Raw genomic sequence first — 45,847 nt, 5'->3', positions numbered from 1 at the left:
CGGGACGTCCAACAACGGCGCCTGCATGCCCGGCAGTTACCCGTGCCGGCAGATCACCGAACTACCGCAGCAGAGTCGATCTCCAACTGAAGGGCTAGTTGCCCCCATGAGCGGCGTAGGTGGCCCACAGGGTAGCGGGAGCTGTCCCATCGCATTCCAGTTGGCAGATTCGCAGTCCTTCGCGTTCACGGTGGCCGATTCGCATTGGATCTTGCTTCGATCGTGGGGTTTGAGTTCTGATCCACCTGGTTCGCTGCGCAGGGCCTGTCATGGTCGATTGCGGCAGGACCAGCAAGCCGGAGGTGGGGATGGATCTGGGGTTGGTCGACGTCGAGTGGATGGACGGCGACGGCGGGGGTCTGCGCCGGTCGTCGCTGAACGCGGTGCACCGGGTGGAGTTCGAGGCTGCGGCGCCTGTACGTCGGTTCGCTTCGTAGCGCGGACAGCGGCACTTCCCGGGCTGGTACTGGGCGGCGACGATGGGCTCGCTGGTGGGGTTCGAGTCGTGACTGGAGCGGGATCGGGCGATGCTGCTCGATCACGACCGCCGGGTGGTCGGGCTGTCGTCGCAGCCGTTCCGGGCGACGTGGCTGGGGGCAATGCGTCTCGTCTCACATACGCCGGACTATTTCGCCCGGCTGGAGGACGGCTCGGCTGTCGTGATCGACGTCAGGCCGAAGGACCGGGTGAGGCCGCAGGATACGGAGAAGTTCGCGGAGACCGAAGCGATGTGCCAGGCATTGGATGGCTGGTCGTACGTGCTGGTGCACGAGCCGGATCCCGTGGTGATGGCCAACGTCCGCTGACTGTCGGGCTATCACCATCCGCGCCACCGCATCCCCAGCCTGGCCGGGAGACTGCTGGACGCCTTCGACGAGCCGCGGCTTGTGTCCGACGGGTCCCTGGAGGCGGGCGACCCTCTGGAGATACTGCCTGCGCTGGTCCATCTGTTGTGGGCTGGTGAGTTGGAGGCGGATCTGACCGTCCCGCTGGGGGATGGTACGCAGGTTGTCCGCGTGGAGGGGATCGATGGGTGAGATCGCTCCTCGCGGGGTTCTGCGTGTCGGTGACCGGCTTCGCTTCGAGGGCCGAACAGTGCAGGTCGTCGGGCTGGAGGGGATGGTGCTGCGGCTGGTCGGTGAGGACACGGTGGAGATGCCGACGCTGTCGCAGCCTTTCACCCTGAAGTTCACGACCCGCTGGGGCACCGTGCGGCACACCCCGGACTTTCTGGTGCTGTTCCACGGCACCGCGCTGCTGATCGACGTCCGGCCAGCAGATCTGATCAGGCCGGCGCATCCCCCCGGCGTCGGCGGCAGTCCCGCACGTGCTGGGCATCGACGAGTTCGCCCTGCGCCGGGGCCACCGTTACGCCACGATCATCATCGACGCCGCCACGGGCGCGCGTGTCGACGTGCTCGCGGATCGAGTGAAGGAGCCGGTCGCCACCTGGCTGCGCACGCATGCGGGATTCGAGGTGGTGTGCCGGGACGGGGCCGCCAGCTTCGCCCAGGCCATCACGGACGCGGCACCCCACGTCGTGCAGGTCGCGGACCGCCGGCACCTGTGGCATCTGCTCGGCGCCGGGCCGGCTTCCCCCTCCTCCGCCAGCGCATCCTGCTCAGCTGATGCTCCGACAAACCCAACGATCACCGGCTACGAAAATCTTGGAAGACCCTGATTCATGACACTCCCACTTTGGCTGAGCCGATGCCGTCAGTAGCGCACCTCGTGGGCCTCGTATCCCCTGAGTCCCGCTGTGATGAGGGCGGGCACGAGTGTGTCCAGGTACCAGGCAAGGTCGGTGAGTTCCGGTGCCGAGGGAATGGGCCGACGGCCGATGCTGGGAATGAAAGATACATCCGTGCGACCGGCGTGGAACATGAGCATGCCGCCGGTCTTCGCCTCCGCGTGGTAGACGTTGAGGGCCACCGTGTACGGCAGGTTGGCCGTCGAGTCCAACACCGCCAGCGCCTCGTCGATGTGCTCGGGTGTGCTGTCGTACCACTCGTAAGAGTCGTCCTCGTCGTTGACCATGTATGCAACGTGGCCGACTGGTATCACGGCGGACCAACCCAACCTGGTCAGGGCGTCCAGGAGGGCGCGCGCGGTGGTCGGTCGCGTGAAGGTGAAATCGATGTCGGCGTCTCTGGATCCCACGGGGCCTCCATACGGCTTGAGCGATTGCGTTTCCCGCTGTAGGTCCCCGAGCCCACGTTCTGCGGCGAAGACGGCGACGCCACGCCGATGTCGACTGAGTCCTCGCGGTATCTGGCCGGACTGCGTGGCCTGGTCCGTACGTGCTTGTGCCGTCAGCGCCCTTGAAGTCCGTCCACAGCCCGTCGGTGCCCCGGACCAGGGGTGCCTTTCCTCGACATCAGTAGGGGCGCTGTCCTGACTATGTGTCCCAGAGGTGTTGGTGAGTGCGCCAGAGGCGTCTGAGGGTTTCGAGTTCGGTTCGGGGGAAGTGCTCACCCCACTTGCCCCGGTACCCGCTCTCGCCAAAGGTCTGGGCGACCTCGTCGAAGCAGCGGATCACCGCGCGGGAGAGCTGGTCGATGTCGAGCCAGCTTGACCAAATCTCCGTTCCCTTGTTGTCGTGATCGCTGCCATCGCGCAGTTCCAGCACGCGGCTCCAGACATCCTCGCCCTCGCGGTAGAAGATCCACCGGTAGGCCGTCGGCTCGGTCTCGAATTGGACACGGGTCTCCCTTTCGCCCGCGACGAGCCGGACCATCGCGGTCAAGAAATCCTCGGGCGCACTGGTGACGTAGGAGGCGGTGAGCTCGGCCTTTGTCTGATGATCCTCAAGGGTGATGTCGGCCCATCCGTGTGCCCCCAGAGTCCAGGTGATGCGGATGCCGGAGCCGGGTATCACTGCTGCTCTCCGGCGAGGAACTGCCGGATGTCGGAAGCCAGGGAAGCCATCTGCTCGCCGGCCTCCAGCCAGGTGATCACTGATGCGCCCCAGCCGCCCGCGGCCTTCGGCCATGGGTGCAAGGTCCAGGTCAGTCCGACGTACCCGCCGTAGCGGAAGACGGCCGACACCGCCAAGTCCCGGTCATTGGTCTGCCAGCTCCGTTCGCCGTCCCATCCTCGGTAGTCGGCGGCGAGCCCTTCCAGGAACGGGGCGAGATCCCTGTCCCAGATCCAGGCGACGACCTCGTTGACGCGAGCGGTCAGCCCCGGGGCCTTCAGCTCGACGGCATAGTGCACAGAGTCTGCGTCGAAGCTGAACCGGTCGCAGAACGTCACACCGATGGACGCGTTGTCCTGGCAGCGGATCGTCACACGAGGCCTGACGTCAGTGCTGTCGTCGAGAGAGTTCATGGGCGGAACGCTAGGTCAGGACCACGTGCGCCGTCATTCGGATTCATCGCCGTCGGGCGGCTGAACTTCAGATTTGGCCTGTCAGTGTGCGGTGGTCCCCAACAGCTTCCGCTGTCACTGGTTCCCCGTACCGTCTACGCATGGTTGATCAGCAGTGGACCGGTGTACGTCAGCGCGTGGCCGCGTTGGGTACCCAACCGACGAGTAGCAAGGTGTTCGGCTCGCTCGGGCACAGGTGGGCTCTGGAAGACCCGCTGGCCCATGACGGGCTTGCCGAACTCGAAGCGCAGATGGGTGTGCGGTTGCCGGATGACTACCGGAATTTCCTCACCTCCGTGGGCGCAGGCGGCGCGGGTCCCGCATACAGCCTCTTCCCCGTCCGCCGCGTACAAGGCCGCTGGCGCCGGGAAGGAGATGGCGCCGACCTCGCCGACCTGACCATGCTCGCCCGGCCGTTTCCTGACCACGGCCCGGATCCCGAAGACCTCGAAGCACTTCTCGCAGTGCGCCCGGAGGAAGAGGACTTCGAGGAGATCGAGGACTTCGACGACGCCATCGAGGCGTGGGACGAACGCTGGGAACCCCTGATGTTCGCCCCCGAGCGCACCGCCGGCGCCATCGTGATCTCTCACCTCGGCTGCGCCCAAAGGGAGTGGTTGATCATCAGCGGCACCCACCGCGGCACCATCTGGTCCGACTGCCGGGCAGATGACACCGACCTCGTCCCGCTCCTCGGCCAGGCCGGGAAGCCGGTCACCTTCGCCCGCTGGTACATCGACTGGCTGCAACAGGCGGAGCTCACTACACACCAGCCATCTACGAACGCCTGACACTGAGCACCCGGGACGCACGACTCTGCGCCGTCGTCACAATGAGTGTTGTAGTTGTCCACACGGGCCAACTGCAACACTCAGTCACAGCCGCGACCGTCCCCGCAGCCGCGAAAAGCCGAGCCCGCCGGACGCCGGGATCCGCGCAAGGCGGGCGCGAGCCCAAGGCGGGCGCGAGCCACGACAGACGGGCGGCGGCGGAAGACGGGCCCGGCGGCTTCACCGCGGCCGCGGCGCCGCCGTGCTGTCGCGCACCACGAGCCGCGTGGACACGAGTGTGGTCCCGTGCTCCGGCGCGTCCTGGCCCATCTGCCGCAGCACACCCTCGACGCAGCGCCGGCCCACCTCGGCGAAGTCCTGGTGGACCGTGGTCAGGGGTGGCAGGAAGGAGCCGGCCTCGGGGATGTCGTCGAAGCCTATGACGCTGACGTCGTCGGGCACGTGCCGGCCCCGCTCGTGCAGCGCCCGCAGCAGGCCGAGCGCCATCTGGTCGTTGGCCGCGAACACCGCGGTGCAGTCCCGCTGTCCGGCCAGTTCGAGACCGGCCCGGTAGCCGGACTCGGCCGACCAGTCGCCGCGTACCAGTGGGGGCGTCGAGCGCCCCGCCCCGGTGAGCTCGGCGCGCCAGGCGTCCGCCCGGCGCTGCGCCGAGAAGGACTCCTCGGGGCCCGCGAGGTGCCAGACCGTGTCGTGGCCGAGGCCGAGCAGGTACCGCACGGCGTCGCGGCTGCCGCCCGCCTGGTCGGCGTCGACCACGGTGTAGCGGTCACCGGCGTCCGAGTCGGCCACCACCACCTTGATGTGCGGCGGCAGCGAGAGGGTCACCGCGTCGAGCAGGTGCACCTCCAGGATGACGATGACGGCATCGACGGCCAGTTCCCCCAGCCGGGAGAACGCGCCACGCACCTCGTCCTGGGTGGGCACGGCGACGGGCAGCAGCGTCACCGCGTAGCCCTCGTGCGCCGCGGAGGTCGCGATCGCCTCCAGCGTGCGGACGTTGCCCGTGGTCGACAGCCCAAAGGTGATGACACCGATGGTGCGGAACTCGCCGCGCTTGAGCGCCCGGGCGGCGCTGTTGGGCCGGTAGCCCAGCTCGCGCATGGCGGCCAGCACCTGCTGCCGTGTCTCCTCGTTCACACCCGCGTAACCGTTGGAGACACGCGAGACCGTCTGCGAGGAGACACCGGCCAACTGGGCGACATCCGCCATGGACGCGCTCTGCGCCCGGCGGGACGCCCGTTTCCTGGTACGCGCCGCGGCCTGCGGTCTGCCCGGCGAGGCACTGTCCGCTGTGTCCACCCGTCTCCCTCGACGTTTCGAACCGTAGTTTCCTCAAATGACCCTTGACCACCGTCAACGGGGCAGTGTAGACATGCCGCCATCAGATGTTTACGTAAACATAACAGGCCAGGGAGTCTTCCAGTTCTTCGTGTTTACGCAAACATCATCGGCGCACGGCGCCGGGTTTCGCGAGAGGGACGAGCGAGGAACGACATGACGACGCTACAACCGCCGGCGGCTGCGAAAGCGCGCACGGCACGGCCCCCCGCGCAAGGGGACCGCCGCTCCTGGACCGGGTGGGGTTTCATCGGTCCCTTCGTGGCCGTGTTCGCCCTCGTCTTCCTGGCCCCGATCGCGTACTCGATCTATCTCAGCCTGTTCCGGGACCAGTTGATCGGCGGCACCCAGTTCGTCGGCCTGGACAACTACCAGCAGGCGCTGCAGGACGACCGGTTCTGGGACTCGCTCGCACGGGTCTCGCTCTTCCTCGCCGTCCAGGTGCCGATCATGCTCTTCGTCGGCCTGCTGATCGCCCTCGCGCTGGACAGCGGCCGCCTCTACGGCACGGACTTCTTCCGCATCACGATCTTCCTGCCGTACGCCGTGCCCGCCGTGGTCGCCACCCTGATGTGGGGCTTCATGTACGGCACCAAGTACGGACTGGTGGGTGACATCAACTCGGCCTTCGATGTCACCCTGCCCGACCCGCTCTCCAGCGACCTGGTGCTGGCGTCGATCGGCAACATCGTCACCTGGGAGTTCATCGGCTACAACATGCTGATCTTCTACTCCGCGCTGAAGGTCATCCCGAACTCGCTCTACGAGGCCGCGGAGATCGACGGCGCCGGACAGATCCGGGTCATCACCGCCATCAAGCTCCCCGCGATCCGCGGTGCCCTCGTCATCGCGACGATCTTCTCGATCATCGGCAGCTTCCAGCTCTTCAACGAGCCGAGCATCCTGCGGCCACTGGCTCGCAACGCCATCACGACCGACTTCACCCCGAACTTCTATACGTACTCGCTGTCCTTCAACGGCCAGCAGCACAACTACTCCGCGGCGGTCGCCATCATCATGGGCCTGATCACCATGGTCATCGCCTATGTCGTGCAGCTTCGCGGCATGCGCAAGGGAGCGTGACCCGCATGAGCAGCCCAGCCACCACCGTCTCCCCGTCCGCATCCGCCCCGGCCACCGGCTCGGCCAAGGGCGTGCCCCGGCTCCGCAAGCGCGGCGACCTCGCCGCCAAGCGCCCCAAGCGCAGCGTCCTGCTGACCGTGCTCACCGGCCTGGTCCTCGTCTACACCGTGGTGCCCCTGGTGTGGCTGGTCATCAGCGCCACCAAGACCCAGGAAGGGCTCGCCGACTCGTCCGGACTGTGGTTCGCCGACGACTTCGCCCTCTGGGACAACATCCGCGACACGTTCACGTACCACGACGGCATCTTCGTCCGCTGGCTGCTGAACACCCTGCTGTACGTCGGGCTCGGTGCCGGCGGTGCCACCTTCCTGGCGATCCTGGGCGGTTACGCGCTGGCCAAGTTCAACTTCCCCGGCAAGCGCGGTGTGTTCGCCGTGGTCATCGGTGCCGTCGCCGTACCGGGAACCGCCCTGGCGGTGCCGACCTTCCTGATGTTCAGCAAGATGGGGCTGACCGACACCCCGTGGGCGGTCATCATCCCCTCGCTGGTCTCGCCCTTCGGCCTGTATCTGATGTGGGTCTTCGCCACCGAGGCGATCCCCGTCGAACTGCTGGAGGCCGCGCGGATCGACGGGGCGGGCGAGGCACGCACCTTCTTCACGGTCGCCCTGCCGCTGCTCGCCCCGGGCATCGTGACCGTGCTGCTGTTCACCACGGTCGCGACCTGGAACAACTACTTCCTGCCGCTGATCATGCTCAAGGACCCGGACTGGTACCCGCTGACCCTGGGCCTGGACTCCTGGAACAACCAGGCCCAGACGATCGGCGGCGACGTGATCTTCAACCTGGTGATCACCGGTTCGCTGCTCACCATCGTGCCGCTGATCGCCGCGTTCCTGCTGCTGCAGAAGTACTGGCAGTCCGGCCTCGCCGCCGGAAGCGTCAAGGAATGACCCGCCTCCGGGCCACCTCCCCCCTCCGTCCCACCTCCTTCACCCTCACCCTGTCCCGCCCACGAAGAAGTGGAAGCACCTCCATGCGCAGAACGACCAGCCGCCTGATGCGCGGCCTCGCTGTCCTCTCCGTCCTCGCCCTGGGCACGACCGCCTGCGGTGGCTCCGACGACGACAGCTCCGGCTCGAAGCCGGTCTCCGCCGGAGACATCCAGGCAGCCCTGAAGAAGGGCGGCTCGATCAAGGTCTGGGCCTGGGAGCCCACGCTCAAGACGGTCGCCGCCGACTTCCAGAAGAAGTACCCCAAGGTCAAGATCAACCTCGTCGGCGAGCGGTCGGGCGACAAGCACTACACCGCCCTGTCGAACGCCATCTCGGCCGAGAAGGGCGTCCCCGACATCGCGCAGGTCGAGTACTTCGCGATGAGCCAGTACTCCCTCACCAAGGGCCTGAGCGACCTGGCCCCCTTCGGCGCCGACAAGCTCAAGGCCAAGTACACCCCCGGCCCGTGGAACGCCGTGAGCGAGGGCGACAAGGTCTACGGCCTGCCGATGGACTCCGGCCCCATGGCGCTGTACTACAACAAGAAGATCTTCGACAAGTACAAGGTCGCGGTCCCGACCACCTGGGACGAGTACGTCGACGCGGCTCGCAAGCTGCACAAGGCCGACCCCAAGGTCTTCATCGCCGCCGACGCCGGCGACGCGGGTCTCACCACCAGCCTGCTGTGGCAGGCCGGTTCGCGTCCCTACAAGGTCGACGGCACGAAGGTGAAGATCGACTTCAACGACGCGGGCGCCAAGAAGTACACCGCCACCTGGCAGAAGCTCATCGACGAGAAGCTCGTCGCGCCCATCAACGGCTGGACCGACGACTGGTACAAGGGCCTGGGCGACGGCACTCTCGCCACGCTGCCCAGCGGCGCCTGGATGCCGGCCAACTTCGAGACCGGTGTGAAGAACGCCTCCGGCGACTGGCGAGCGGCCCCGATGCCGGCCTGGACCAAGGGCGACAAGGCGAGCACGGAGAACGGCGGCAGCGCGCTGACCGTGCCCGCGCTGGGCAAGAACAAGGAACTCGCCTACGCCTTCGTCGAGTACGCGAACTCCGGTGCCGGCGTACAGAGCCGTATCAAGGAGGGTGCCTTCCCGGCGACCACCGCGGAGCTCAAGGACGACGCCTTCCTGAACAAGGAGTTCGCGTACTTCGGCGGCCAGAAGGCCAACGAGATCTTCGCCGAGTCCGCGGCCAACGTCGCCTCCGACTGGTCGTACCTGCCCTTCCAGCAGTACGCCAACTCGATCTTCAACGACACCGTCGGCAAGGCCTACGTCGGCAACACCAAGCTCTCCGACGGCCTGAAGTCCTGGCAGGACGCCTCCGTCAAGTACGGCGAGGAGCAGGGCTTCACCGTCGAGTAGCCGACGCGAAGCCCTCCACACCGCCCCCCTGTGCCACCCCGGAAGGACCACGATGATCTCCACCCTCCTGTCCCAGCTGAACGGGCCGGACGGTGACCGCACCCCACGCCTCGCGTACGGCGCCGACTACAACCCCGAGCAGTGGCCGCGCGAGGTGTGGGAGGAGGACGTACGGCTGATGCGGGAGGCCGGCGTCAACCTGGTCTCCGTGGGGATCTTCTCCTGGGCCCGCATCCAGCCGGACCGGGACCAGTGGGACTTCGCGTGGCTCGACGAGGTCATGGACCTGCTGCACGCGGGCGGCATCGGGGTCGATCTGGCCACCGCCACCGCGTCCCCGCCGCCCTGGCTCACCACGGCGCACCCGGAGATCCTTCCGGTGACCGCCTCCGGTGAAACGGTGTGGCCGGGGGCGCGGCAGCACTGGCGGCCCACCTCGCCCGTCTTCCGCGACCACGCCCTGCGCCTGGTACGGAAGATGGCCGAGCGGTACGCGGGACATCCCGCGCTGGTGGCCTGGCACATCTCCAACGAGCTGGGCTGCCACAACATCCACGACTACTCGGACGACGCGGCCCGTTCCTTCCGCGACTGGCTGCGCGCCCGCTACACCACTCTCGACGCCCTCAACCACGCCTGGGGCACGGCCTTCTGGTCGCAGCGTTACAGCGACTGGGCCCAGATACTGCCGCCCCGGCTGGCGGGCTCCCACCCGAACCCCACACAGCAGCTGGACTTCAAGCGCTTCTCCTCCGACGCGCTGAAGGAGTACCTGGTCGCGGAACGGGACGTGCTGCGGGAGATCACGCCGGACGTGCCGGTCACCACCAACTTCATGGTGATGGGCGGCACCAGGGGCATGAACTACCCCGACTGGGCGGGCGAGATCGACTTCGTCTCCAACGACCACTACGTCCACCCGGGCCCGCAGGACCGGGACGAGCTGTCCTTCTCCGCCAACCTCACCAGCGGTATCGCGGGCGGCAGCCCGTGGTTCCTGATGGAGCACTCCACCAGCGCGGTCAACTGGCAGCCCGTCAACGTGGCCAAACTCCCCGGCGACCTGGCCCGCGACTCGCTGCTGCACGTGGCGCACGGCGCCGACGCCGTGTGCTTCTTCCAGTGGCGCCAGTCGGCCGCGGGCGCCGAGAAGTACCACTCGGCGATGGTGCCGCACGCCGGCGCCGACAGCGAGGTCTTCCGCGCGGTCGCCGAACTGGGACAGACGCTCAAGGCGCTGGCACCGGTCGCGGGCTCCGAGCGCGAACCGGCCCGGGTGGGGATCGTCTACGACTGGGAGTCGTGGTGGGCGAGCGAGCAGGACTCGCATCCCACGACCCTCCTCGACTACCGCCAGGAAGCCCTGGACTGGTACGCGGCGCTCCACGCCCTCGGTGTCCGGGCCGACGTCGTGACCACCACGGCCGATCTCGACCGGTACGACGTCCTGATCACACCGGTGCTGCACGTGATCCCGGCCCCGCTGGCCAAGGAGCTCACGCGGTACGTCGAGACCGGCGGCCACCTCGTCACCACGTACTTCTCCGGAGTCGTCGACGAGAACGACCACATCTGGCTCGGTGGCCACCCGGGCGCCCTGCGCGACCTGCTCGGTATCCGCATCGAGGAGTTCGGCCCGCTGCTCGAAGGTGACGCCGTCGAACTGGACGGCGCCGCCACGGGCACCCTGTGGACCGACCGGATCACCGTCACCGACCCCGCGGTGGACGTGCTGGCCCACTACCGCACCGGCGCGTACACGGGACGGCCCGCCGTCACCCGCCGTGCGGTGGGTCGGGGCTCGGCCGCGTACGTATCCACCCGGCTCGGTGCCGAGGGTCTTGCAGGACTGCTGCCGGCGCTGCTCGGCCCGGCCGGAGTGGAGAGTGAACTGCCCGCCGGCGCACGGGGATCGGTCGAGCAGACCGTACGCCGCGGGCCCGACGGCCGCTTCGTGTTCCTGGTCAACCGGACCGACGAGAGCGTGGCCCTGCCCGGTCTCGCCGGAGAGGTCCTGGTGGGCGACACCGACGCCGCAGGCGGTCTCGTCCTGGGATCCAGGGGCGTCGCCGTACTGCACCAGCCCGCCACCTGAGCACACAGTCCTCCCCGTCCTTCCCGTCCTCCCCGCACCACCGACTCCTCGAACAGCTCCGCACCCGTTCGAGGGCGACCCCTCCTGCCCGACGGGCGGGAGGTCCACCGCGCAGCGACCACACCGCAGTTGGGAGCACACGATGGCACGCCGTACCCGCAGCAGACGTCTCCTCGGAGCCGCCGGAGTCACCGCACTGGCCACCGGGGCCGCCCTGACCCTGGCCCCGTCCTCCACCGCCCAGGTATCGGCGGCGGACACCGCCTCGGTCACCGTCCGGCCCGACCCCTCCTACGAGCAGGAGAAGTTCGAGGGCTGGGGCACCAGCCTGGTCTGGTTCGCCAACGCGACCGGCGACTATCCCAAGGAGATACGCGAGAGGCTCGCCAAGCTGCTCTTCGGGGACGACGGGCTCGCGCTGAACATCGCCCGCTACAACATCGGCGGCGGCAACGCCCCCGACGTCAAGGACTATCTCCGCGCCGGCGGAGCGGTGGAGGGCTGGTGGAAGGCTCCAGCCGGCACCACCCGCGAGGACACCGACTGGTGGAGCGCCGACGACCCGGCCGACTGGAACAAGGACGCCGACGCCACACAGCGCTGGTGGGTCGACCGCATCAAGGACGACATCGACCACTGGGAGACCTTCAGCAACTCCCCGCCGTGGTTCATGACGAAGAGCGGCTATGTGTCCGGCGGGTTCAACGCCACCGACGACCAGCTCAAGACCGAGTCCGTCGACGACTTCGCCGCCTATCTGGCGGGCGCGACCAAGCGTCTTGAGAAGGCCGAGGGCATCAAGGTCGACACCGTCGACCCGTTCAACGAGCCCAACACCAACTACTGGAGCACCCGTCTGGGCGCCGACGGCGAGCCCGTCGGCGGCCGCCAGGAAGGCGCCCACATCGGCCCCGGGCTCCAGCAGAAGGTGATCGACGCCCTGGCTCCGGCGCTGCGGAAGGCGAAGGCCAGGGCGGACATCTCGGCGATGGACGAGACCAACCCGTCCATCTTCGCGCAGAACTGGAACACCTACCCGCAGGAAGTGCGGGACCTCGTCAGCCAGATGAACGTCCACACCTACGGCACCGGCCAGCGCACCACCGTACGCGACCTGGCCAAGGCGGCCGACAAGCCGCTGTGGATGAGCGAGGTCGAGGGCGACTGGGGCGACGGCCAGAGCTTCACGGACATGCGGCCGGGGCTCGGTCTCGCCCAGAGCATCGTCGACGACCTGCGTGAACTGGAGCCCAAGGCCTGGGTGTTCTGGCAGCCCGTCGAGGACTACGACAACATGAAGCCGGGCGGCGAGTCCGCCAAGGGCGGCAACTGGGGCAGCATCCAGCTCTCGTTCAGCTGCACGTCGAAGGACACACTCAAGTCCTGCCCGATCTACACGAACACGAAGTTCGACACGGCCCGCAACTTCACGCACTACATCAAGCCCGGTGACCGGCTGATCAAGACGGACGACACGTCCAGCGCGGCCGCCGTCGCCAAGAAGGGCGACAGGGCCACGGTCGTCCACGTCAACAGGACCACCGAGGCCCGCGCGGTCACCGTCGACCTGTCGAAGTTCGGCAAGGTCGGCCGCAACGCCACCGTCACCCCCGTCGTGACCAGCGCCGACGGCAAACTCGACCGTCACAGGGCCGTCAAGGTCAGTGACCGCAGGGCCACCTTCACGGTGCCCGCGCAGTCAGTGACCTCCTTCCTGGTCAAGGGCGTCTCAGGGGTCGCGAAGGACGCCGCCGAGCTGCGCAGGGGCCACACCTACGAGCTGACCGGCGTCCAGAGCGGCAAGGCACTCACGGTGGCCGACAACGGCACCGGCCTCGTCATCAGGAGCGCGACGGACGCGACGGAGGAAGCGGCCGGTCAGCAGTGGAAGCTGCGCCAGATCTCCGGCGACACCGGCAATCGGCAGCGGTACGTGTTCAGCAACCCGGTGGAGGGCAGGCGTCTGGCGGTCCGTGACGGCGCCCCGGTGCTGGAGGCCGACACCGGCCCGCGCGACAAGGCCACCCAGTGGATCATGTCGTCGACCGGCGACGGCACCTGGACCCTCGTCAACGCGGCCACCGGACGGCTTCTCGAAGTCGGCGGCCAGGCCACGCACGAGGGAGCGTCCGTGACGCTGTGGACGCCCAACTCCGGTGCCAACCAGCGCTGGAAGGTCGCGGAGGTGTCCGCCCAGGCGGACTAGGGACCGCGCTGAGATTCGCCCGGACCGCACAACGACAAGAAGTCGTTGTGCGGTCCGCTCTGCTGTGGCGTACGTGCCGGGGCGAGGTGCCGCACCTCACCGCCTGCGGCCTCTGCTCCCCCACCCGCCGCCCACGCCTGCGGTCTGCAGGGCCAGCACGGTCAGGCCGATGAGCATCACGTTCGTCGATGTGAACGTGTCGTTGGTCGCGATGTCCGCGGCGTTGATCAGGAACGCGATGAAGAACAGGACTGCAGCTGCGATGCCTAGCACGATTTCTCCCCTTCTTCGGTTGCGGGACGAGATCAGCTCTCTCCCCGGACCTCCTTGTGCCCCCGCCCGGCCGAAACAGACCCGGGTGACGGTCGGCGGTACGAGTCCGTAGGCCGCGGAACCCGCGTGCGGGCATCACTCACGAACGAGGACCCATGACTCGGTCCGATCGTGGTACTCGGCCACCACACAGGGATCATCAGAGACCGCCGCATTCCGGATTGCCTACCATCCCCACCGGACCCGGACGAGTAAGCCTCTCGCTGTCGGGAAGCAGGAGCGGTGGAAGCAGAGGATCAGTACAGTCCTGCGGGGAATGGGCTGGGGAAGGCGTAATGGCGACCGAGCCGCATTGGGACGACAAACTGCCTTCTGAAGAGAAGTACACCCGGACGACCACCTTCGCCGGCGAGCTGCCCAATGTGACGGGCGCACGACTCGCCACCGAGGAGTTCCTCCTAGCGCTCACGCGCGCTTCACCACCGGCTGCCCCCGAGCACTGGGACGACATTCTGTTGGTCGTCACAGAGCTGGCGGCCAATGCGGTGCAGTACGCGCCTGGCCCGTTCGAGCTACGTCTGCGACGCACGTTCGACGGCGTGCATGTGACGATGCGCGACACCAGCACCACACCGCCCGCACCTCGTCCGTTCCATCCCGGCCGGGGTGGCGGAGGTGTCGGGTGGCACCTGATTCACACGCTGTGTGACCAGGTGAGTGTGGTGGTGACCGACAAGGGCAAGGACATCCACGTCTTCCTGCCGTGGTGAGATCCACCCGCCGGGGGACCTCATCCGGCCCCTGGGGACGGCCTCGGACATCGGCCCTGTCGGCTTGCCCGGGGTGATCTCCGGGCGCGTACCGTCCATCAGACGAGCGGTACCAGCACGCTGACCGTCTTGCCGCCCTCCGGACGCCTCTCGATGGCGATCTCGCGCGCCAGCCTGATGATCACCGGCCAGCCGTAACCGTTGCCGTGGTGCTGCGACGGAAAGCCGCCCGCGCCGAAGGCGGCAGCGGGGACGACATCGCTGTTGTCGTGCACGGCCAGCCGTACTCCCTGACGCGTGGGCGTCACCTCGAAGCCGACCAGCCCGCCTCCGTGCCGAACGGCGTTCGCCGCCAGCTCCGAGACGACCAGCAGGAGATCGATCAGAGCCGCCTCCGTCGCCGTGCGGCCGACCCGGTTCCACTGCTCGAGCACCACGCTCCGCGTGTACACCCGGGCCATCGCCGCGGTCGTGATCGCAGCTGCCGCCGGCGACATCTCCCCGGGCGGGGCCGCGGCCGCGACGGCCGTCGTGTCGGTTCGGTCCATATGCGTCGTGTCCCCGCACTCTGCTTCTTCGATGCCGGGCGCCGGCCCGGGGCCGCCGAGCGGCTTCACGAGCAGGTCACCGTGTCCGGCATGGTCGTCGTTTCCTCTCCCCGCACCCCGTTGGAATTCGCCTTCCCGCTGAATCCGCATCCAGGCGGGCGAATCCCTCAGAGCCTGTGTCGCGCCGGACAAGCCGCACTGGATCAGGTCGTGGTCGTCTGCCGTGGCGGGAGACTCCGGTAGTAGTCGCCCACTCCGGCGAGATACTCCGGGTCCAGCGTCTCGCGGTCGGTCCGGAACCGGGGCGCACCCTTGATCTCCTCCTCGGTGCAAGCCACCTTGATCTCCTGGGCCTCCGCATCGATGGCGGTGACGACCCCCACGGGGATCAGCACACTTCTGCCGAACAGCCAGCCACCGGTGTCGACGATCAGATGCCGCATCCCGGATTCGTCCACCTGCCGGTCCACATGCCCGACCGTCCCGTCGGACGCAGCGACCGTGAATCCCTTGAGCAGCCGTCCCTCCGAGTACCCGCTGACCGATGCGTACGACCAGATCCTGTCGCTGTTCACGTCGCTCCTTCCTTCCCACGCCGTTCTCCTTGGGCAGCAAATACCCTGCCGCCGGATCGGCATTCGCAACCCGCGAGGCGTATCGCCGCTACAGCAGGCACCGGACGTGCCACGTTCGTCGTGCGGCCGAGCAGGACGGCGCCCGGTGGGAAGCGCGTGTGCTTCAGGTCCGGGCGAGGTAACTGCGGACCGTCGTGCCGTCGTCGGCCGTGTGCAGGCGCACCAGATCCGAGAGGTAGTGGACGAGCAGGAGGCCGCGGCCGCCGATCTGGTCGGGGCGTGCGGGACGACGGCCCACAAGGGGGTCGGACAGCCGGCCGAAGTCCTGGACCTGACAGACGATCTGCTCGTTCTCAGCCCACAGGCGCAGCGTTCCCCGCCCGCCCGCGTGCACCACGCTGTTCGTGGTCAGCTCGGCGACGACCAGGGCCAGATCCTGCAGACGGACCGCGTTCATCCCCCGCTCCCGTGCCTCGGCGAGCGCGAAGTCCCGGACGGCCGGCAGTGTTTTCGCGTCGTAGTGGAACGCCGTCGCGCCGGGCGGCGGGTGCAGCGGTTCGTTGCAGCGCGCGAGCACCTTCCAGGGGTCGTACGCGTCGCTGGCCCACTGACGCCCCGCGGTGATGACGGTCGGGTGGGTGGCGTGGGCGTCGGCGAGCACGTCTTCCGGCAGCGCACCGGCATCGTACGGGCACAGGATGGTCACGTCGCGGCCGCTGAACGCCTCGTTGATCAGGGCCTCGTGCTGGACGCAGGCCGGATACTCCGCGACGGTGCGGCCGGGCCAGATCGGTTCGCCGATGATACGGACGCGGACGTCTGTCCGGGCGTCCGCGAAAGCCCGCAGGACGGACGGGATGATGCGGCCGGGGTTCCGGCCGGCCAGAGTCATGTCGACGAGATGTACGGCTTCGGCCGCTCGACCCAGTTCCGCGGTGATCAGTTCGAGCCGCGCGGCGGGAGCGGCCACCGCGACGGGCTCCGACGCCGACAGCCCCTCCAGCACGAAGGGGAGCGTGCCCGCCAGGTACTCGGGGTCGTCACGGTAGAAGAGCGCCGGGTGCATGAACGTGGCGCCGGTTCCCTGCGCGGTGGCTGTCGTCGTCATGCCGGCGCTCCCGTCGCAGACGGTACGGGCCGGATCTCACGACAGCTCCGCCGCCGGGTCCGGGCGGGGTGGGCGGTATGCACGGCGTCCGCTTCCGACCCGGTGGGCCGGGCCTGATCGCCGACGAGGTACAGCGCCATCACCGACGCGCTGTCCGTGCTGTACATCAGGTCCACCGATCTCACCCCACAGCCAGCTTACGCCGTCGCACTGGCGTTCCCTCATCGCCTCCGGGCGTTCACCGGGCATGGGCCGGGCCGGCCGCGCCGGTGCGCGGCCGGCCCGGAGGGTTCACTGCGCGACGGCCTCGCCCGGTCCGCGGGCCTCGGCGACGCCGGGTCCGGCGGCCCGCAGAGGCATCGGCGTCACAGGGCCCCGCGCCACGGCGAGCTGACGGCGTGCCCTCTCCAGGGCCTGCCTCACATCACGCGTGCCGGTCGACACGCAGAGGGTGTACGCGAGGTCCTGCGTCCGCTGATCCGGTTTCGCCGACCCGCTCGCGGCCTGGCGCGCGATGAGCATCTCGTACTCCTCCACAAGCTCGCGCAGGGTTGCGGGATGGGGCATCAGCATCTGGCCTGCTCCTTCATGAGGGGGTGAGGGATGAGGGGGTGATGAGACTGCGAGTCCACCGCGGGTTCGGAGAGTCCCGTCGGTGCACCGTGGACGGAGTCGGAACCGCAGGACCGCCTCACACGGCCTCCGTCCGGCCGCCGGAGTCACCGCGGCCGGAGCGGGGCCGGCCGCCCAGTGCCTCGTCCCTCACCCGTGCGCAGCTGCGGGTGATGAGTCGCGAAACGTGCATCTGGGAGATACCCAGCTGGTCGGCTATGCGGTTCTGCGTCATGTCCTCGAAGAAGCGCATGTACAGGATGTTCCGCTCGCGTTCCGGCAGCCGCCGGAGTCCTTCCTTCGCCGCTTCGCGGTCGACCACCACGTCGAACGAGGAGTCGGAGTCGCCCAGGGTGTCCGCGAGACTGTAGTTGTCGTCCGTGGAGGACAACTCGGCGTCCAGGGACAGCGTGCTGAAGCTCTCCATCGCCTCCATCCCCACGCTCACCTCGTCCTCCGTCAGCCCGGCGTGCGCCGCGATCTCGGCCGTCGTCGGCTCGGGGGCGCCGGGGTTCTGCGTGAGTTCCCTGCGGGCGATCCGCACCTTGTTGCGCAGCTCCTGCACCCGGCGGGGCACCCTCAGCGCCCACATGCGGTCACGGAAGTGCCGCTTCACCTCACCGGTGATGGTGGGCACGGCGTAACTCTCGAACGCCCCGCGGGAGGGATCGAACCGGTCTATCGCCTTCACCAGCCCCACAGCCGCGACCTGGCGCAGGTCCTCGATGTTCTCTCCCCGGTCGCGGAACCGGCCGGCGATACGGTGGGCCATGGGCAGCCACGCCGTCGCCAACTCGTCGCGGACGGCGTCCCGCTCGGGTCCGTCCTCCAGCGCGGCCAGCCGGGCGAAGTCGGTCGCCGAGTCAGGGGCGTCGTCGTGCGGATGCCTTGCCGCGGTGGACCGGACGGACGGGCCTGATCCGCCTGCCGACCCGGCAGGCGCGGGCTTCGCCTCGATAGGCGCGGACTCCTCTGGGCGGCTTGTCGACAAGTCGATACGCATAGGGATTCGCTCCTGAACAAGTGGCTTGCGGGGGTATGCCGCAGGAGGGTGGCTCCCGGGAACGCCGGAGGGCCACCGCAGTGGGCCGAGCCGCTCCTGCGGGCGTGCCTCCGGTCCGAAGCACGAAATTCCGCTTGCCCTGGCTTCCCGAGGAGAAACACCCCGTGTTGAACCGTCTTGAAATCGACTGCGCGGCGCGCCGACACTCCTGGGCTCGACCGGGCCACGCCCTTCCTGGAGCGTCGACATTCGGCCAGACCCGCTGTGGACCTGATCTCTTTCGGAACCGCGTGGCATGCGCCGGGTGAAACAGGGCAGACGGCGTGTGTCATCAACATCGACGATGAGTGGGGTGGACGGCATGGCAGCCGTGACGGCAGGCAGGGCGACGGCCACGGCGCAGGGGACCCGGACGACGGACGAGACGGAACTGCCTCTCATCGAGGACCCGTCGCGCATCAAGCCGAAGGACGCCCGGGAACTGTCCCGGCAGTTCTTCGACCGCTTGGCCGTACTGGAGGAGGGCACCCACGAATATCAGTACGCGCGCAACACGCTGATCGAGATGAACCTGTCCCTCGTCCGGTACGCGGCTTCCCGGTTCCGCAGCCGGGGGGACGCGATGGAGGACATCGTCCAGGTCGGCACCATCGGGCTCATCAAGGCCATCGACCGGTTCGAGCTGTCGCGCGAGGTGGAGTTCACCTCCTTCGCCGTTCCCTACATCGTCGGTGAGATCAAGCGTTTCTTCCGTGACACGAGCTGGGCCGTCCATGTGCCGCGCCGCCTCCAGGAGGCCCGGGTCGAGCTGGCGAAGGCCACGGAGGAGCTGCGGACCCGTCTGGGACGCACCCCCACGACGAAGGAGCTGTCGCAGCTCATGTCGCTGCCCGAGGCGGAGGTCATCGAGGCCCGCAAGGCGGCGAACTGCTACAACTCCTCCTCGCTCGACGCGGCCCTGGCGCCCGACAACGGCTCGCACGGCGAGTCCGTCCTGGCCGACTTCATCGGCGAGGACGACCGGTCGCTGGAGCTCGTGGAGGACCTCCACTCCCTGGCGCCCCTGGTCGCCGAGCTCGACGAGCGCGAGCGCCACATCATCCACCTGCGGTTCGTCGAGGAGCGCACCCAGGCCGAGATCGGTGAGGTCCTCGGCATCTCCCAGATGCATGTGTCGCGTCTGATCAGCCGCATCATCAAGCGGCTCCGCGTCGGTCTGCTCGACCCCTCGGTGGCCTGACGCCCCGCACCGGCCTCATCTGACCGGCGTCCCTCCACGCCGGTGACAGCCCGCCGTCGCGGCCCCCGGGCCTCTGCCCGCCGGACCGCGACGGCGGGCTAGGTGCTGCGCCCGGGCGGTCCGCCCCTCGTTCGGCCTGCCGCTGAATCACCCTCACCGCAGTCCGGCTCACACGGCCCAGGCACCCCACTCGTCCTCGGCTCACCCTCCGCTCGACCTCGCCTTATCCTCCAATCGGCCTCGCCCTGTCCTCGGCTTGGCGATTTTGGCACCACACTTTGTTCACAACCTCGCTTACGGGTTAGCCTGCGGCGTATTTCCCTCGCCGACGGACCCGCAACGGGACACTCGACGAGGGGTTTGGTCCGGCAGTGGGCCTGGAGTTCCGCGTCCCTTTTCCCAAGGGACCCATGAGGCATGGAACGAGGGTGCGCATGACCAGTCAGACGACCGACACCGTCGACCGCACGCCGGGCGACCAGGAGTTGCGGCAACTGCTGGCCGGCCTGACGGCGGTGCGGGACGGCGACTTCGGCACACGCCTGCCGGACGACGGGAACGGGCTCCTCGGCGACATCGCCACCGTCTTCAACGGCATGGTCGACCAGTTGTCCGTGTTCACCTCCGAAGTGACCCGCGTCGCGCGCGAGGTGGGCACCGAGGGCACCCTCGGCGGGCAGGCGGAGGTGCCGGGGGTCTCCGGCACCTGGGCCGATCTCACCGACTCGGTCAACGCCATGTCGGGCAACCTCACGACCCAGGTCCGCGACATCGCCCAGGTGGCGACGGCGGTGGCCAAGGGCGACCTGTCGCAGAAGATCGACGTTCCGGCGCGGGGCGAGATCCTCCAGCTCAAGGAGACCGTCAACACGATGGTCGACCAGCTGTCCGCCTTCGCCGACGAGGTCACCCGCGTCGCCCGCGAGGTCGGCAGCGAGGGACGGCTCGGCGGACAGGCGCAGGTGCCCGGCGTCGGCGGTGTCTGGCGCGATCTCACCGACTCGGTCAACCTGATGGCGGGCAACCTCACCGCACAGGTGCGCAACGTCGCCCAGGTGACGACGGCGGTGGCCAAGGGCGATCTCTCCCAGAAGATCACCGTGGACGCCCGGGGCGAGATCCTCGAACTCAAGAACACCATCAACATCATGGTCGACCAGCTCTCCGCCTTCGCCGACGAGGTCACCCGCGTCGCCCGCGAGGTCGGCACCGAGGGACGCCTCGGCGGACAGGCGGACGTCAAGGGCGTCAGGGGCACCTGGCGTGACCTGACCGACTCCGTGAACTTCATGGCCGGCAACCTCACCGCACAGGTGCGCAACGTGGCCCAGGTGGCGACCGCGGTGGCCAGGGGCGACCTGTCACAGAAGATCACCGTGGACGCCCGGGGCGAGATCCTCGCCCTGAAGGAGACCCTCAACACGATGGTGGACCAGCTGTCCGCCTTCGCCGACGAGGTCACCCGCGTCGCCCGCGAGGTCGGCACCGCGGGCAACCTGGGCGGACAGGCCACCGTCCGCGGTGTCTCGGGAACGTGGAAGGACCTCACCGACAACGTCAACGTGATGGCGTCGAACCTGACGGGCCAGGTCCGCTCGATCGCCCAGGTCGCCACGGCCGTCGCCCGCGGCGACCTCTCCCAGAAGATCACCGTCGAGGCCAAGGGCGAGGTCGCCGCCCTCGCGGACGTCATCAACACGATGGTCGACACACTGTCCGCCTTCGCCGACGAGGTCACCCGCGTCGCCCGCGAGGTCGGCACCGAAGGACGGCTCGGCGGACAGGCCCAGGTACCGAACGTGGCGGGCACCTGGAAGGACCTCACCGACAACGTCAACTCGATGGCCAACAACCTCACCGGTCAGGTGCGCAACATCGCGCTGGTGACGACAGCGGTGGCCAGGGGCGACCTGTCCAAGAAGATCGACGTGGACGCCCGCGGCGAGATCCTCGAACTCAAGACCACCATCAACACGATGGTCGACCAGCTCTCCGCCTTCGCCGCCGAGGTCACCCGCGTCGCCCGCGAGGTCGGCAGCGAGGGGCGGCTCGGCGGACAGGCCGAGGTGGAGGGCGTGTCCGGAACCTGGAAGCGCCTGACGGAGAACGTCAACGAGCTCGCGGGCAACCTGACGCGGCAGGTGCGCGCGATCGCCGAGGTCGCCAGCGCCGTCGCCGAGGGCGACCTGACCCGCTCGATCACCGTCGAGGCCTCGGGCGAGGTCGCCGAGCTCAAGGACAACATCAACTCCATGGTGGAGTCCCTGCGCGAGACCACGCGGGCCAACCAGGAGCAGGACTGGCTCAAGACCAACCTCGCGCGGGTCTCCGGCCTGATGCAGGGCCACCGGGACCTGTCCGTGGTGGCCGAACTCATCATGGACGAGCTGGCGCCCCTCGCCTCGGCCCAGTACGGGGCGTTCTACCTCGCGGAGGAGAGCACAGGGGGCAGCGGACTGCGGCTCGTCGGCTCCTACGCCTGGCCCGACGAGGAGGGCCGGCCCGAGCGCATCCCCTTCGGCCGCTCGCTGGTCGGTCAGGCCGCCCGCAGCCGCCGCGCCATCACCGTCGAGGAACTGCCGGCGGGATACGTGTCCATCTCCTCGGGGCTCGGCCGCACGGTGCCGAGCGCGCTGGTGGTGCTGCCCATCGTGGTGGAGGACCAGGTGCTCGGAGTCATCGAGCTGGCCTCGGTCACCCGCTTCACCCAGATCCATCTGGACTTCCTGGGACAGCTGATGGAGACCATCGGCGTCAACGTCAACACCATCGTGGCCAATGCCCGGACCGACGAACTGCTCGACGAGTCCCAGCGGCTGACCGCCGAACTTCAGGCCCGCTCGGAGGAACTGCAGGTCCAGCAGGACGAACTGCAGCGCTCCAACGAGGAGCTGGAGGACAAGGCCTCCCTGCTGGCCGCGCAGAACAGCGACATCGAGGCGAAGAACCTGCAGATCGAGCAGGCCCGCCAGGAGCTGGAGACCAGGGCCCAGCAGTTGTCGCTGGCCTCCAAGTACAAGTCGGAGTTCCTGGCGAACATGAGCCACGAGCTGCGCACGCCCCTGAACAGTCTGCTGATCCTCGCCCAGCTGCTGGCCCAGAACCCGTCACGCAACCTCACCCCGAAGCAGGTCGAGTACGCGGGCATCATCCACTCGGCGGGCTCCGACCTGCTGCAGTTGATCAATGACATCCTCGACCTGTCGAAGGTCGAGGCGGGGAAGATGGACGTCAGCCCCGAGGTCGTCCCGCTCCGCCAGCTCCTGGAATACGTCGAGGCCACCTTCCGGCCGATGACGACACAGAAGAGCCTGGACTTCACCGTGCGTACGGCGCCCGGCGCGCCGGCCGACCTGCTCACCGACGACTCCCGGCTGCGTCAGGTCCTGCGCAACCTGCTGTCGAACGCGGTCAAGTTCACCGAGCACGGCGGCGTCGAGCTGCGCATCGAGCCGGCGGCCGACCACGAGGTGCCCGGGGGCGTGTTCCGCGGCGGCACCATCGTCGCCTTCCGTGTCCAGGACACCGGGATCGGAATCCCGGAGCAGCATCTGGAGACGATCTTCGGAGCCTTCCAGCAGGCGGACGGGACGACGAGCCGCAAGTACGGCGGCACCGGTCTCGGTCTGTCGATCACGCGGGAGATCGCGCACCTGCTCGGCGGTGCCGTCACCGTCGACAGCACCCCGGGACAGGGCAGTACGTTCACCCTGTTCCTGCCGGTGGCACGCCCGGACTACGAGAACCTGGTGACCGGCGGCCGTGCCCCGGAGCCGGCGCCCGGCACGGCCCCTTCCGAGGGATCGGCGGCGAACGCTCCGGGCCCGGCCGTGCCGGCCAAGCGCCAACGGCGTCGCCTGCTGGTCGTCGAGGAACGTCAGCGCGGACTGCTGACCCTCGTCGCGGAGAGCGCGGTGTCGGACGTCACCCGTGGCCAGGACGCCGGTGACCCGCGAGGAACGGTCGACGTCATCACCGCTTCCGGAGCGCACGAGGCGGCGAGCGCGCTGGCCGCGGGGCCCTGCCACTGCGTCGTACTCGAACTCGGCATGCCCGGCGGCGAGGCGCCCCGTTTCCTGGACGCGATGCAGGGCGACTCGGCGCTCGCGAACGTGCCGGTGCTCGTCCACAGCGGTCATCGCGCGGACCTGGCGCAGGAACAGGCGCTCCAGGACCGCTCCGGCACCCGCGCCCTGGAGTTCCTGTCCAGCCTGGACGAACTGCGTGAGCGCATCTCCCTGCATCTGTCCGCCGAGGAACTGGGAGACGTACCGTCCCTGGCCCGCGCGGAGGAGCCGCAGTCCGACACGCCGAGGGCCGTCGAGGACGCGTTCCTCGGCCGTACGGTTCTGGTGGTCGACGACGACGCGCGCAACCTCTTCGCGCTGAGCGGGATCCTGGAGCTCCAGGGATTCCACGTGCTGCACGCGGACAACGGCCGCAAGGGCATCGAGACGCTGGTGGACCACCCGAACGTCGCGCTCGTCCTGATGGACGTGATGATGCCGGAGATGGACGGCTACGCCGCCACGGCCGAGATCCGGAAGATGCCCCGGTACGCGCAGCTTCCCATCATCGCCGTCACGGCGAAGGCGATGCCCGGCGACCGGGAGAAGAGCCTCGCCTCCGGCGCCAGTGACTACGTCACCAAGCCGGTCGACACCGACGACCTCATCGCCTGCGTCCGCCGGTGGCTGCCTGCGTGAGTGACCGCGCCCGGCCGTGCGTGACCGCCGGCCGGGTGCTGTCCCCGCGCCCCGCCCCCATGGGCAGCCCAGCCGAGGAGCAATCGCACCGTGAGCCTTCCCGAACAGCGCCCCGATCCCGCCGACGACACGTCGTCCACGGGATCCCACACTCCCGCACCGCATCCGGCCGCACAGCCGAGCACACAGCCGCCGAGCAGCACACCGGTCGCGATGGACCACCCCGACGACCTCGTGGACGCCGACGAGGAACCGGCGGACGAAGCGCCGGCGGACGAGCGGACCACCCTGACCGCCCCTTATCCGGTGGGCAAGCTGGCCGCCACGGTGGAACGCCTGCGCCGCGAGGTACGCGCCGCGCAGGCCGAAGCCGACGGGCGTGCCCTGATCGAGCTGGCCAAGGGCATCCTGGTCGAGCGGCTGGGGTGCGGACCGGCCCAGGCCGCCCGTCAACTCGCCGAACTCGCCGGTCAGGCCAAGGTGACACCGCTCGAACTTGCCGTCGACGTCATCAACCAGTCCGCCCGCGACCGGCTGTCGGACGTGGCCGACGCCTTCGTGGCCGGCGCGCGGGACGACGAACCCGCGGCGACCGATCGCGAGGAGACGGAGCGTTCCGCCGCCGTGCGGCTGCGGGAGGCCGAGAGCGGTGCGCTGGCGGCCCCCGACACACAGGCCGTCGCCGACTCCCTGTTCCATCACGCGCTCACCCCGCTCGGCGCGGTGGCCGTGGCCATCTGGACCGCGCGGTCCGACGGTTCCCTCACGCTGGCCGGCAGCGCCGGTTTCTCACCGGCGGAGGCGGGGCGCTGGCACTACGTACCCCCCGGGGTGACGACGGTGGCCCGCACGAGTCTCACCGAGCGTGCGGGGCAATGGATCGGCTCACTCGCCGAGACCGGCATCCCCACCATCGGCCAGCACCAGTATCCCGAGGGGGGAAGAGCCGCCCTTCCCGCAGGCACCGGTGGGCGCGTCCACGGCGTCCTGGAGGTCGTCTGGGCCTCACCCCTCGCACCGCAGTCACCCCAGGTGGTCCGCCAGGTGGAGGCGCTGGCGGAACTGTGCGCCCACACCCTGGAGACGTACGCGTTCGCCCACGGCGGCGACACCGTCAGCGAGCCCCGTGTCCTCCCGGACGCCGTCGAACTGACGGATCTGGCCGACGGGCTGCACGACCCGGCGCTGGTCCTCGTCCCGTACGTGGACGGCGGGCAGCTCGTGGACTTCCACATCCACCATGTCAACAGCCACTTCCTCGACCCGGCCGGCCGGCCGCGCGGCCTCGTCAACGGCGCCCTGCTGCTCGAGGCCTACCCGATGGCCGCCGGGGAGAGCGAGCTCTTCCAGCGGGTCGAACGCGTCTACGCCACCGGGGAGCCGTTCCGCGCGCAGCGCATGAGCCTCACGGCTCTCGTCGACCAGGTGCCACTGGCGGCCGTGGCCGACATCAGCATCAGCCGCCACGGCAACAGCGTGCTGCTCATCTGGCGCATCGAGGACGAGACGGCACGGCTGGCGAGCCTGCTCCAGCACGCACAGCGGCTCGGCCGCATCGGCGGCTTCGAGGAGAATCTGCTCACGGGTGAGATCACCTGGAACGGCCAGCTCTTCAGCCTGTACGGGAGGCCGCCGTCGAGCGGGGCGGTGCCGCTGGAGGAACTGGCCCTGCACGCGCACCCGGACGACGCCGTCGCCATCGGCCGTTTCCTGCGCACGCTGCTCCACCACCGGCGGCCGGCGGCCGCGGCGTTCCGGCTCCAGCGCCCCGACGAGGTGACCCGCCACATCCGGGTGGTGGCGGAGCCGGTGCTCGACGCCGACGGCCGGCCGTTCGTCGTGCGCGGGGCCTACCAGGACATCTCGGCCCAGCACTGGACGGAGGTCGCACTGGCCGCCACGCGTGACCAACTCGCGCACTCCGAGCAGCAGGCGGCCGAACGCAACCGGCTGACGCTGCAGTTGCAGCACGCCATCATGCCTCCGACCCAGGCACCCCTGCGGGCTCCCCGGCTCGATGTGGCCGTCCGCTACCGGCCCGCCGAGACCGAACAGCTGGTGGGGGGCGACTGGTACGACGCGGTCGTCCTGCCGTCCGGTCTCGTGCTGCTGTGCGTGGGTGACGTGGCCGGTCACGGTATCGAGGCGGCGACGAGCATGGTCGTGCTCCGGAACGCCCTGCGGGGACTGGCCGTGACGGGCGCCGGCCCCGGCCAGCTGCTCTCCTGGCTCAACAGCGTGGCGCACCATCTGACCGGATCCATCACGGCCACGGCGGTCTGCGGCATCTACGACCCGGACAGCCGTACGTTGCGCTGGGCCAGAGCGGGTCATCTGCCCCCCGTGCTGGTGCGGGACGCGGAGGCGGTGTCGCTGCCCCTCCTCAAGGGCCTGTTGCTGGGCGCCGTGCCCGAGGTGACGTACAGCGAGGACGAGGTGCAACTGGCAGTCGGCGACACGCTGTTGATGTACACGGACGGTCTGATCGAGCGCCGGGACCGCACCATGCAGGAATCCATGACCCAGCTGCTCACCACGGTCCGGGCGGCACCGTGCACGCTCGACCAGCAGCTGGACCGGCTCCTCACCTACAGCAGGTCGGACACCGACGACGACACCTGCATCGTCGGCATCCGCGTGTCCTAGCCCTAGCCCCCGCGCCGGAGAACGCCGACGAGAGCTTGATCACGTCGCGCGGCCGGTGGCGACGGCATCCAACGCGCATACGGGGGTAGCTGGCTCTCATCATTGACGTTTTGTGGGAGGTACTTGTGTCCATGGCCCAGAACCCGTTGTCCGTCGAGGTCACCCTGCCTCGCGAGGACGTTGTCCTGCTCACGGTCGAGGGCCATCTGGACATCGACACCGCGACCGGGCTGCAGCATCATCTGGCGAACCAGTTCCAGCACGGCCGTCACCATTTCCTGCTGGACCTCTCGGCCGTGCCCTTCATGGACTCGTCCGGCATGAACATCATCGTCAGGGCGTACCAGCAGACGCGGGAACTCGAGGGAAGCGTGCACATCATCGCGCCGGCGCCGGCGGTGCGACGGATTCTCGACCTCACGGGTGTGAGCATCACCGTGCCGTTGTCGGACAGCGTCGAGGACGCGCTCGCCCTCGTGGACAAGCAGCAGGGCCATTCCACCTGAACGTCGCTCGACGCACTCCGCCACCCCCGGCGGACGGCGGAGCACACCCACGCACCACCGCAGCTCCGCAGCTCCGCCCGGCCGGTACGGGGCGACACCGCCGTCGCCGTACCGGCCCCTATTCCGTCGGGCTCCACACCATGACTCGTACCTGGCACATCACCACCGTCACCGACGCCGCACGGGCCCGTATCGACACGGCACGCCTGGCAGCCGCCTACGGGGTGCCCGGCATGGAGCGGACCTGTCTGACGGCCGCCCTCAGCGCGCACCTGCGCCAGTGCCTGACCAAGGGCGGCACATGGCGGCTGGACCTTGAAACGGCCACGGCTCCGCCCGAGGACGGTCTGCTGCGGGCGGTCGTGACCTCGGGCGACGACGCATGCGCCGAGCGGCAGCCGCCGTGGCACATGACGGTCGCCTGCGCCCAGGGCGCGGGCGCGACGGCCGTCGCGCCCGCGGCGGCCGATCCCGAGACACTGGCCGGAGAACTGCTGTGCGCCGACGAGGACACGGCGCTGGTGCTGGACACGCTGGAGGAGCAGGAGGACCTGGTCGCCTCCCACCGGGAGGAGCTCGACCAGACCAACCTGGGCGTGCTGGCCCTGCACGCCGAACTGGACGCGGCCAGCCGGGGCCAGCGCGATCTCTTCGCCGCCGAGCGCAAGGCGCGGACGGAAGCGGAGGCCGCCCGCCGCAGACTGACGTTCCTCGCCGACGCCAGCGCCGTGCTGACGGCCTCGCTCAATCACGACGAGATCGTCCACCGCTTCCAGAGCCTGCTGGTCCCGGAGTACGCCCGCGGTGTCGACGTGTGGCTCTTCGACGGCGGGGACGACGAGCATCCGAACGCCCCTCGTCCGGCCGCCGCCGTGGTCGCGGCCCGCACCGGGCGCCCGCAGTACGCGGCCGACCATTCGGGCGACCTGCCAGGCGTGGACGACCAGCCTCCCTCGGCGCTGCGTCCCGAGGTCCCCCTGCTGTGCGTTCCGCTGCCGACGCGGCGGACACCGCTGGGGGTCCTGATCCTCTCGCCGCCGGGTGCCCGGTGGGACGCCGACGACGCCGTCATGCTGATCGAGCTCACTCGCCGTGCCGGCATCGCGATGGACAACGCCCGCCGCTTCGAGCACAACCGCGACATCGCCGAGACCCTGCAGCGGGCCCTGCTGACGGACCTGCCCACCACTCCGGGGCTGCATCTGGCAGCCCGGTATCTGCCGGCCACCCACGGTCTGAACATCGGCGGCGACTGGTACGACGCCTTCCGCCAGCCCGACGGCAGCCTGATCACCGTCATCGGCGACGTGACCGGACACGGGCTGCACGCCGCCGTGATGATGAGCCAGCTGCGCACCGCGCTGCGCGCGTACGCCGTCGACGGAGGAACCCCGGGCCAGCTCCTCACCCGGCTGCACATCTTCCTGCACCATCTGCAGCCGGATCTGTACGCCACAGCCGTCATCGCGCGCTTCCACCCCGACGAGCCGACGCTCACCTGGGCCGCCGCGGGCCACCCGCCACCCGTGCTGCGCACCCCGGACGGTCAGGTGCACACGCTCGGCGCCAAGCCCGGCGCGATGCTCGGCATTCCGCTGGAGCAGCGGATCCCGGACCACACCGTGAACGTCACACCCGGTTCGACGCTGGCGCTCTACACGGACGGTCTGGTCGAACGGCGCGCCCAGGGCATAGACCCCGGCATCGAGCGTCTCGCCGCGGCACTGGGGACGTTCCGTTCCGCGGACCTCGACGCGGACCTGGACGGCTCGGCCGACCGTCTCCTGCATCCTCTGCTGCGCGACTCCGAGCGGGACGACGACGTGTGTCTGCTGCTGTGCCATCTGCACAGCCGGGCGGCGGAGATGGCACGGGCCCCCGTCAAGCTGTCCTCGTTCTGAGAGCTGTCGTCCATCCGGGCCGGGCCGGGCGCCGCGAACACGAGCGGCTTCAAGGTGACCGTCAACGGCAGTGCCGTGAGCGGGACTCCGGCCGCCGGAACGTACTTCGCCGTCTCGCGGACGCCGGGGTGATCACGGTCGCGCAAGGCATCGGCCCGGGCCCCCGCCGCTCCGGGCGCCCGTGCGGCCTCCGCAGATGTCGCTCGACGACGTCCGGCGCGAGACGGCCCGCCTTCTGCCCGGCGCCCATGTGCGCCAACTCCTCTTCTGGCGCTACCTGTTGACATGCCGGGCTCCGAGTAGCACCTGAGGTGGCCCGTGGTCGGCGTGGGATCATCGGCACCATGCTGTTGGAAACCCACAGGCTCGTCCTGCGCCGCTTCCGAGCCGAGGACGCGGCACCGCTGGCCGCGTACCGCTCCGACCCCTCGGTGGCCCGCTACCAGAGCTGGACGCCACCCGTGTCCCTCGACACGGCCGCCCGGATCGTGCGGGCACTCGCCGAAGGATCCCTGGAGGAGCCCGGGTGGTTCCAGTACGCGATCGAACTGAAGGCGGACCGTTGTCTGGTGGGAGACATCGGGGTCCGTCTGCACGAGAACCGGATGCAGGCCGAGATCGGGTTCACCCTGGCCGGCGACCGGCAGGGGCTCGGCTATGCGGCGGAGGCCGCGGGAGCGGTGCTCGACGACCTGTTCGAGCGCCGCGAACTGCACCGGGTCTCCGCCGAGTGCGACGCCCGCAACACCCGTTCGGCGCGTCTGCTGCGGCGGCTCGGATTCGTACAGGAGGGCCTTTTCCGGCAGGCCACCTGGATCAAGGGTGAGTGGACGGACGACCTGGTGTTCGGCCTGCTGTCCTCCGACCGGCAACCGTCCTGCGGGTAGGCGGGGCCGGGGAGACGCACGTCACATTCGCTGATGTCACACTCGGCGCGCGGTTTCCGTCCTGGATGTGTAACCCGCTACCACGGCAGAGGAACACATCATGGAAGCCCGCTTGAACCTCATGGCCAACCCGGCCACGGCCGCGTTCATCAAGCACCTCACCTCGGCAGGCAAGGTCGTCTCGGACTCGACGCTGCCGGCCGCGACACAGGAGCTGGTGAAGATCCGCGCGAGCCAGATCAACGGCTGCGGTTTCTGCACCGACATGCACACCAAGGAAGCCACCGCGGCCGGGGAGACCCAGACACGGCTCAACCTCGTCGCGGCCTGGCGGGAGGCCAAGGTCTTCACCGAGGCCGAGCGTGCCGCGCTGGAACTGGCGGAGCAGGGCACCCGTATCGCGGACGCGGCGGGCGGGGTGTCGGACGAGGCATGGGCGAACGCCGCCAAGCACTACGACGAGGACCAGCTGGCCGCCCTGGTGTTCCTCATCTCCCTCATCAACGCCTTCAACCGGGCGAACGTCATCGTCCAGCAGCCCGCCGGGGACTACCGCGTCGGCCAGTTCGGATAGCCGGACAGCCGGACAGCCGGAACGTACCTGCCTCCTTGCCCGTCGCCCCGCGGGTCGCGCGATGGTGGCCGCGTACGCACTGTCGTACTCCGGACAGAAGGGTCATGCTTGCCCCGGGCCGCCACGCACGATCGACGGAGCGCGCATGACGACGGACAGGGGCACACGGATCGAGGTCAGGCCGGCCGCAGGCCACATCGGCGCCGAGATCACGGGCGTCGACCTGGCCGGGGACCTGGACGAGGCGGTGGTCGCCGGGATCCGGGCGGCGGTGCTGCGCTGGAAGGTGGTGTTCTTCCGCGAGCAGCACCTGGACCACGCCTCGCACCTCGCGTTCGCCCGGCGGTTCGGCGCACCGGTCGTCCTGGGAAAACGCGGCAGCGCGTCACCTGCGGACGTCCCGGAGATCGAGACGACGGCCGACCGGCTGGAACTCGGCGGACGGTACGGCATGGAGCACGACGAGTGGCTGCGCAGGCGCCGCCACTCGCTGCTGCGCGGCTGGCACTGCGACCACGGCGCCCGCGTCGATCCGCCGGCCGCGACCGTTCTGCGCGCCGAGGCCGTGCCCCCGTACGGCGGCGACACCACCTGGTCGAACCTGGCCGCCGCCTATGCGGGCCTCTCGGCTCCGCTGCGGGACTTCGTCGACGGGCTGCGCGCGGAGCACCGCCTGGGGGTCGGATACCAGGCACGGGCCGGCGAGGACGCGTACGTACGCCATCTGCTGGACCGGCAGACGGCCACCGAGCATCCGCTGGTGCGGGTGCACCCCGAGACGCGTGAGCGCGTGCTGTTCGTCAACGGCTACTACGTCGAGCAGATCCTGGGCCTGACCCGCATGGAGAGCACGCCGCTGCTGGAGATGCTGCTGGACCAGGCGACCCGCCCCGAGTACACCGTGCGGTTCCGCTGGGAGCCCGGGAGCGTGGCCTTCTGGGACAACCGGGCCACCATCCACCTGGCTCCCGGCGACACGGCCCACCTCGACCATCCCCGGATCATGCACCGCGTGATGCTCACGGGCGACGTCCCGGTCGGCGTGGACGGCAGGCCCTCGACCTCGATCGTGGGAAGCGAACCGCAACGCTGGTGAGGAGGGGGCGGGCCGGGGGACCTCCCGAAGCCCGGTCCGCCTTGTGCCGGGGCGTAGCAGTGTCGCGGTCGCGAGATGCCCCGGCTGTGCCGCCTGTGCCATCCAGGCCGCCTGGCCCACCGGAACCGGGTCACGGTCCGGCGGACACGCGGGAGATGTCCGGTGCCACGGACCGCTCGTGCACCCAGCGGTACAGCACCACCGAGCACACCGCCGCGAACGCGCACCACGTCGAGACGAACTCCGCCTGCCACAGCGCCCAGCAGGCCACCGCGCCGACGGCCACCAGGATGCCCAGGACGCGCAGGATCCGGTCGCCGGAGAGCAGGAGCGAGCCGATCGTGGCCAGCAGATAGCCCGCCACGAGTACCTCGGCATGAGGGAGGGAGACGGCGTAACCGACGGTGTGGCCGCGGATCTCGGCCCTCACGGAATGCGTGGCGAGGCGGTAGGAGAGCACCGCCGCGGTGGCGAGCCCGGCGACGAGCGGGATCATCAGCCGCCGCCTGGCACTCGGCGGCGCCACGCACAGCACGCCTGCCGTCACCCACACGGCGAGCAGCGGCAAGGCCATCGCCGCCCAGACCACGGTGGCGGGACCCGTGCCACCGCCGGAGCGCCAGACCAGGGACTCCACGATCTGATGAGCGCCCAGGAGCAGGGGCAGCCCGGCCAGCGGCAGTTCGGCCGCCCTGCGGGTCCGCGCCACGCAGGCCACTCCCACGGCGGCGATACCGCAGCCCGCCACGAGATCGGCCGTCGCATTCCAGCACATCGCGTCACCAGGGGTTCGTGTCAGAGGACGTGTCGGAGGACGTATCCGAGGGTCGTGTCGGGGGTCGTAGCCGGGGTTCGCGTCGGGGGTCGTATCCGGGGTTCGTGTCACGGGATCTGTGCCTGCCGTGATCAAGCTACGACCCGGGCCCCCGGACACCACGGCCGATACGGCCGTTCGGACCCCTGTCTGCATCCGGGAGCATTGCCGCGGCAGTAAGCGCTCTCTATACTCCCGGGCGATGGATTCGGAAACCGCCCTCGATGATTCCTACTTCGACCACTGCCCCTGGGACTTCGACCGTCGCGCCTCCGCCGCGCAACGGAAAGCCCAGGCCGCGCACCAGAAGCGGCTGGCCGGCGGCGGGGCGGGGCTCGGCCCGCGCTGTTACGTCTCCCCCGCCGCCGGAGTCTTCACCGACGTGCTGCTTCTCGGCGAGAACTCGTACATCGCCGGGCACGCCTACGTCACCGGCGAGGTGACCACCGGCTCCGACTGCACCGTCAACCCGTACGCCACCGTGCGGGGACGGATCACGCTGGGGGACGGGGTGCGGATCGGTGCCCACAGCTCGCTGCTCGGCTTCAACCACGGGTTCGCGCCCGACCGCCCCGTGCACCGGCAGCCCCTCACCAGCAGGGGCATCACCGTCGGCGACGACGTGTGGATCGGCTCGAACGTCGTCGTCCTGGACGGGGTGGACATCGGCGACCACTGTGTGGTGGGCGCGGGTGCGGTCGTGACCAAGGATCTGCCGCCCTGGTCGGTCGCCGCCGGCAATCCGGCCCGTCGGCTGCGGGACCGGCGTGACCCCGGCCCCGCCCGGCGCGGGGCGGCGGACGGCGGGCCCGGGGGCGTCGGGGGCCTTGGGGACGCGGTCGCCCGGTTCGCCGACCGGGCCCGGGCACAGGCCGTGGACCTCCTCGCGCGTGCCTGGGACGCCAACGCGGGCCGGTACCGCGATCGGCCCGGCGCGTCGACGACCGTCCGCGCCCACTGTGACGCCGTGGAGATCGCCGACCTGCTCCTGGGCTCGCCTCCGCCGCAGCTGACCGCCACCGAGCACGCCGAGCGGCTGCGCTCCCTGCAGGAGCCCGTCGGCGGGCTGGTGCCCGAACTCGCCCCCGACGGCGGCCCGGGCACGCTGCCCGCTCCCGCGTCGGACGGCTGGATCGACGACGGCGCCGCCGAATACCACGTGCTGTCCGTGGGCTACGCGCTGGACCTGCTGGGCTCGCGCTTCGCCCACCCGGTCCACACCGTGGAGCACATGACGGCGGACCAGCTGGTCGCACGTCTGGAGTCGCTTCCGTGGCGGACCCGGGCCTGGTCGGCCGGCGCGTGGGTGGACTGCTGGGCGACCGGCGCGCACCTCAACCTCGGCCTGGGCGCCGCGGCAGGCGCCCCGGGCACTCTGGAGGCGCTGTTCGGCTGGCTCGGCACGCGGGTGGATCCCTGGACCGGCATGTGGGGGCAGGTTGCCTCGCCCACCGAAGGGCGACTGCAACTCGTCAACGGCTACTACCGGCTCACGCGCGGCTCGTTCGCCCAGTTCGGGCTGCGTCCTCCGTACGCGGAACGGGTGAGGGACACCGTGCTCGACCACGGACGTGATCCGCGCTGGTTCGCCGCGGGCCGCCAGAACGCGTGCAACGTGCTGGACGTGGCACACCCGCTGTGGCTCACCGGCCGGCAGACCGGCCACCGGGCCGCCGAGGCGGGGGCGTGGGCCGCGGAACAGCTGACACACGCGCTGGGCGAGTGGCGGGACGGAACCGGATTCGGCTTCGGCCCGCCGGGCGAGGGAGGTGCGGGCCCCGGCCGTGAACCGGGCCTCCAGGGCACCGAGATGTGGCTGGCCATCATCTGGCTGTTGGCCGATCTGGTGGGAGTGGCGGACCGCCTGGGGTACCGGCCGCGTGGCGTCCACCGCCCCGAGGCCGCTCGCTCACCCGCGCCGGGGCTGCCTCCTCACCCGGTTGCTTCTCGTCCGGCCCCTTCCTGTTCGGTCCCTTCTTCGGTCGCTTCTTCGGCCCCGTCTCGTTCGGCCCCTGTCGACAACTCGCTGTAGTAGAAGCTGTGGTCGGAGTGCACGGTCCGGCGCACACCGGTGCCGAGCCAGCGTCCGGAGCTCCGCGTGCCCCAGGCGAACAGATAGTCGATCTTGCGACCGTCGTCGTAGGTCGGCCGGGTGTACGGCGGTCCGGTCTCACGAGGGCCGTTCGCCTCGCTGCCGTTGCCGCCGTACAGGATGTCCAGCTCTCGCGCGTCGGGCGGCGCGTTCAGGTCGCCCGCCAGGACGACCGGGCCGTCGGCGCCGAGCTTGTGGGTGCCGTCCGGTTTCCAGTCGTCGTGGATGAACTCGGTCTGCGCCTGCCGTTCCCTGTCCTTCGCGCCGCCGACACTCAGATGCGTGCTGCACCCCGTGACGGGTGGGCCCGATCGGTCCGGATCTCCCGGAGCACGCACGACGGCACAGATGACGGCCCGCTCACCACCTCTGCCGTCCAGGTTGGGCAGCAGTGCCGGTGGCAGGATCTTCACAGCAGAGTGGAACAGGATGCTGTTCCCGTACGGCTGGCCGTCGGCACAGTTCGTACCCGTGTCGACGAAGGCGCTGCGCATGCCCAACTCCCGTGCGAACCGCTCCCCTTGGGTCTTGCAGACTTCCTGGAGCCCGATGAAGAGCCACCGGTCGGGGTCGCCGAGGGTGACGTCCTTGATGGCCTCGGCCTCGTCCCTGATCCAGTCGCCGGCGTCGCCCCGGTGGCCGATGTTTCCGTAGATGTTGAACGTGCCGACGTAATGGCCCGGGGAAGCGTTCGGTACAGCGGCCGGCTCGGGCGCGGCGGCACCGCTTCTCGCCGGGAGTGCCACCAGTAGGCACAGGAGGGCCGTCACGCTCGCCCTGGCCGCGCCGCGTCTCCTCGTACGACGACGCGTTGTCATGAATTCGACGATACCCATGCGGGCCCCGAACCAGTCGGGCCGAAGTGCCGAATGTGACGCACTCGTTCGTCCGTGGCAGCCGTGAACCGTTCTTCCGTCCGGCATCAGCACCGGCCTCAGCGGCGCCGGCAGACCGTGATCGAGTGGCCGACCTCGTCGATCGGTGTGCTGGTGGCGAGCAGTGCCGCCAGCCGTCCGTCGGCCTTCGCCGCCGAGGAGTCGGACACCACCAGCAGTCCGTGCACCTCGCCGAGGGGGGCCTTGAGCGGATCGGACGCGTCGATGCCGTAGTAGGCGGGCACGCCCGCGCCCTTGTAGACGAGCCAGACCCGCTCACCGGGGTGGTGGCGACGGAGGTGATCCGCGAGGCGGCCCAGGTCCTGGCCCCAGTCGACGTTCGAGTCATGCAGCCGCAGATGGGTCTTCGAGGGGCCGCCGAAGGCCTCGTTGGAGTACGGCAGGTAGTACGGGTACGTGCGCAGCGAGCTGACCGCCACGAAGCAGACCAGCGCCGCGGTCGCCCAGAGGGCCGGGCGGCGGCGGAAGAGTGTCACTCCCGCGGCGACCACGGCCAGGAACATCGGCATGAACACGGCGTACCGCACGCCGAGATCCCGGGCGCCGTTCATGGAGATGGCCAGCAGCACGGCCGGGGGGACGAGCACGTACGGAGCGGCGGGGCGCAGCCGACGTACGGTCAGGATCGCGACGGCACCCGCGATCCACAGCGCGAGCATGCCGAGCGGTGTCTTCACCAGGAGCGCGGCCGGCAGGTAGTACCAGAGCGAGCCCTCGTACAGCCGCCCGAAGAGGAAGCCCTGCCAGATGTCGTACTCGAAGCCGAACTGGATGCGCATGCCGTCCCGGTAGGCCTCGGGGAACGGCAGCCATGCCGCGACCCGGCCGCGCATGCCGCGGATGTCCGGCACGTTCTCGGGCACCGTCCAGCGCAGCCGGGGGTCGACGACGAGGTAGGTGGCCCACACGACGGCGACCGCGACCAGCGCCATACCGACGGCGGCTGCCGCTCCGTGGGCGAGGAGCCTCACGCGGGCGCGGACATCGGATCCCGGGGCCCGGCGTGCGTGCCAGAACGACAGGACGCCGAGCAGCATCAGCACCGGGATCACCGGCAGCACGCTCATCTTGGTGGCCGCGGCCGCGCCCAGGGCCACACCGGCGAGCGGGAGGCAGAGGTGCGGCCGCCGCCGCGCCCGCCACAGCAGCCATACGGAGGTGAGCAGGAACCCGGCCGCGGGCACGTCGAGCGTGGCCAGCGAGCCGTTCGCGATGACGTCCGGGGAGAACGCGTACAGGGCGAGTGCCGCGAGCCCGCCGACCGGGCCGGTGAGGTCGCGGGCGAACGCGAGGACGACCAGCCCGAACAGCAGCGTCAGGACGATCACCGGGAGCCGTGCGTACAGCATCAGGTGTCCGGGGTCGTTGCCCGACTCGTACAGCACATGCCGTCCGAGTGCCATCTGGCTGCCGGCGAAGGCGGAGTCGAGGCGCGCGTCGGTGAACACCAGACCGGACGCGATGATCAGCTTGCCCAGGGGCGGGTGTTCGGGGTTGTAACGGAGGCTTCGTTCCTTGAGGTACACCTCGGCCGTGGCCACGTACACGGGCTCGTCGATGGTGGGGGTCTGGCCGACGGCGGTGGTGACCATCGCGACCGCCATCTCGGCGAGGAGCGCGACGACGGCCAGCGCGTACAGCCATCGCCGGTGCCGCTCATACCGAACACCCCGAACTCCACGGAAACCACGGATGCCCCGGAACCCCCGGAAGCCCCGGAAGCCCCGGACATGCCACAGCAACCCGCCGGTCCGGCCCGGTCGTTCGGCCGCGTCCGTCGGTTCGGGCAGGCGGGGGGCGGTGTGCTCGTCACCCTCGGCCGGGGTGGCCCGCGGCGTGCTCATGCGGCACAGCTTTCCATCAACCCCCCTCGTCCATGACGTTCTTGGGCCGGTTGAGCCACAAGTATTCAGCGCTCCGTAACCGTTGTGACCACTGTGGCCTCTTGGCACGCGAGTGAAAGTCCGGGACTCTGAACTGCTCATGTCATACAGGGCGCTGGCCCGCACAGGGCCGATGAGGAGGACGCTTGTGAACGGCAGACCGGCATCGAAGCTCTTCGGATCCCGGCGGTTGCGCCGGAGGTCGCTCGGCGTTCTCGCCGGCGCCGCCGCTTTGGTCCTCGCTTTCCCCGCCACCGCTCTGGCGGCCCCGCCCGGCGCCCTGCCCGCCAACGCGGAGGGGCTGGACCAGACGTTCCAGCCCGCCTACGACTACGACACGGACGGCTGTTACGCCACGCCCGCCATCGGCACCGACGGGACCGTCAACGGCGGGCTCAACCCGAGCGGCGCCCTCAACGGCCAGTGCCGTGACGCGTCGGACCTGGACAACACCAACGGCTACTCGCGCTCCAAGTGCAACAACGGCTGGTGCGCGATCGTCTACGCCTCCTACTTCGAGAAGGACCAGGCCGTGGCCGGCAGCGGCCTGGGCGGGCACCGGCACGACTGGGAGCACGTCGTGGTCTGGGTGCAGAACAACGAGGCCCAGTACGTCTCGACGTCCAACCACGGCTCGTTCACGGTCCGGAACCGTTCGGCGATCCGCTGGGACGGGACGCACCCCAAGGTCGTGTACCACAAGGACGGGATCAGCACGCACTGCTTCCGCGCCGCGACCTCGGGCGACGAGCCGCCGGAGAACCACAAGGGGACCTGGCAGTACCCCTCGCTGGTCGGCTGGAACGGCTATCCCGCCGGGGTGCGCGACACGCTTACCTCGTACAACTTCGGCAGTGCGACGCTCGGCATCAAGGACAGCACGTTCACCTCACATCTCTCGTCCGCCAAGCCGTCGGGGATCGCGTTCGACCCGAACGCCTGACCGCGCGTCATACCTGCGGGCCCGATACCTGCGAGCCCGATACCTGCGGACCCGCTCGACCGCCCGGGGGCGGCGACGTCCCGGCCCTGCCGGGAGCGTCGCCGTCCGGGCGGTCCGGGCGGTCCGGGCGGTCCGGGCGGTCCGGGCGGTCCGGGCGGTCCGGCAGGACCTCGGCGGCGAAGGCGGCGACGTCCTGGACGAGCCGTTCGGGCTCCTCCCAGTACAGCGCGTGGCCGGCGCCCTCGTAGACGACGAGCCTCGCATCGAAGACCGTGTCGAGGATCCGCTGCTGGTCGGCGCGCGGCAGGATGCTGTCGGCGTCACCCCAGAGCACGAGCGTGGGGACGAGGATTCCCCTCAGCGTGGCCGCGAGGTCCGTCTCCAGCAGGCCGCGCATGGTCTCCCGCCAGACCCGTGCGGGCACTTTGAGGTTCTCCTCGGCGATCGTCGCGAGGAGCCCGCGTCCCAGCGGCCGGGCCGTGAGGCCGCCGAGCAGCTCTTCGACGAAGGCGCGCGGCACGGGGTCGCCGAGGTTCTGGACCTTCTTCCCCAGGGCCGTCGCGACGGGCTTGTCGGCGAGGGTGGCCGGGACACCCGCCAGGACGAGCCCCGCCACCCGGTCGGGGTGGCTGCCCGCGACCAGCCGCGCGGCCACACCGCCGCTCGACGCACCGACCAGGACCGCCCGGCGGATGCCCACGGCGTCGAGGAATTCCACGAGGTCGTCGGCGAAGTCCGACGGGCCGTAGCCGTCCGGGGGCCGTTCGGCGTCGCCGTGGCCTCGTTGGGTGGGGGCGTACCCGTGCAGTGCGGCGGGGAGCTGTCTGAGTATCGGCTCGAACATCCACCAGGAGTCCCCGAGGCCGTGCACGAAGACGACGGGAACGCCCTCCGGACCACCCGCCTCCGCGTACGGAAGGACGAGCCCGCTCCTCAGCCGGGCGGCCTTCACCACGATCGTGCTCACGGCGGCGCTCCTGACGTCGGTCGGCCCCCTCGTACCCCTTCGCGCCTCTCCGTACCCCCGGTACCACTCGCACGCAGGCCGCTGGGCGGCACGACGATCTCCTTCATCGTAATGAGAGGCATGACGACCCGCCCGTCCAGCCGGCGGCCTCGGCTGGTGCCCCGCGTCAGTTCTTCAGGTGCACCGATCGCCGAGATTCCACGCATGTGACCGTCGTTCATGTTCGTGAATCTCAGCAGCGCCTCGGCAGCGGCAGTTTCAAGTCGAACTCCTGGGGCCGACGTCGGCCACTGCGCGGGAGGAGGACCGGCCGTCGACCTCCGCCGGCGCCTCCCGGAACCGATTCCTGCTCCACGGACCGAAGTCGCCCGGTGGCGCTCCGAAAGACGATCAGGTCAGGTCGATCGTCTTTTCGTGACCCAACTCCCGCCCACGTGGGCTAGATTTCGAACGCCCTCGCTTCCGGACTCCATCGGAGGGGCGCTCTGAGGACGATCTGGAGCGGCACATGCACCCCTTGGAAGTAGCCAGACCGGCCCCGCCCATGCTGAAGGGAGGGCTCGCCGACAGTCTGTTCGAGACAGCTGAACGCGACCCCCTGCTGCCACAGCTGGCCCGCCGTTCCGACACCTCTCCCCCAGTCTGGTCGCAGGTGACCGCGATCGAGCTGCGGGACGAGGTGGTGGACGTCGCACGGGGCTTCATCGCGGCCGGGATCTTCCCGGGCCACCGCGTGGGCGTCATGGCACGCACCCGCTACGAGTGGACCGTACTCAGCTACGCCCTGTGGACGGTGGGCGCCGAGATCGTTCCGATCTTCCCGACCTCGTCGCACGAACAGGTCGGGTGGATCCTCCAGGACGCGGGCTGCGTCGCGGTGGTGGTGGAGGACGAGCAGGGCATCATGACGGTCGGCTCGGTGTGCGCCTCGCTGCCGGCCCTGCGGCACGTCTGGCAACTGGACGCCGGGGCCCTGACGGACCTGACGGAGTCCGGCCTGTCGGTACCGGTCACCACGGTCGAGTCCATGCGGCGGATCGTGCTGCCCGACTCCACCGCGGTCATCGCCTACACCTCGGGCACGACGGGCCACCCCAAGGGCTGCGCCCTGAGTCACAGCAGCCTGGCGAGTTCCTGCGACACACTGCTGGCCGGGTGGAGACACACCGCCGCGCCCCCCGGGCAGCAGCCCGCCGTGCTGGCCTTCCTGCCCTTCTCCCACGCCTACGGCCTCATGGTCCAGAGCCTGTGCCTGCGCGGCGGGATACTCATGGGCCACGAACCCGATCTGCGCGCGGAGACACTGGCCGACTCCCTGCTGTCCTTCCGGCCCACCTACCTCTACGCCGTCCCGTTCGTCTTCGAGAAGCTCTACAAGAATTTCCTCCGCAAGGCCGAGGAGGCGGGACGCGGCGCCCTGTTCGAGCGCGCCGTCCGCACCGCGCAGGACTTCGCCGCGGCCACCGAGCGGCAACGGCTCGGATCCGGCCCGGGGCCCGGCCTCGATCTGCGGCTGCAACACGCCGTCTACGACAAGACGGTGTACCGCAAGCTCCGCGCGGCACTGGGCGGAAGAGTGCGCGGCGCGGTCTCGGGCGGCTCGCCCCTGAACCGTGAACTGGCCCTGTTCTACTCGGGAATCGGGATCTTCGTCCACGACGGATACGGGCTCACGGAGACGAGCGGCGGCATCACGGCCCAGCCCGTCGGCCGGGAGAAACTGGGCACCGTGGGACGGCCCCTGCCCGACACGGAGATCCAGGTGGCCGACGACGGGGAGATCTTCGTCCGTGGACCCTCGGTGTTCCAGGGCTATGTCAACGACGACGAGGCCAACTGGGCCGCGTTCCACGACGGCTGGCTGGCCACCGGCGACATCGGCCGGTTCGACGACGAGGGCTATCTGAGCATCACCGGCCGCAAGAAGGACATCGTCATCACGAGCGACGGCAAGAGTGTCGCTCCCGCGGCTCTCGAAGAACGCCTGCGGGTCCATCCGCTCATCCACCAGGCGGTGATCGTGGGTGACAACCGGCCCTGCGTGGGGGCCCTGATCACCCTCGATCCCGAATTCCTCACGCACTGGCGCTCGGTCCGCACCTTCCCCGGCGAGGGCCACGACCGCGAGCTGCGCGAGGAGAACGCCTTACGGGAGGAGATCATCCGCGCTGTCGGCACGGCCAACTCCACCGTGTCGCGCTCGGAGTCCATCCGCGTGTACCGGGTACTGCCCGAGCCGTTCGACCTGGCCAACGGGCTGCTCACCCCGTCGATGAAACTGCGCAGGGACGCCATCGCGCACCGGTACGCCGCCGAGATCGAAGCCATGTACCAGTCGTCCCCACGCGCACCCCGCAGCCTCCCACCCGCCGCCGACCCCTACAGCTGGGACGACACGGACAACGTCTTCCGCTGAGCGGCCCGGTCACCTGGGCGGCCCGGTCACCGTCCGGCCGGGCCGACCGTGGTCCCATCAACCGTTCACGCACGACCTGTCGTGGTGAGGGCGGGAGAGACACATGCGACGAGTACCCGGTGCCCGATGGCCGGCCTGGGCCGGGACGGCGGCCCTGCTGATGGTCACCGCGGCCTGCGGAAGCACGGAAACCGGAGCCGGTGGCGGGGGCTCCGGCAGCGGCTCCCCCGACTCCCCCGGTTCCTCCCACGCCTCCCCGTCCGTCACCTCCGGTCGCTCGCCGTCACACGCTCGCTTCGTCGAGGAGGTCGAGTGGGCCGGCGGCGGCCGCGTGGGGATGTACTACGCCGCCGGGCGTGGACTCATGGAGCAGCACCAGGACACCGCGGACGGGCCGTGGACCGAGCCCCACCTGGTGTACGCGACCGAGGGCGACCCGTGCCAGAGCATCACGCTCAAGGCGTTCCGCGGCACGGTCACGGCCATCGCGAACTGGGGTGTGTACTGCTCGGACGGCGAACCGCCGGCGGAGTCGATCGCCGCGGTCGGCACCCGGAATCTGTCGACGTGGGACACCAAGGCCACCAAGGACTTCGACGGCTGGGAGAAGGCCGGGGCGGTGGACGGAACCGAGGACCTGCTGTTCACCAACTCGTCCTCCGAGTGGCTCACCCGGCTGCGCTGGAGCCCGACGGGCGGCTTCGGCGAAGTGGAGAGCATCCGCCGTTGATCAGCCCGGCCGATGCCCGACGGCCCGGCCCCGCAAGAAGCCCGGCAGGGAGACCCCAGGAATTTGCGTCGTGCACGCTCCTTGACGCCCGTTGATCAAACGACTTACTTTCGCAGCGATTAAAACGATTCAATCCCCTGGGCCCCTCAAGGGGTCCTCTTTGTGCTGCCCTCCAAGAGTGGACAGGAACCATGAACGACCACACCGCAGTTCACCGGACGGGCGTCCCGCGCCGAACCGTGCTCGCCGCCGCGGCCACTGCGGCCGCCGCCGGCGCCGTCGAGTGGGCGGCCCCCGGCCGCGCTTCGGCCGCCACCGCGCGTGCCACCGCGGGCTCCACCGGCGCCTCCCTGTCCTTCGCCGAGCCGGGCCGGGCGGTCCGCCCGAAGTTCCGCTGGTGGTGGCCCGACGGCCTGGTACGGCCCGACGAGATCAGACGGGAGATCGACCAGATCGCCGACGCGGGCTTCGGCGGCGCCGAGATAGCCGCCGTCCACCACAGCGTCACCGACACCTCGGAGCTGGACACGGCCCGCCACGGCTGGGGAACCGCCGCCTGGGTGACGGGAGTCGAGGCCGCGCTGAGCCAGGCCGCACGACGCGGTCTCACCGTCGACCTCACCGTCGGCCCCAGCTGGCCGGCCGCCGTACCCGGTATCACCCCCGACAGCGAGGCCGCCGTCAAGGAGCTCGCCCACGGAGCCGTCACGGTGGCCCCCGGCGCCGCCTACAACGGCCCCGTCCCGGCGCCCGTTCACGAGGCGGCGTCCGGCGTGAGCAAGCAGCGGCTCCTCCTGGTGCAGGCAGCGCGCGTGAACACCGTGAACTCCACCCGCAAGGAGACCGGCCTCGACCTGGACTCGGTCCGCGACCTCACCTCGGCCGTCACCGACGACACCCTGAACTGGGCCGCGCCCGACGACGGCACCTGGGTCGTGATCGCGTACTGGGTGCGCGGCTCGGGCCAGACCCCGGAAGCAGGACCGCACACCGACCCGCCGGCCTACGTCGTCGACCACTTCAGCGCGGCCGGCACGCGCGCGGTGACCGACTTCTGGGAGAAGCACATCCTCACGAAGTCCGTCCGGCGGCTCCTGAAGGTGTCCGGCGGCGCGCTCTTCGAGGACTCCATCGAGCTGGAGACCGACGGACTGCAGTGGACGCCGGGCCTGCCCGACGCGTTCCGCGAACACACCGGCCGCTCCCTGCTGCCGCTGCTGCCCGCCCTGGTCCTCGACAACAGCAACCAGGTCTACGCCTTCGATGCAGCCGTCACCCGCCAGATCCGCCACGACTTCTGGGAGACGGTCTCCACCCTCTTCAACAGGCATCACGTCTCGGCGCTGCGCACCTGGGCCCGTTCGCTCGGACTCCAACTGCGTTCCCAGCCCTACGGGTTGCAGACCGACGCCATCGCCTCGGCCGCGATCCTCGACATCGCCGAGGGCGAGTCGCTGGGCTTCAAGAACCTCGACGACTACCGGTGCCTGGCCGGTGGCCGTGACATGGCCGGGCACACAGTGCTCTCGTGCGAGGCCGGCGCCTACGCGGGCAGCGCGTACAGCACCACGTGGCAGCGGTTCCTGCGCACCATGGGCGGCGCCTACGCCGCCGGGGTCAACCAGACGGTCGTCCACGGCTTCTCCTACGCCGAGTTCCCGGGGGTCCACTGGCCCGGATACGCGGCCTTCACTCCGTACAAGGGCGTGGCGGGCTACGGCGAGTCCTGGGGCCCCAGGCATCCCACCTGGAAGCACGTCTCCGACGTCTCCGGCTACCTCGGCCGTGTCCACCAGGTGCTGCAGACCGGCCGGGCCCAGGCGGATGTGGCGGTGTTCCGGCAGACCGGCTACACGGCCACCGGCATCGGCGCCTCCTGGTTCACCGCCACGGGCATCACACTCGGCTGGACCCACCAGTTCCTCAGCGGTCCACTCCTCGACCTGCCCTCCGCCACGGTGCGCCGGGGACGGCTCGCGCCCGAAGGCCCCGCCTACAAGGCCCTGTTCGTCGAGGGCGACTTCTTCTACGGCTCCACGGTGACCCTCGCGCTGAAGGACGCGCGGGCCCTGCTGCGGCTCACCCGCGCCGGGCTGCCGATCGTCCTGCTCGGCGCCTGGGACGCGGTGGTGCCGCCCGGCGTCCCGGACAGCGGGGAGACCGAGGAACTGCTGTCCGTGGTCAAGGAGTTGCTGGCGCAGCCGTTGGTCCGCCGGGTCGCCGACAAGACCGCGGTGGGTGACGCGCTCACCGGACTCGGAGTGCGGCCCGACGTCGGCTACTCGACCGCCTCGACCCTCCTCAACGCCCACCGGGTGGCCGACGGCGTCGACTACTACTACCTGTGCAACGGCAAGCACGCCGAGACCGTCAAGCCGCCGGTCGCCGCCATCGATCACGAGGTCACCCTGCGCCGCACCACGGCCAAGGGTGTGCCGTACCTGCTGGACCCCTGGACCGGGAGGGCCGAGCGTGTCGCCCGCTACACCGAGGACGGCGGCGACGGCGACAACGGTGGCGGCTCGGTCACGGTGCGGGTCACCCTCCAGCCCGCGGAGACCCTCGTCGTGGCGATCGGCCGGCCGGGCCTCTTCGGCGACCGGAACGGCACGCGCCCGTACGCCGTCGACAGCGAGGCCGACGAGGTGCGGTTCACGGACGCCGGTCTCTCCGTCCGCTCCGCGGCCACGGGAACGTACCGGACCGTGCTCTCGAAGGGGCGCGCCGTCAGCACCTCGCTCAAGGACATCCCGGAGCCGACCGAACTGACGTCGTGGCGGCTGCACGTACAGGACTGGCGGCCCGGCGCGTCGGCCACCCGGACAGCCGTCGTCGAGCACGATCTGACGCTGGACGCGCTGGTGCCCTGGTCGCAGGTCCCGGAACTCGCCGATGTCTCGGGCATCGGCCGCTACCGCACCACGGTCACCCTCGGCCGCGGTTGGACCGGTGGCCACGGCGCACATCTGGAACTGGGCACGGTCACCGACACCTGCCGGGTCACGGTCAACGGCCACCGGCTCGACCCGGTCGACCAGATCCATCCGGTGGTCGATCTGGGCGGCCTGCTCAGGCGCGGTGCGAACGTCGTCGAGGTCGAGGTGGCCACTCCGCTCGCCAACCGGCTGCGGGTCAGCGACCCCGGGGTGTACGGCGGCCTGACCCGGGGGGCGTACGGGCTGCTGGGGCCGGTCCGGCTGGTTCCCTACGGGGAGGCCCGGATCGCCTGATCCGGACACCGCCGACCGACCCTGCGTGCGGCGGCCGGTCCTGTGTGCGGCGTCCGGCGTGCGGTCCTGTGTGCGGCGCGGCGCCCGGCCCTCCCAGTTGAGGAAGGTGCCCGCCTTCTCGGCGACCGCGGCGACGGGCAGTACGACGTCCGCGTGCTCGGTGACCTCGCTGGGA

The 45,847-nt window shown here is 69.9% G+C and carries 37 protein-coding genes and 1 pseudogene; 23 read left to right on the top strand and 15 right to left on the bottom strand.

Annotated features, from left to right (window positions below):
- Window positions 1-308: 308 nt before the first annotated feature.
- The 3 genes from AB0D14_RS39230 (at window position 309) to AB0D14_RS39220 (ending at window position 1,681) form a co-directional block, all read left to right on the top strand.
- On the top strand, window positions 309-437 hold the full coding sequence (locus AB0D14_RS39230; protein ID WP_362788502.1) for a hypothetical protein: 129 nt from the start codon (window positions 309-311) through the stop codon (window positions 435-437).
- Between the two features lie 72 nt (window positions 438-509).
- Complete coding sequence (locus tag AB0D14_RS39225; RefSeq protein WP_362788513.1) at window positions 510-806, top strand: TnsA-like heteromeric transposase endonuclease subunit; 297 nt, start codon at window positions 510-512, stop codon at window positions 804-806.
- A gap of 521 nt (window positions 807-1,327) precedes the next feature.
- On the top strand, window positions 1,328-1,681 hold the full coding sequence (locus tag AB0D14_RS39220; RefSeq protein WP_362788499.1) for a transposase: 354 nt from the start codon (window positions 1,328-1,330) through the stop codon (window positions 1,679-1,681).
- Between the two features lie 35 nt (window positions 1,682-1,716).
- On the opposite strand, the gene AB0D14_RS39215 is transcribed toward AB0D14_RS39220, so the two are convergent.
- The 3 genes from AB0D14_RS39215 to AB0D14_RS39205 form a co-directional block, all read right to left on the bottom strand.
- Entirely contained in the window at window positions 1,717-2,160 is a 444-nt protein-coding gene (locus AB0D14_RS39215) for a hypothetical protein (RefSeq protein ID WP_362788496.1), read from the bottom strand.
- Between the two features lie 238 nt (window positions 2,161-2,398).
- Window positions 2,399-2,878: a hypothetical protein gene (locus tag AB0D14_RS39210; RefSeq protein WP_362788493.1), complete on the bottom strand. Its 480-nt coding sequence runs from the start codon at window positions 2,876-2,878 to the stop codon at window positions 2,399-2,401.
- On the bottom strand, window positions 2,875-3,330 hold the full coding sequence (locus AB0D14_RS39205) for a DUF6228 family protein (RefSeq protein WP_362788491.1): 456 nt from the start codon (window positions 3,328-3,330) through the stop codon (window positions 2,875-2,877). The genes AB0D14_RS39210 and AB0D14_RS39205 overlap by 4 nt, the downstream gene beginning before the upstream one ends.
- 140 nt (window positions 3,331-3,470) lie before the next feature.
- On the opposite strand from AB0D14_RS39205, the gene AB0D14_RS39200 reads away from it, so the two are divergent.
- Window positions 3,471-4,160 (top strand): SMI1/KNR4 family protein, encoded by a 690-nt coding sequence (locus tag AB0D14_RS39200; protein WP_362788488.1) that lies wholly within the window; start codon window positions 3,471-3,473, stop codon window positions 4,158-4,160.
- Window positions 4,161-4,379: 219 nt separating this feature from the next.
- Here AB0D14_RS39200 and AB0D14_RS39195 read toward each other — a convergent pair whose 3' ends face one another.
- Window positions 4,380-5,459 (bottom strand): LacI family DNA-binding transcriptional regulator, encoded by a 1,080-nt coding sequence (locus tag AB0D14_RS39195; protein WP_362788485.1) that lies wholly within the window; start codon window positions 5,457-5,459, stop codon window positions 4,380-4,382.
- 195 nt (window positions 5,460-5,654) lie between these two features.
- Here AB0D14_RS39195 and AB0D14_RS39190 point away from each other — a divergent pair, with 195 nt between their 5' ends.
- The 5 genes from AB0D14_RS39190 to AB0D14_RS39170 all read left to right on the top strand — a co-directional run bounded on the left by AB0D14_RS39190 (window position 5,655) and on the right by AB0D14_RS39170 (window position 13,256).
- A complete protein-coding gene (locus AB0D14_RS39190) occupies window positions 5,655-6,581 on the top strand; it encodes a sugar ABC transporter permease (protein ID WP_362788483.1) in 927 nt (308 codons plus the stop codon).
- A 5-nt stretch (window positions 6,582-6,586) separates the two neighbouring features.
- On the top strand, window positions 6,587-7,534 hold the full coding sequence (locus AB0D14_RS39185; protein WP_362788480.1) for a carbohydrate ABC transporter permease: 948 nt from the start codon (window positions 6,587-6,589) through the stop codon (window positions 7,532-7,534).
- An 83-nt stretch (window positions 7,535-7,617) separates the two neighbouring features.
- The gene (locus tag AB0D14_RS39180) at window positions 7,618-8,955 is read left to right on the top strand and encodes a sugar ABC transporter substrate-binding protein (RefSeq protein ID WP_362788477.1); all 1,338 of its coding nucleotides are present in this window, start codon (window positions 7,618-7,620) and stop codon (window positions 8,953-8,955) included.
- Window positions 8,956-9,007: 52 nt separating this feature from the next.
- On the top strand, window positions 9,008-11,050 hold the full coding sequence (locus AB0D14_RS39175) for a beta-galactosidase (RefSeq protein ID WP_362788474.1): 2,043 nt from the start codon (window positions 9,008-9,010) through the stop codon (window positions 11,048-11,050).
- Between the two features lie 142 nt (window positions 11,051-11,192).
- Window positions 11,193-13,256 carry a glycoside hydrolase gene (locus AB0D14_RS39170; RefSeq protein WP_362788471.1) on the top strand — a complete coding sequence of 688 codons (2,064 nt, stop codon included), beginning with the start codon at window positions 11,193-11,195 and terminating at the stop codon, window positions 13,254-13,256.
- 96 nt (window positions 13,257-13,352) lie between these two features.
- Here AB0D14_RS39170 and AB0D14_RS39165 read toward each other — a convergent pair whose 3' ends face one another.
- A complete protein-coding gene (locus tag AB0D14_RS39165; protein WP_362788468.1) occupies window positions 13,353-13,529 on the bottom strand; it encodes a hypothetical protein in 177 nt (58 codons plus the stop codon).
- A 335-nt stretch (window positions 13,530-13,864) separates the two neighbouring features.
- Between AB0D14_RS39165 and AB0D14_RS39160 the strand changes: the two genes are divergently transcribed.
- The gene (locus tag AB0D14_RS39160; RefSeq protein WP_362788466.1) at window positions 13,865-14,299 is read left to right on the top strand and encodes an ATP-binding protein; all 435 of its coding nucleotides are present in this window, start codon (window positions 13,865-13,867) and stop codon (window positions 14,297-14,299) included.
- 98 nt (window positions 14,300-14,397) lie between these two features.
- Here the strand turns inward: AB0D14_RS39160 and AB0D14_RS39155 are convergent, their stop codons facing one another.
- From AB0D14_RS39155 to AB0D14_RS39135, 5 genes are all read right to left on the bottom strand, one after another.
- Window positions 14,398-14,847, bottom strand: coding sequence for an ATP-binding protein (locus AB0D14_RS39155; protein WP_362788463.1), 450 nt, complete (start codon window positions 14,845-14,847; stop codon window positions 14,398-14,400).
- Between the two features lie 203 nt (window positions 14,848-15,050).
- The gene (locus tag AB0D14_RS39150) at window positions 15,051-15,422 is read right to left on the bottom strand and encodes a PRC-barrel domain-containing protein (RefSeq protein WP_362788460.1); all 372 of its coding nucleotides are present in this window, start codon (window positions 15,420-15,422) and stop codon (window positions 15,051-15,053) included.
- Between the two features lie 163 nt (window positions 15,423-15,585).
- Entirely contained in the window at window positions 15,586-16,530 is a 945-nt protein-coding gene (locus AB0D14_RS39145) for a sensor histidine kinase (protein ID WP_362788458.1), read from the bottom strand.
- Window positions 16,531-16,821: 291 nt separating this feature from the next.
- Window positions 16,822-17,097: a DUF5133 domain-containing protein gene (locus AB0D14_RS39140; RefSeq protein WP_362788455.1), complete on the bottom strand. Its 276-nt coding sequence runs from the start codon at window positions 17,095-17,097 to the stop codon at window positions 16,822-16,824.
- Window positions 17,098-17,221: 124 nt separating this feature from the next.
- Entirely contained in the window at window positions 17,222-18,145 is a 924-nt protein-coding gene (locus tag AB0D14_RS39135; protein ID WP_362788452.1) for a SigB/SigF/SigG family RNA polymerase sigma factor, read from the bottom strand.
- A 361-nt stretch (window positions 18,146-18,506) separates the two neighbouring features.
- Between AB0D14_RS39135 and AB0D14_RS39130 the strand changes: the two genes are divergently transcribed.
- The 8 genes from AB0D14_RS39130 (at window position 18,507) to AB0D14_RS39095 (ending at window position 31,701) form a co-directional block, all read left to right on the top strand.
- Window positions 18,507-19,385: an RNA polymerase sigma factor SigF gene (locus AB0D14_RS39130; RefSeq protein ID WP_362788448.1), complete on the top strand. Its 879-nt coding sequence runs from the start codon at window positions 18,507-18,509 to the stop codon at window positions 19,383-19,385.
- Between the two features lie 434 nt (window positions 19,386-19,819).
- Window positions 19,820-24,091, top strand: coding sequence for a HAMP domain-containing protein (locus AB0D14_RS39125; protein WP_362788445.1), 4,272 nt, complete (start codon window positions 19,820-19,822; stop codon window positions 24,089-24,091).
- A 213-nt stretch (window positions 24,092-24,304) separates the two neighbouring features.
- Window positions 24,305-26,737: a SpoIIE family protein phosphatase gene (locus AB0D14_RS39120; protein ID WP_362788510.1), complete on the top strand. Its 2,433-nt coding sequence runs from the start codon at window positions 24,305-24,307 to the stop codon at window positions 26,735-26,737.
- A 125-nt stretch (window positions 26,738-26,862) separates the two neighbouring features.
- The gene (locus AB0D14_RS39115; protein WP_362788507.1) at window positions 26,863-27,243 is read left to right on the top strand and encodes an STAS domain-containing protein; all 381 of its coding nucleotides are present in this window, start codon (window positions 26,863-26,865) and stop codon (window positions 27,241-27,243) included.
- 140 nt (window positions 27,244-27,383) lie between these two features.
- Window positions 27,384-29,144: a SpoIIE family protein phosphatase gene (locus AB0D14_RS39110; protein ID WP_362788442.1), complete on the top strand. Its 1,761-nt coding sequence runs from the start codon at window positions 27,384-27,386 to the stop codon at window positions 29,142-29,144.
- Window positions 29,145-29,488: 344 nt separating this feature from the next.
- Entirely contained in the window at window positions 29,489-30,031 is a 543-nt protein-coding gene (locus AB0D14_RS39105) for a GNAT family protein (RefSeq protein WP_362788439.1), read from the top strand.
- A gap of 100 nt (window positions 30,032-30,131) precedes the next feature.
- Window positions 30,132-30,605 carry a carboxymuconolactone decarboxylase family protein gene (locus AB0D14_RS39100; RefSeq protein WP_362788436.1) on the top strand — a complete coding sequence of 158 codons (474 nt, stop codon included), beginning with the start codon at window positions 30,132-30,134 and terminating at the stop codon, window positions 30,603-30,605.
- A 145-nt stretch (window positions 30,606-30,750) separates the two neighbouring features.
- A complete protein-coding gene (locus AB0D14_RS39095; protein WP_362788433.1) occupies window positions 30,751-31,701 on the top strand; it encodes a TauD/TfdA family dioxygenase in 951 nt (316 codons plus the stop codon).
- Between the two features lie 130 nt (window positions 31,702-31,831).
- Here AB0D14_RS39095 and AB0D14_RS39090 read toward each other — a convergent pair whose 3' ends face one another.
- Entirely contained in the window at window positions 31,832-32,476 is a 645-nt protein-coding gene (locus AB0D14_RS39090) for a DUF6629 family protein (protein WP_362788430.1), read from the bottom strand.
- A 241-nt stretch (window positions 32,477-32,717) separates the two neighbouring features.
- Here AB0D14_RS39090 and AB0D14_RS39085 point away from each other — a divergent pair, with 241 nt between their 5' ends.
- Window positions 32,718-34,547, top strand: coding sequence for an acyltransferase (locus AB0D14_RS39085; protein ID WP_362788427.1), 1,830 nt, complete (start codon window positions 32,718-32,720; stop codon window positions 34,545-34,547).
- Here the strand turns inward: AB0D14_RS39085 and AB0D14_RS39080 are convergent.
- Both AB0D14_RS39080 and AB0D14_RS39075 read right to left on the bottom strand, forming a co-directional pair.
- Window positions 34,448-35,425: an endonuclease/exonuclease/phosphatase family protein gene (locus AB0D14_RS39080; RefSeq protein WP_362788425.1), complete on the bottom strand. Its 978-nt coding sequence runs from the start codon at window positions 35,423-35,425 to the stop codon at window positions 34,448-34,450. The genes AB0D14_RS39085 and AB0D14_RS39080 overlap by 100 nt on opposite strands.
- Window positions 35,426-35,541: 116 nt before the next feature.
- Complete coding sequence (locus tag AB0D14_RS39075) at window positions 35,542-37,107, bottom strand: phospholipid carrier-dependent glycosyltransferase (protein WP_362788504.1); 1,566 nt, start codon at window positions 37,105-37,107, stop codon at window positions 35,542-35,544.
- A gap of 427 nt (window positions 37,108-37,534) precedes the next feature.
- On the opposite strand from AB0D14_RS39075, the gene AB0D14_RS39070 reads away from it, so the two are divergent.
- Complete coding sequence (locus AB0D14_RS39070; RefSeq protein ID WP_362788422.1) at window positions 37,535-38,329, top strand: NPP1 family protein; 795 nt, start codon at window positions 37,535-37,537, stop codon at window positions 38,327-38,329.
- Between the two features lie 7 nt (window positions 38,330-38,336).
- Here the strand turns inward: AB0D14_RS39070 and AB0D14_RS39065 are convergent, their stop codons facing one another.
- On the bottom strand, window positions 38,337-39,296 hold the full coding sequence (locus tag AB0D14_RS39065) for an alpha/beta hydrolase (protein ID WP_362788420.1): 960 nt from the start codon (window positions 39,294-39,296) through the stop codon (window positions 38,337-38,339).
- A gap of 508 nt (window positions 39,297-39,804) precedes the next feature.
- Here AB0D14_RS39065 and AB0D14_RS39060 point away from each other — a divergent pair.
- From AB0D14_RS39060 to AB0D14_RS39050, 3 genes are all read left to right on the top strand, one after another.
- The gene (locus tag AB0D14_RS39060; protein ID WP_362788417.1) at window positions 39,805-41,712 is read left to right on the top strand and encodes a long-chain fatty acid--CoA ligase; all 1,908 of its coding nucleotides are present in this window, start codon (window positions 39,805-39,807) and stop codon (window positions 41,710-41,712) included.
- Window positions 41,713-41,815: 103 nt separating this feature from the next.
- Window positions 41,816-42,442 (top strand): hypothetical protein, encoded by a 627-nt coding sequence (locus tag AB0D14_RS39055; protein WP_362788414.1) that lies wholly within the window; start codon window positions 41,816-41,818, stop codon window positions 42,440-42,442.
- A gap of 191 nt (window positions 42,443-42,633) precedes the next feature.
- Window positions 42,634-45,672 (top strand): glycosyl hydrolase, encoded by a 3,039-nt coding sequence (locus AB0D14_RS39050; RefSeq protein WP_362788411.1) that lies wholly within the window; start codon window positions 42,634-42,636, stop codon window positions 45,670-45,672.
- Window positions 45,673-45,753: 81 nt separating this feature from the next.
- Here AB0D14_RS39050 and AB0D14_RS39045 read toward each other — a convergent pair.
- Window positions 45,754-45,847, bottom strand: a pseudogene (locus tag AB0D14_RS39045) (molybdopterin-dependent oxidoreductase); the annotation flags it as partial.

The sequence above is a fragment of the Streptomyces sp. NPDC048484 genome (assembly GCF_040651415.1).
In the GTDB taxonomy this organism is placed as follows: Bacteria; Actinomycetota; Actinomycetes; order Streptomycetales; family Streptomycetaceae; genus Streptomyces.
This window is presented reverse-complemented; position numbering and strand designations above follow the sequence as displayed.

Coding starts and splice junctions, on each gene's coding strand:
- AB0D14_RS39230 (WP_362788502.1), top strand. CDS start 309: ATGGATCTGGGGTTGGTCGACGTCGAGTGGATGGACGGCGACGGCGGG.
- AB0D14_RS39205 (WP_362788491.1), bottom strand. CDS start 3,330: ATGAACTCTCTCGACGACAGCACTGACGTCAGGCCTCGTGTGACGATC.
- AB0D14_RS39200 (WP_362788488.1), top strand. CDS start 3,471: ATGGTTGATCAGCAGTGGACCGGTGTACGTCAGCGCGTGGCCGCGTTG.
- AB0D14_RS39190 (WP_362788483.1), top strand. CDS start 5,655: ATGACGACGCTACAACCGCCGGCGGCTGCGAAAGCGCGCACGGCACGG.
- AB0D14_RS39185 (WP_362788480.1), top strand. CDS start 6,587: ATGAGCAGCCCAGCCACCACCGTCTCCCCGTCCGCATCCGCCCCGGCC.
- AB0D14_RS39180 (WP_362788477.1), top strand. CDS start 7,618: ATGCGCAGAACGACCAGCCGCCTGATGCGCGGCCTCGCTGTCCTCTCC.
- AB0D14_RS39175 (WP_362788474.1), top strand. CDS start 9,008: ATGATCTCCACCCTCCTGTCCCAGCTGAACGGGCCGGACGGTGACCGC.
- AB0D14_RS39170 (WP_362788471.1), top strand. CDS start 11,193: ATGGCACGCCGTACCCGCAGCAGACGTCTCCTCGGAGCCGCCGGAGTC.
- AB0D14_RS39160 (WP_362788466.1), top strand. CDS start 13,865: ATGGCGACCGAGCCGCATTGGGACGACAAACTGCCTTCTGAAGAGAAG.
- AB0D14_RS39155 (WP_362788463.1), bottom strand. CDS start 14,847: ATGGACCGAACCGACACGACGGCCGTCGCGGCCGCGGCCCCGCCCGGG.
- AB0D14_RS39145 (WP_362788458.1), bottom strand. CDS start 16,530: ATGACGACGACAGCCACCGCGCAGGGAACCGGCGCCACGTTCATGCAC.
- AB0D14_RS39140 (WP_362788455.1), bottom strand. CDS start 17,097: ATGCCCCATCCCGCAACCCTGCGCGAGCTTGTGGAGGAGTACGAGATG.
- AB0D14_RS39135 (WP_362788452.1), bottom strand. CDS start 18,145: ATGCGTATCGACTTGTCGACAAGCCGCCCAGAGGAGTCCGCGCCTATC.
- AB0D14_RS39130 (WP_362788448.1), top strand. CDS start 18,507: ATGGCAGCCGTGACGGCAGGCAGGGCGACGGCCACGGCGCAGGGGACC.
- AB0D14_RS39125 (WP_362788445.1), top strand. CDS start 19,820: ATGACCAGTCAGACGACCGACACCGTCGACCGCACGCCGGGCGACCAG.
- AB0D14_RS39120 (WP_362788510.1), top strand. CDS start 24,305: ATGGACCACCCCGACGACCTCGTGGACGCCGACGAGGAACCGGCGGAC.
- AB0D14_RS39110 (WP_362788442.1), top strand. CDS start 27,384: ATGACTCGTACCTGGCACATCACCACCGTCACCGACGCCGCACGGGCC.
- AB0D14_RS39105 (WP_362788439.1), top strand. CDS start 29,489: ATGCTGTTGGAAACCCACAGGCTCGTCCTGCGCCGCTTCCGAGCCGAG.
- AB0D14_RS39100 (WP_362788436.1), top strand. CDS start 30,132: ATGGAAGCCCGCTTGAACCTCATGGCCAACCCGGCCACGGCCGCGTTC.
- AB0D14_RS39095 (WP_362788433.1), top strand. CDS start 30,751: ATGACGACGGACAGGGGCACACGGATCGAGGTCAGGCCGGCCGCAGGC.
- AB0D14_RS39090 (WP_362788430.1), bottom strand. CDS start 32,476: ATGTGCTGGAATGCGACGGCCGATCTCGTGGCGGGCTGCGGTATCGCC.
- AB0D14_RS39085 (WP_362788427.1), top strand. CDS start 32,718: ATGGATTCGGAAACCGCCCTCGATGATTCCTACTTCGACCACTGCCCC.
- AB0D14_RS39080 (WP_362788425.1), bottom strand. CDS start 35,425: ATGACAACGCGTCGTCGTACGAGGAGACGCGGCGCGGCCAGGGCGAGC.
- AB0D14_RS39075 (WP_362788504.1), bottom strand. CDS start 37,107: ATGGCGGTCGCGATGGTCACCACCGCCGTCGGCCAGACCCCCACCATC.
- AB0D14_RS39060 (WP_362788417.1), top strand. CDS start 39,805: ATGCACCCCTTGGAAGTAGCCAGACCGGCCCCGCCCATGCTGAAGGGA.
- AB0D14_RS39055 (WP_362788414.1), top strand. CDS start 41,816: ATGCGACGAGTACCCGGTGCCCGATGGCCGGCCTGGGCCGGGACGGCG.
- AB0D14_RS39050 (WP_362788411.1), top strand. CDS start 42,634: ATGAACGACCACACCGCAGTTCACCGGACGGGCGTCCCGCGCCGAACC.